This window comes from Pantoea sp. JK (assembly GCF_026130245.1).
Taxonomy (GTDB): domain Bacteria; phylum Pseudomonadota; class Gammaproteobacteria; order Enterobacterales; family Enterobacteriaceae; genus Pantoea; species Pantoea trifolii.
The window spans coordinates 1-41876 of the sequence record NZ_JAINFN010000016.1; the positions used below are offsets into that span (position 1 = coordinate 1).

At 53.4% G+C, this 41876-nt stretch carries 33 protein-coding genes, 2 pseudogenes and 1 riboswitch; of the genes and pseudogenes, 13 read left to right on the forward strand and 22 right to left on the reverse strand.

Going from position 1 to position 41876, the window contains the following annotated elements; all coding sequences use genetic code 11:
- Positions 1-641 precede the first annotated feature (641 nt).
- The gene (locus PanJK_RS23310) at positions 642-1244 is read left to right on the forward strand and encodes a DUF4755 domain-containing protein (protein WP_265303425.1); all 603 of its coding nucleotides are present in this window, start codon (positions 642-644) and stop codon (positions 1242-1244) included.
- Between the two features lie 55 nt (positions 1245-1299).
- On the opposite strand, the gene PanJK_RS23315 is transcribed toward PanJK_RS23310, so the two are convergent.
- Entirely contained in the window at positions 1300-1644 is a 345-nt protein-coding gene (locus tag PanJK_RS23315; RefSeq protein WP_265303426.1) for a hypothetical protein, read from the reverse strand.
- A 566-nt stretch (positions 1645-2210) separates the two neighbouring features.
- Between PanJK_RS23315 and PanJK_RS23320 the strand changes: the two genes are divergently transcribed.
- Positions 2211-2573 (forward strand): hypothetical protein, encoded by a 363-nt coding sequence (locus tag PanJK_RS23320; RefSeq protein WP_265303427.1) that lies wholly within the window; start codon positions 2211-2213, stop codon positions 2571-2573.
- A gap of 171 nt (positions 2574-2744) precedes the next feature.
- Positions 2745-4007 (forward strand): hypothetical protein, encoded by a 1263-nt coding sequence (locus tag PanJK_RS23325; protein WP_265303428.1) that lies wholly within the window; start codon positions 2745-2747, stop codon positions 4005-4007.
- Positions 4008-5185: 1178 nt separating this feature from the next.
- Here the strand turns inward: PanJK_RS23325 and PanJK_RS23330 are convergent.
- From PanJK_RS23330 to PanJK_RS23365, 8 genes and pseudogenes are all read right to left on the reverse strand, one after another.
- Positions 5186-5714: pseudogene (locus PanJK_RS23330) on the reverse strand (O-acetyl-ADP-ribose deacetylase).
- Positions 5715-5754: 40 nt separating this feature from the next.
- Positions 5755-6263 (reverse strand): annotated as a pseudogene (locus PanJK_RS23335) (Hcp family type VI secretion system effector).
- Positions 6244-6435: a hypothetical protein gene (locus PanJK_RS23340; RefSeq protein WP_265303455.1), complete on the reverse strand. Its 192-nt coding sequence runs from the start codon at positions 6433-6435 to the stop codon at positions 6244-6246. The pseudogene PanJK_RS23335 and the gene PanJK_RS23340 overlap by 20 nt, the downstream one beginning before the upstream one ends.
- A gap of 110 nt (positions 6436-6545) precedes the next feature.
- Positions 6546-7025: an Hcp family type VI secretion system effector gene (locus tag PanJK_RS23345; RefSeq protein WP_265303430.1), complete on the reverse strand. Its 480-nt coding sequence runs from the start codon at positions 7023-7025 to the stop codon at positions 6546-6548.
- 469 nt (positions 7026-7494) lie between these two features.
- Positions 7495-8190, reverse strand: coding sequence for a hypothetical protein (locus tag PanJK_RS23350; protein WP_265303431.1), 696 nt, complete (start codon positions 8188-8190; stop codon positions 7495-7497).
- A gap of 277 nt (positions 8191-8467) precedes the next feature.
- A complete protein-coding gene (locus PanJK_RS23355; protein WP_265303432.1) occupies positions 8468-9235 on the reverse strand; it encodes a 3-oxoacyl-ACP reductase in 768 nt (255 codons plus the stop codon).
- Positions 9236-9334: 99 nt separating this feature from the next.
- Positions 9335-10783: an acyl-CoA reductase gene (locus tag PanJK_RS23360; protein WP_265303433.1), complete on the reverse strand. Its 1449-nt coding sequence runs from the start codon at positions 10781-10783 to the stop codon at positions 9335-9337.
- Positions 10780-11862, reverse strand: a complete 1083-nt coding sequence (locus PanJK_RS23365; protein WP_265303434.1) for a long-chain fatty acid--CoA ligase — start codon at positions 11860-11862, stop codon at positions 10780-10782. The genes PanJK_RS23360 and PanJK_RS23365 overlap by 4 nt, the downstream gene beginning before the upstream one ends.
- A 99-nt stretch (positions 11863-11961) precedes the next feature.
- A riboswitch (TPP riboswitch) is annotated at positions 11962-12089 on the reverse strand.
- A gap of 112 nt (positions 12090-12201) precedes the next feature.
- On the opposite strand from PanJK_RS23365, the gene PanJK_RS23370 reads away from it, so the two are divergent.
- Positions 12202-12468: a DksA/TraR family C4-type zinc finger protein gene (locus tag PanJK_RS23370; RefSeq protein WP_265303435.1), complete on the forward strand. Its 267-nt coding sequence runs from the start codon at positions 12202-12204 to the stop codon at positions 12466-12468.
- Between the two features lie 195 nt (positions 12469-12663).
- Here the strand turns inward: PanJK_RS23370 and ddpX are convergent, their stop codons facing one another.
- Genes ddpX through PanJK_RS23410 form a run of 8 tightly spaced genes read right to left on the reverse strand, consistent with a single transcriptional unit; the run spans position 12664 to position 21903 of the window.
- Entirely contained in the window at positions 12664-13224 is a 561-nt protein-coding gene (gene ddpX / locus PanJK_RS23375) for a D-alanyl-D-alanine dipeptidase (RefSeq protein WP_265303436.1), read from the reverse strand.
- Positions 13225-13239: 15 nt separating this feature from the next.
- The gene (locus PanJK_RS23380; protein ID WP_265303437.1) at positions 13240-14352 is read right to left on the reverse strand and encodes a M24 family metallopeptidase; all 1113 of its coding nucleotides are present in this window, start codon (positions 14350-14352) and stop codon (positions 13240-13242) included.
- Positions 14352-15578 (reverse strand): M20 family metallopeptidase, encoded by a 1227-nt coding sequence (locus tag PanJK_RS23385; RefSeq protein ID WP_265303438.1) that lies wholly within the window; start codon positions 15576-15578, stop codon positions 14352-14354. Before PanJK_RS23385 ends, PanJK_RS23380 begins: the two co-directional genes overlap by 1 nt.
- Positions 15579-15588: 10 nt before the next feature.
- Positions 15589-17226: a dipeptide ABC transporter ATP-binding protein gene (locus PanJK_RS23390; protein WP_265303440.1), complete on the reverse strand. Its 1638-nt coding sequence runs from the start codon at positions 17224-17226 to the stop codon at positions 15589-15591.
- A complete protein-coding gene (locus PanJK_RS23395) occupies positions 17226-18053 on the reverse strand; it encodes an ABC transporter permease (RefSeq protein ID WP_008110632.1) in 828 nt (275 codons plus the stop codon). Before PanJK_RS23395 ends, PanJK_RS23390 begins: the two co-directional genes overlap by 1 nt.
- Positions 18046-18993 carry an ABC transporter permease gene (locus tag PanJK_RS23400; protein ID WP_007885920.1) on the reverse strand — a complete coding sequence of 316 codons (948 nt, stop codon included), beginning with the start codon at positions 18991-18993 and terminating at the stop codon, positions 18046-18048. The genes PanJK_RS23395 and PanJK_RS23400 overlap by 8 nt, the downstream gene beginning before the upstream one ends.
- 9 nt (positions 18994-19002) lie before the next feature.
- The gene (locus tag PanJK_RS23405; protein WP_265303441.1) at positions 19003-20601 is read right to left on the reverse strand and encodes an ABC transporter substrate-binding protein; all 1599 of its coding nucleotides are present in this window, start codon (positions 20599-20601) and stop codon (positions 19003-19005) included.
- Between the two features lie 21 nt (positions 20602-20622).
- A complete protein-coding gene (locus tag PanJK_RS23410) occupies positions 20623-21903 on the reverse strand; it encodes a M20 family metallopeptidase (RefSeq protein WP_265303442.1) in 1281 nt (426 codons plus the stop codon).
- Positions 21904-21982: 79 nt separating this feature from the next.
- Between PanJK_RS23410 and PanJK_RS23415 the strand changes: the two genes are divergently transcribed.
- The 3 genes from PanJK_RS23415 (at position 21983) to PanJK_RS23425 (ending at position 23374) form a co-directional block, all read left to right on the forward strand.
- The gene (locus PanJK_RS23415; protein WP_265303443.1) at positions 21983-22753 is read left to right on the forward strand and encodes a GntR family transcriptional regulator; all 771 of its coding nucleotides are present in this window, start codon (positions 21983-21985) and stop codon (positions 22751-22753) included.
- A gap of 129 nt (positions 22754-22882) precedes the next feature.
- Entirely contained in the window at positions 22883-23116 is a 234-nt protein-coding gene (locus PanJK_RS23420; RefSeq protein WP_155727019.1) for a YgdI/YgdR family lipoprotein, read from the forward strand.
- Between the two features lie 27 nt (positions 23117-23143).
- Entirely contained in the window at positions 23144-23374 is a 231-nt protein-coding gene (locus tag PanJK_RS23425; RefSeq protein ID WP_179452518.1) for a YgdI/YgdR family lipoprotein, read from the forward strand.
- Positions 23375-23449: 75 nt separating this feature from the next.
- On the opposite strand, the gene PanJK_RS23430 is transcribed toward PanJK_RS23425, so the two are convergent.
- The 4 genes from PanJK_RS23430 to PanJK_RS23445 all read right to left on the reverse strand — a co-directional run bounded on the left by PanJK_RS23430 (position 23450) and on the right by PanJK_RS23445 (position 27974).
- On the reverse strand, positions 23450-24298 hold the full coding sequence (locus tag PanJK_RS23430) for a sugar phosphate isomerase/epimerase family protein (protein ID WP_265303444.1): 849 nt from the start codon (positions 24296-24298) through the stop codon (positions 23450-23452).
- A 45-nt stretch (positions 24299-24343) separates the two neighbouring features.
- Entirely contained in the window at positions 24344-25342 is a 999-nt protein-coding gene (locus tag PanJK_RS23435; RefSeq protein ID WP_265303445.1) for a 4-hydroxythreonine-4-phosphate dehydrogenase PdxA, read from the reverse strand.
- A gap of 10 nt (positions 25343-25352) precedes the next feature.
- Positions 25353-26648, reverse strand: coding sequence for an MFS transporter (locus tag PanJK_RS23440; RefSeq protein ID WP_265303446.1), 1296 nt, complete (start codon positions 26646-26648; stop codon positions 25353-25355).
- A 540-nt stretch (positions 26649-27188) separates the two neighbouring features.
- A complete protein-coding gene (locus PanJK_RS23445) occupies positions 27189-27974 on the reverse strand; it encodes a MipA/OmpV family protein (protein WP_265303447.1) in 786 nt (261 codons plus the stop codon).
- 124 nt (positions 27975-28098) lie between these two features.
- Between PanJK_RS23445 and PanJK_RS23450 the strand changes: the two genes are divergently transcribed.
- The 4 genes from PanJK_RS23450 (at position 28099) to PanJK_RS23465 (ending at position 34271) form a co-directional block, all read left to right on the forward strand.
- On the forward strand, positions 28099-28794 hold the full coding sequence (locus PanJK_RS23450; protein WP_265303448.1) for a response regulator transcription factor: 696 nt from the start codon (positions 28099-28101) through the stop codon (positions 28792-28794).
- Positions 28791-29984 (forward strand): sensor histidine kinase, encoded by a 1194-nt coding sequence (locus PanJK_RS23455; protein WP_265303449.1) that lies wholly within the window; start codon positions 28791-28793, stop codon positions 29982-29984. The genes PanJK_RS23450 and PanJK_RS23455 overlap by 4 nt, the downstream gene beginning before the upstream one ends.
- Before the next feature lie 79 nt (positions 29985-30063).
- Entirely contained in the window at positions 30064-31209 is a 1146-nt protein-coding gene (locus tag PanJK_RS23460) for an efflux RND transporter periplasmic adaptor subunit (RefSeq protein ID WP_265303450.1), read from the forward strand.
- The gene (locus PanJK_RS23465; RefSeq protein WP_265303451.1) at positions 31206-34271 is read left to right on the forward strand and encodes an efflux RND transporter permease subunit; all 3066 of its coding nucleotides are present in this window, start codon (positions 31206-31208) and stop codon (positions 34269-34271) included. Before PanJK_RS23460 ends, PanJK_RS23465 begins: the two co-directional genes overlap by 4 nt.
- A 36-nt stretch (positions 34272-34307) precedes the next feature.
- Here PanJK_RS23465 and PanJK_RS23470 read toward each other — a convergent pair whose 3' ends face one another.
- Positions 34308-37007: a cation-transporting P-type ATPase gene (locus PanJK_RS23470; protein WP_265303452.1), complete on the reverse strand. Its 2700-nt coding sequence runs from the start codon at positions 37005-37007 to the stop codon at positions 34308-34310.
- A 507-nt stretch (positions 37008-37514) separates the two neighbouring features.
- Between PanJK_RS23470 and PanJK_RS23475 the strand changes: the two genes are divergently transcribed.
- On the forward strand, positions 37515-38603 hold the full coding sequence (locus PanJK_RS23475; RefSeq protein ID WP_265303453.1) for an efflux RND transporter periplasmic adaptor subunit: 1089 nt from the start codon (positions 37515-37517) through the stop codon (positions 38601-38603).
- Positions 38603-41647: an efflux RND transporter permease subunit gene (locus PanJK_RS23480; RefSeq protein ID WP_265303454.1), complete on the forward strand. Its 3045-nt coding sequence runs from the start codon at positions 38603-38605 to the stop codon at positions 41645-41647. Before PanJK_RS23475 ends, PanJK_RS23480 begins: the two co-directional genes overlap by 1 nt.
- Positions 41648-41876 lie beyond the last annotated feature (229 nt).

The following is a 41876-nucleotide window of genomic DNA, read 5'->3' on the forward strand; positions in this document are numbered from 1 at the left end:
CCCGCTCGGTGATCTGGCGGACTGCTTCTTCTTTAAACTCAGGGGTAAATCGTGGTGTGCCCATAGACTCCTCCTATGCTCAAAATATAGGGCAGATTTGTCTATGGGCTCGGGGTCACTCCATAAATGACTCTGAGGTGTCTGTTATATCCGTGGCGATTCAGAACTACGTACACTCACATCAGTAGTGATGTAACGAAGTGAATGCCAGATCATCAGCTGCTGTAGCCCTAGTGTATCAACTCAGGCAGCTATTCAATTCATACCGCGCTTTAAATTAAACTAGTAGTGACATAGTAACCGCGTCTTCGACATACACGTAATTGAACTGAGCAATGACTGGTATTAAGTCAAATTACATGTTGTAACCGGCATATACTCAGAGAATGATACCAATGATAAGAAAAATTACTGAATTTCCACTGTTCAAAACTAACTTTTTCATGATAGCTTTGGGCTAAAGGGACACAGATCTAGTTACTTATGTCGCTTCCCTCCTTTAGATCATAAGTTTCACCTGAAACTATATGCGTTTAGTTGCAAGATTTTGGCTGTTGGTTTACTCATTTGATTACAAGGAAATTAAAATGAAAATTATAAATATATGAGTTTTATCTATTAATCAGATGAGTGAGATTTTTATGTCAAAAGTAGCATTAGCCAGTTCCGCAAAGAAAAAAGCGTATGTTCAGATTGTACTGGCCGCACTGGTAGCTTATTTTCCATTCTGGTTAGGCTGGCGAGATACTGGGAGCATTTTGTTTTTCCTTATCCCAGCATTACTCCTTGCCTACATGTCGTTTACGAATTATCGCTATATCGCGGTGTATAATTCATATGAGAGCTATTTCAATGAACGTGGAGATGGTGTTTTCCATCACTATCTCAATAACGGTACGTACATTTGGGAGATGTACATTAATACCAATAATGAGACGGTTCGTTTGCAATCAAATGGAAAGAGACAAACTTTCAGATTTGATGAGATTAAAGGCGCAGAGTATTTTGTAAACTCCTATAGTGGAAGTGCAGGTTTAACACCCGATATTGAAGGGCCGAAATCATTTCGTGAGACAGGCTTCTTTGTGACCACTAAGGACCTGAAAGACCCAGAATGGCACATCCGCTTGATCGCAGAGAATATGAAAGTGAACATGAAAAGTTCTGCATTCTATACAGATATTAAGCGGCAGTGTGATTCATGGATTAATGTTTATGAACAGGTTGTATTTAAAAACCTCTGAATAAACTAGCAACTTGAAGAAAGCCGCCATTACGGCGGCTTTTTAAAAAAATGTATTACTGAACTACCCGCCAGCCTGAATCGCCTTCAATAAATGTCAGTTCACCAGTTGTTTGACGCTTGCCAACGAAGGGGGCAGTCACCTCCATTTCAACCTTACATTTATAAGAGCCATCACTTTGAGCGTCCTGACATGCTAGTTTTTTTATGTTATTAACCTTCATTAGCATATTGTCCGTTAAAGCCTTCCCGCCAATTGATTTCGCCTGTTGGTTAGACTGATCGACGTTCTGCTGAATAGCAGACTGAATGTCACTTTCAGAGGGTTCGCTTTTACATCCGGCCAGCACTGTTGCGCAGCCGATAACCAAAACTGCACCCCAAATTTTATTGTAATCCATGCCAATATCCTTATATCAAATGAAATCCCACGATAGTTATTACCACCGGGGAACGATGAAACTACCAGCACAAATGCTGCCTAAGTCTGTTTAGATCTTCAAGACACATTTACCTGCCTACCTATCATACTTCTTTTTCTTGAGATTAAAATGCTGAGTCATATGATGAGACATCAGGTCTGCTGCGGATTTTGATAGCTTAGTTTTGTTCATAACGGAATCTATTGTCATAATACAAATTATCGGGCTCACCCACTACATTAACGTTAGACTTCTAACTAAAATGAAGATAGGTAAGTAATACAAGGTTCCTGTGGAGATCTACCCTACCCGACCATACTAATGAGTTTACTATCTATAAAGTCAGGTGTATTTTGATACCGTTGGTGCCGGAAATGGGGATTCTGGAACAAGCTCTACATGGACGAGAATGCCTTAACTGCTCGATTGTGATGCTGCTTATAGTTTTGATATATGACCACTATCTCTGTCTTCTGGCTAAATCATAATTTATTTTTAAACCTGAGTTAATATTCAGGATTAAATAATCTCAAAATGGAATTAATATGAAACCAAGACTCATCGCTGCATTATTACTCGCTTCAGCTACCCTAACAGGATGTTCTGCTCTGGATTACAAGTCAGGTACTTCAGTTAGTAATGCGCAACTTGCTGCTTTTAAGCCCGGAAACACAACCCAAGATGATGTTGTTAAAGCTATTGGTAATCCTCCTAAGAAGGATGAAGTCAACGGCAAAGAAATCTGGTCTTACCCATATACAAAAATTGCGGCGATTCCGTTTATGCCAAACGCCAGTGAAACCACAGTATTTGAATGGTCGAAGAAAGGTAAGCTCCTGAACGCTTACAAGAGTGGCGGTACCGCAGGCGGCTCCGATAACCCTCTTCTCAGCGCTGCCGGTCAGTAATACGGTTTAAGGTGCCACCAGACGGGGCGCCTTTCCGTTCTTTAATTCTTATTTTTTTAGCTAATCAAATTCGCCGAATTGGTACTGGATGATGTTCCGTATCGGGTCTAATATCCACCTTCCAAATAATATAAAACTGATATCTGTATTTTCAAATCAAAGGAGATGAAAATGAATAAATCTATACTTGTTATTGCCGTAGGGATGTGCCTTGCAGGTTGTGACAAAAAAGTAGAGGAAAAGCCTGTAAGCGAATTGACGCACGAAGAGCAGGTTGGTTTGTGCAGCAATCCGGCAGTCGTGAAGACGATAACTGATGGTTTTAAAGCAGAAACCGTAAAAAACCTGGATGCAAGCCCTATAAACTATTACCCACTCATAAATGCAAAGCAGGATGAACCTGAGTATAAATATAAAGATTCACCCTTCCTTTATACATCAAAATTTTTTGAAGACGGATTTGGCACAACTGAGCGATTAAAAGTAGATAAAATAACAGTTACAGGCACGCGCTCAGACAGTATAAATTGTGAGGCAACAGTAACTTTAGATAGTGACAGCCTTTACAAAAGAAATATCTCAGGCCCGATGTCATATCAGCTTGTTAAGCAGGGAGATAAATACACCCCTAAAGTTCCTGAATTTGGTATTGTTAACCTCAGATTTTCGATGAGTGATGAACCTACAAATGAGCAAACTGCATGGCGAAATGGATTTTTTGAGAATCTTTCCGCAATTGATAACAAAACAAAATCCATACCGAATGACAGTTTCATTCCCGTATCTCAGGACGACTTATACTATATATATTTTTCACAGGCACCGCGTGAATTCTCAGATGATGAGCTTATGAGCTTCTTCTCAGGAAAGTGGAACAGTACAACAGATTCTTTTGCAAAAGAAGATTTAAAAAAGTATGAGCTGCCAGTAATCAAGGCAAAGATTGCTAAATATAAAGACATCCACAACATCGTGTTTTATGCATCCAGTAATTATGGTTACAACAACAATCCGGACATCCCAGATTTTAAGACAGCTTCAGATGAGAAGGTATTTAACCTCAATGATGGCGCACTAACTCTTCTGGCTGGCGAAAGTTATAACTTCGACATCAAGGGGTATAAATATTCCGGGATTGGTTGTGGCATGGTTAGTGGGCGAAGCTACAGTAATAGAGGAATAACTGTTAGCATCCCGCGTCGTCTTAATGCATGCAATATAGTCATACCTGACGATAAAGCCAGAGATATATCTTCAGCTCTCTCGTCCATTCACTCCAAGCAAAAAAATGTAGAATACTTCGACAAATATTACCTTCACATTGATAAGGTAGATGGAGATTCAAACATAATTTCAACTGCGCTGGTTCGTGAAGAACTGAAGATTTATGATCCAGAGAATCATCAGGTGATAATCGAAACTACTATTAAATAGAGGTAACCACCTCAGAGATATAAGCTACATAAAGTAATTAGCGAAAACATGAATTGACTTAAGTTTGCATTAAGCTTAAGTCAATCACCTCAGAATTATAATATTTTAAAAATCTTAATAGTTTATCAGTTTTTTTTTGCCGGTTCGTTATAAGTAGCTTTTAAGGACGGCATTTGCAACTTAGGCTGCATGTTATTGATGGTCACCAGCAGTCAAGAATCAATTACTGCCATGAGCGCACCATAACAATCAATTTTGAATGGACTTATTGTCCAGATATCGCTTTGACAGAGAATCAAACGATGAACATAAGAGACGAAGAGTTGCCAAGCCGCTCAGGCTAAATGCAATATGTTTACCGTTTGTGTCGCTGAACTCAACCCAGCCGCCTATTCTGAACGTATTAACTTCATATAATTGTATTTTTATGAACTGGGAGGGGCTAGCACTCACCTACTGAACGGGGCTTAGTACTAACCTTAACCTTATATAATTAACATTATATATCACCACCCCAACCCAGCGCTTTACTGCTCACTCAAATCATCAAGGTAGATACTAACTTCATATAATGGGCTTTTTATAAAGCTAGCAGAAATACACTCTCAACTTTAGTTATAATTTAATTAAGCCCCTAGCCTTATAATCATGTGAGTTTAGAGCTTTATCACTATTGTATTAGATTATTGTCTTTCGTTAAAACTTGAAAAAAATAAGCGAGGGAAGATAGGGAGTATACAAAAAACACTTACTTATTTAATGAAATATCTTTAGACTAGGTATTCGGTATAACACCAATCAGACTTAATTGAAATCTTTTTTATTAGGTAGGAAACATCAGGATTATTTCCGGTCATAGCCGCATCAACTTTGATAGCGCCTGGAGATTCATGAAGCGGCGATGGAGAAAAAGGCATCGCTTAATTTCCATTTTTGATGATAGAAAATGATGTCAGCGACTATTAACTGTTCCTTTTATTCCGTAAGTAGGGTGCCGCTAAAAAATCCATCAACATTATCTACCTAACCGAAAATATCATTTTTTTTGTGCTGATGTTATTGCCCAAGTTAATGAATATTTTAACTTATGATTAGCCATTCCATTTTACCGTTACGGCTCTTGCCTTGGACATCCTTCAAAATCGCCACCTTAAGCCGACTTTTTCGAGCGAAATTACTCATAACTTTATTGGCCCAAGCATTTTTGAATACAAGTCGTAATTTTCCTCATCAAAGCAAACCAAATTTACTTGCTCTATGCTGGGGTTGTCACGCAAACACTGATTAATCATACCTAATGCGATTTCAGCCGCCAACGCTTTAGGAAATCTGTATATGCCCGTACTGATGTTAGGAAACGAGACGGTTTGGATGCCGTATTCCTCTATCAGTTTAAAACAGCTCAGATAGGCATTTTTCAATAGCGTTTCTTCATCATGTTCCCCGTCTTGCCAGTGTGGACCAACGGTGTGAATGACGTATTTTGCTGGCAAATCACCCGCCGTGGTGATCACTGCATCTCCGACTTTGCAGCCACCTTGTCGATTTCTGATTTTCTGACACTCAGCCAAAATCGCTGGCCCACCCGCACGATGGATGGCGCCATCAACTCCGCCCCCCGCCCAGCAAGGATGTGTTGGCGGCGTTAACAATGGCATCAGCTGGAATTTTGATTATATCTTCTTTGAGCAAGGCGATTTTGTTCATGTTACTTCTAATCCTCAGTTTCAGCAGTCTTAGCCAGAAGTTAAGTAATCATCCTCTCATTCCATCCGTCCTTAAACACAATATTGCCGTCCACGTATTTCCAAGTGATCTTTTCATATTGGAGCTCAATATTTTCCAGATCCGTGCTGGTCTGGCCGTTTGGCAACAGGGCCGGAGAGATACTGGATAATTTGACGTTTTCCAGGAGAATATTAAAATACTCAACTTTAATACCTGCTTCGTTAATTCAGTACATCTTAATGGTCGCTGATTTAAGCGTTCTGGCCTGCCACCGTGCACGAAGCAGCGTTAGTGTTGTGCGGTCAAATTCATTCTGAATTGTGATTGGGTATCCACCCGCGTTCCCGTCAATCTGCCCGTGTGCTGATCTATCGGAATAGGAATGTTGTGCATCACCGTGTTCAGTTCAATCGAACCGAGGCGCGTAGGCATCGTACAGAAACCCACAATCGGCGGGCCGCTTTCATCTTCCAACCATAAATGCGCTGGAACAGATACATTTAATTCTTTAAAGTTTTCGAAATTTATAAACAACAAAAATATACACACACAGGTAAACGAACCCCACGCTCAGCATGCCGCTGTCAGGTAAACGGTAAAATTGCAACATGCCATACAGCACAGTAACAATAACCGGCACGTAAATACGCAGCAGCATTTTTGATTGTGACCTCAGCCACTGCCTTAAGAAACGTTTCATGCCCTTACCATCAGTTTAGCGAGCACCTGAGCAAGTTTATACTCTGAAATCCATGAATTATTAAGCGAACTTACTGACTTAATTGGAAGCTTCATCAATAACGCCAAAAGCTAAGCAATCATCCTCTCATTCCATCCATCCTTAAACATAATATTTCCGTCCACGTATTTCCATGCAATCGTTTCATATCGTGGCTCAATATTTTCCAGATGCGTGCTGGTCTGGCCGTTTGGCAACAGGGCTGGAGAGATGCTGGATATTTTGACGTTTTCCAAAAGAATATTGAAATACTCAATCTCAATGCCTGCTTCGTTAATTCGGTACATCTTGATGGTCGCTGATTTCAGCGTACGGGCCTGGCACAATGCACGAAACAGTACCGGTGTTGTTCTATCAAACTCTTTTTGAATGGATATGGGGGAATGAATCCTCGTGGCTGTAAGCCTTCCCGTGTGCTGATCTACCGGGATTGTGATGTTATGCATCACCGTGTTCAGTTCAATCGAACCGAGGCGGGTCGGCATCATGCACGAACCTACAATTGGTGAACCACTTTCATCTTCTAACCAGAGATGTGCTGGAGTTGACATATTAAATCCTTTAAATTTAACGAAATTTATAAACAGAGATTATTAGCGTGAGAAGATATACAAGGCCCACGCTCATCATTCTACTCTCGGGATAGAGATAAACTTTAAGCACACCAAACACGAGAGCACATAAAACCGGCACATAGATGCATAACAACAATTTTAATTGTTCTACCAACCATCGCTTCAAATATGCCCTCATATTTCACTCCAACCTACTCGTATACAAGCCTGAAGAGCATTATTTTTCACCACGCTAAGCATGCTCTATTTTACTCTTAGACTTAACGACATTTGTAGATAACAAATGATAGAGAGCACAAATAAAATATCCCTACACCTAACATACTGCTATCTGGAAAAAAGTAGATTTGTAGCAGCGCAAAAATTATCGTTGATACTATCGGCACGTAAGTGCAGATCAGAAATTTCGATTCTGATATTAACCATTGCTTTAAAAATTTCTTCATCACTTCCCCACTAACTTCATCAATACTTCAGCGACTTCGTAATCCGAAAGCCATTGATTTCTTAGCGCACCAGCCCGCATGAATGAAGGTTCAATAAGGAAATACATCATTTCGAGTTCTCGCATATACAATGCGTGATAAAAAGGAGGATGCATTATTTGCAAGCGCTTTGCGCTGTCTGCTGCGTTTTGAACTATGGCATAAATTCCCAATAATGACGCTGCCGCGCCAACTGCAGTACCAACATTACGCCCAACAGGAAGCGTTATATTCATCCCCAGAACGACAGCCATAGTCGCACCAGCACCAAATGCGCGAGTAGTCAGTGTGCTGGCTGCGATGTGAATGTTGGCTCGCATCAGATGCATTTTAATTACTTCAAGCTGCCTGTATGATCTGTGCTCAAGCTGATAGTCAATGTAAGTTTTCACCAGCGAATAAATAATATCTCTATCTTTGATTAACCGTATGACCGCTTTTCTGAAACGATTATCTTCCAGCACCTGATTTTTACAGACGTCTATGTATTCATCAGTAAAGCACGATGCATAAAATGAAAGCCGGGTCGCCCCTTTATTGATCTTACTGACTTGTTCGGAAACTGCATCAATAACGCCTGAAACGGCGTTATCGAGCTTTTCTGCCAGAATCCTTTGCGCCTGAAGCTGCTTTATGACCGCATCACTGTGGTACATATATATCCCTATAGTTAATTCCGTTAACCATGAAAACTATAGGGTAATGATATAACTCCGTGAAGCTAAATTTTAACCAGATGTGATCCTTATTCATAAAATAATGATGTGTAAATCCGCATTTAAATGTGTGTTTTATTCGTTTCACTAAAGAAAACACTGAGATGTGTTGGTGTTTGAAATATCTATCATTTAATACGTAATTGCGTACAGATATATGTCATTCGTCTTGAGCTTATTAATGCGAAACGGTCGCCATTAATGGCGACCCTACGGGTTAATTCATTACTAATCCGCCATCAACGTATAACGTTTGTCCGGTGACAAACTCGCTCCAGTCGGACGCCAGAAACAGCACCGGGCCGGTGACATCTTCCGGGCGCGCGATGCGGCGCAGCGGGGTTTGCGCAGTGAGGAAATCGCGCACCTCTTCGCGCGTTGCCTGGCTGGCATCGGTGGGATACACCAGACCGGGCGCGACGCAGTTAACACGAATCCCCAGCGGGCCAAGCTCCGTCGCCAGCGTGCGGCTAAAGCCGGTCAGCGCCGCTTTCGCGGTGATGTAATCGTGATACGGCACCGAAGGACGCGCTACCAAATCGCTGGTCAGATTGACGATACTGCCGCGCACGCGCGCACGCATTAAAGGCAGCGCCGCCTGGCAGACGTTATACGCGGCTTTCACCGCGCCATCGAACTGCGACTGATAGCCCGACCATGGCGTTTCCCAAAAGCGTGAACGATTTTCGGTGTCGAAAACGTATGGTGCGAAAGCATTGTTGATCACCGCATCGAGGCGGCCGGTGGCGTTGACGATCTGCTCCATCATCGCGTTGACCTGCTGCACACAGGTGACATCTGCGGCAATCGCCAATGCGTCGCCGCCTAATGCGCGGCACTCTGCAACTACGCCCGCTGCAGTAGCTTCATTGCGCAAATAGTTCACCACCACGAATGCGCCTTCAGCGGCGAAGGCTTTAGCGATTGCCGCACCAATGCCGCGACTTGCACCGGTTACCAGAACGGTTTGGTTGGAGAATTTCATTGTTAATCCTTTGGATTAAGGTACGTTTCAACCAGGTGCGCATTAATGCGCACCCTACAAAACCGGTGCGTCGTAGGGTCGCCATTCATGGCGACCGCGTCAGTCCGCATAAGGCGCAAACCCTTCTGCCGCCGCTTCTGCGCCCTGCTCGATCTCCGTGATGGTCACCAGATCGAGCAAACTAAAACGCCCGTCGTGATGCCAGCCCGCTTCCGGCGAGGTCATGTTGCCGAACGCGGCGATGCGGGTAACACCCACTTGCCCAAGAAGAGCGGAGATGCGGAACAACTCATTCGGCGCGGCCGCCACGCCTGCGGTTTGCAGAAAATGCCGCTGCTGCGCCACCAAATCGACCACTTCCTCCAGCGCATCCACGGACACCACTTTCAAGGTGCGGCCAAGTGCAGCAGGCGATAAAGGCTCTGCATGATCAACACTCACCACCGCCCAACTGTCTGCCGCCTCGCCGTAAAGCGTACGATCGCCACCCAGCGCCCGGATCTCCTCGCCATTACGCCACGCGGCAATGCTGTTCATCTCATCATTAGCCAGCGGACGGCGCGGATGTTTATGCGCCAGCGCAGCGAGTTCATGGACGATATAGCTGGCGAACTCATCCGGCGACACCTTGCCGCCGCGCTCGACAAATAGCATTTGTGGCGAGTAGCAACCGGCCTGGTCGTAACGCATCACGTCATAGGCCACACGGCGCGCCAGCTCCGCGCCCTGCCGAGTATTTAACGCCGAACGCGCCACCATTCCGAAACTGATTTTGTGTCCGTGCGGCAGAAAGCGCGTGGTAACCGGCAAACGTTGTTGGATCGCCGCCAGCGTTGGGTTGCTGCCATAAGCCACCAGTGTATCGGGCTGGCGCAGCCAGGTTGGCTCGGTTTGCGCATCGCCGCCTTTCCACCACACCACCGCGATGCACTCGCCGAGTTTTGGATCAATTTCCGCCAGCAACTGCGTGAACCAGCTTGCCATCAGCGGCTCATTGCCCGGCAGTTTGCCGATGGTGCCCGCCTTGACCAGCAGGCCGCAAATCAAACTCCACAGCGGCAAACCCGGCACGTTGCCCGCCCAGATATGCATCAACAATTGCGGGCCAAACGCGCGTGCAAAGCCGCCTTTGGGGCGTGGCTGGAAATCGTCGAGCATCTGCGGATCGGTGAAATCCTCCGCCAGAAAGCGCTTCAGCTGCGGCTGACGAAAGGTTTTCAGGTAGCCGGTGAGGCCAAGCCGCACCATTTCGGCATCGTAACCGGTGACGATGGGCAGCAGCTTTTCGGCTTTGATACGCATTGGATGATGGCGATCGAGCAGTCGCGCCACCGCTTCATCAATGATGGCGATGATCTGCGCAACGCTCAGCTGGTGGAGATAAGCGCGGGCGTTGGTGCGGATGCGCGCTGCGAGCGCCTTTATCTGCGCGTCATCAAGTTGCGGAACGCTAACCTCGAGGCTTGCGCCACGATGATTGAAACTCAGCGTATGCCACTGCACTTCGTCGGCGGAAAGGCCCGGCAGATGTCCGGCAACTTCCTTCACAACTGTGCCTGCGCGCTGGCGAGAAACGCTGCCATGGTCAGCGAACAGCCTTTGGCATCAGCGCCGGTCGCGCGTCCCAGCAGATGGAATCCGCCGGGCACCATCACGCCCGCATCTTCGGTTAACAAGGCGGAAACCGAGTTGAAATGTGCCAGATCGTGATGCACCAGCACGCCAATCTCGCCGTCCGGCACATCATCACCGGTAAGCGGATTGACCACGCGTGTGCGGATCCAGTGTGGCCCGGATTTTACCGGCGGGCAGCGTTCATTGCCCGCATCGTAAAACTGCGTGCTGATTTCCGTCATACCGTACATGTTGATGCAGTGTGAGCGCGGGATGCCGAAGGCGTGAGAGAGCGAAGCGTAGAAATCCTCTGCGCCAATCTCGCGTGACTGGCCTTTGAAACCGCCGGTATCGAGAATGCGACTGCCAGCAGGCAGCGCGAAGCCGCGTTGCTGGCGCTGCATTTCATCCAGCAGAGGCACGAAGCTGTAGCTGGCACCCAGCAGCGCATAAGGTTCGCCGCTGGCTTCGGCCTGTTCCAGCGCACTGAACAGGCGATCGATATCGAGGCCATGCTCGCCCACCATTCCTTCGCTGTCTGGCGTGCCGCACTCCTGCATCGCCAAATCGAGATAGGTCGCCAGCGAGGAGTTCGGCATCGCCACGGTATCCGGGAATAAAATGCCCATGCGCATGCGTTCACTGCCCGCCATAAAGCGACGGCGGAAGTTGAGCAGCATCGATTTCTTCCACACGTCCAGCGTCGGATGGTAGCTGCGCCCTCTTACCGCGCCGGTGGTGCCGCTGGTCATGAAGATTTCGGCAATTTGGTCAGTGGGACGGCAGCTGAGCGTCAGATCTTTAAAGGCATTAATCGGGATAGCAGGAATGTTGCGCCAGTTTTTCACCGTCAGCGGCGTGCGTCCGCGCTGGATGGCGAAGCGGCGATAAGGTGGGTTGTGTTCGAATTGATAAGCGAAGATTTCGAGGGCCAGCTGGTTGAAATCGTCGTCTGAGGACTCTTCGCGCTGCAGGAATGTCAGCAAAGCCTGGATGATGTGTGTTTCGTTCATGTGTCGCCACCTTTGCGATTGCGCAGAGACTCTCAGGCAACGCCTGAAGAGCGCGAACTGTCCGCTACAAAGCACAAAGAGGGAATCAGGGCGCAATATCGCCCTGCGGTTCCGCATCCCTACGCCGGTATTAGCCGGATCAGGTTCGGAGGGTCACTACGTTGCCAGCGCATACACGCCAGCCGGTAGAATCTCAGCCCCTTAACAGAGCACCCCTTGGAACAAGCCGCAGTCTAGGATGGCGCGCGATGATGTGTCAACCTTGTTAAATTCTGGCCTGTCCGGCATTCATTACGCCATGTCTTATACTTTGGGCATCAGTATTTGTGGAGGTGAAGTATGGCTGGCGGTTGGTCAGAAGACGGTGCAGTGCACAAACAAATTGATGCCACGGTTGATGACGCGGTGGCCCGCGCACGCGAGAATCTCGGCCACGGTGAAAGCGCCGAGTTTTGCGACGAGTGCGGCGCACCGATCCCGGAAGCGCGTCGCGCGGCATTAGCTGGCGTGCGTTACTGCGTAAATTGCCAGAACAAGATCGATAAAAAACAGGCGGCGACCAGCGGTTATAACCGCCGCGGAAGCAAGGATAGTCAGTTGCGGTAGTTTTTATTGATGATGCAGTAACACCACCAAAAACGCGCCAATCCTTTGTAGGGTCGCCATTTATGGTGACCGAAATTCGCATATATGTCTGGTTATGCTTGAATCGGTCGCCATGAATGGCGACCCTACGTTGCTTTGGCGTTATTACAGCTGAATATTAATCAGGGTTTTGTACCATCGGCCAAATGAAATAATTTAACGCGCAAAGCAGCCAAATCGCTCATCAAGTAACGGATAATTTTTCGCGTCAGGAAGTTCGAAGTGCCACCATTCCGTTGGCATGGCGACAAAGCCGCCGCCAAACATAATCGCGTTCAGCAGCAGGCGATTACGTTGCGCTTCGGCGGGGACATTCGGATGATACGGATGTGATTCTGCTTCCATCGCATCAAAGGCGGTGCCCATATCCAGCGGCTGGCCTTGTGCATCAAGTAACGTCAGGTCAATTGCGACGCCGCGACTGTGATTCGAACCCTGCGCGGGCGGCACCACATAATCTTTATCTGGACAGGCATCCCACAAGTGCCACTGCGCTTGCTGCGGCCGATAGGCATCGAGTACCAACAAACTGAATCCCGCCAGCCGGGCGATCTCAATGCTTTTTGCCAGTGCGTTGGCGGCGGCCGGATGCAGCAGCGCTTTGGCCTCCTGGTAAATGGCATAGCCCGCGATGTTATCCGCCGTGGCATATTTCAGATCGAAACGTAAAGCGGGAAAGGTTACGGCTAAATCAATCAGTTCAACGTCCTGCGTCATAATACATCCTGCTCATTACTGGTCCGGCAATGATAATAACTGACGCGGTAAATTTGTCAGCCGCTCTGCACCAGCGGGCGTAACGCGCACCGTTTCGCTGAACGCCAAACCTTGCGCGGAAATATACATGTGGAACACCATATTCTCTTCCAGCAGCCACTGCGCGTTAGGGTAGAAACTGCAGGAAAAATCACTGGGTCGTGGCGTGCGTGTATAAAGCCCCAGCGCATAACCGGTGATATTGGGATAATCCGCGCGCAATCCTCTACTCAAAACCGCATCGCGCACGATGGCATCCACGTCGTGCGCCGTCATGCCCGGTTTCATGGCGGTAAATTGCTGATCCTGAATCGCGATCAGCTGTGCTGCCACTTCGGCACGCTGCGCCGAAATCTCCCCGACGATATAAGGCCGCATCAGGCGCGCGCTGTAATGTTTCACTTTTGGTATCAGCTCGACATGCAGCACATCGCCTTTTTCCAGCCGCTGCTCGTGGCCACTAGCATGCAGAAAACCATTATCACCGCTGGCGATCACTATCGGTCCGGTTTCGCCGGTATCCGCGCCAAGCTGTAAAAACTCTCCGGCGGCCAGCGCGGCGACATCGCGCACGCGCCAGCCGCCCTCCACTTCCGCGCCAATCGCCATCATTGTGGCATCGGCAATGGCAGCAGCCTGACGCAACGCGGCGATTTCCGCCGGGAATTTGACGCTACGCAGCCGGTCGCTCAAGCCGGTTAAATCATGCCACGTCACGTCTGGTAGATAGCGCGAAAGCTGCTGCCAGCTGTGTACCGTCATGCCGTAAGAGTAAAAGTCCGCGCCGATGCGCGCCTGTTGATATCCGCGACGGATTAGGCTTTGCGCCACCGTGTGCCAGGCATCCTGATCATCGCGATAGCTTTCCACGTCCAGCGTCGGCGATTGCGTGCGGCATGGCGCCTCATCCAGTTGGCGCAGCACCATCCAGGGTTCGCCGTTGAGCGGCACCAGACAGGCGCGATACAAGGTTTCGGAGACGGTAAAGCCGGTGAGCCACGCCAGCAGCTCACCGTGATCCACCAGCATGATATCGACCGTGTTCTGCTGCATGGCGGCGCGCAGACGCATCAGCGCTTCGGCGTGCATTACGCGGCCTCAACCGGCTGGCAAATCTCCAGAATGGCCAGCAAATAGATGCGCACCATATCGAGGAATTCACTGATTTCAACCCGTTCATCCGGCATGGTGTTGTATTTGCCGCCCGGCCCACAGACGATCCCTTCCATGCCCGCATGCTGATAGAGATGCGCCGCGTCAGTGCCAAAGAATGCCGGAGGCGTGATCACGCCGGTCGGCTGCTCGGTTCCGCGCACGGTTTTCCAGCCGCGATTCACCGCTTTAACGATGGCCGATTCCGGTGACACTTCGAACGGCAACATGGTCGGTTTATCGCGGATGCCATCATCGTAAAGTTCAGCTTTCAGGCCCGGATAACGCTGGCACAAGGTATTCAGCAATGCCTGCAGATCGGCGAGCACACCTTCCACGGTTTGCCCCGGCGCGAAGCGTGCCGAGCCTTTTAAGCGCACAAAGTCAGCCACCTGCGGCGGTCGCCACTCTTCCAGATCGCGGCCCAACGCGCCATGCACGGTACCGATATGTCCACGGTTAATCTTCAAATGCTCAGCAGTTTTCGCACCGCTAAAGGTCATAACGTTAATCTGCGGAATCAGTTCGACGGCGGCGCTGATCGCATCCACCGCTTCTTCACGCTTGGACAAATGACGCGTATCGCCGGTGAGCTCAATGGTAAACATCAGCGAACCGGCGTGCATAGTTAGCGCTTGCAGGTCGGTGGGTTCGGCGTTGATGAAGTAGTCGGCGCGCACACCTTGCTCAATCGCCGCCAGCGTGCCAATGCCGCCCTGCAACTCGCCCACCACGTAGGTCAGAATCACATCGCCTTTCAGCTTCACACCGGCATCAATCAGGGTTTTCAAGGCGCAAAAGTAGGCGGCATCACCCGCTTTCATGTTCGACACGCCGATACCGTAGATGAACTGCTCGTCAATTTTTCCTTCCCAGGGATCGACGGTCCAGCCCTCGGTGACCGGATTGGTATCCAGATGTCCGTTAAACAGCAGGCTTTTGCCGCCGCCGCTGCCTGCTAGTCGTCCAATTGCGTTCAGTCGATCGCTAGGCACGTTTTGCAGTTCGGTTTCCAGGCCCAGCTGCGCCATCTGCGCGGCCATGTATTTCGCCAGTTCACGCTCACCATCGGTGGCGCTGTAGCTTTTGTGCTGCACCATTTTTGCCAGGAAAGAGAGGCAAAAGTCGCGATCGATATGATGAATTAACTGTTCAGGATTCATGTTTTTCTCGTCATGCAACGGACTTGGATAAGTCGGGAATATGCACCGCATCAAGCAGTGCACGGGTATAAGGATGCTGCGCCAGTGCCGTCATGTTGTCGCCGGGCAGCACTTCCACCACGTCACCGCGATACATCACCGCCACGCGATGGGCGATCTGGCGAATCAGGTTGAGATCGTGGGTAATAAACAGATACGCGGTGCCGTAGCGGCGACGCAGTTCCAACAGCAGCTCGATGATGGTGGCCTGCACCGAGACGTCGAGCGCGGCAGTGATCTCGTCACAAATCACCAAATCCGGCGGATTAGCGAAGGCGCGGGCGATGGCGACGCGCTGCTTTTGGCCGCCCGACAGCGCATGCGGATAACGCTGCGCAAACTCCGGCGGCAAACGCACTTCCTGCAGCAAACGCGCCACCGCCTGCGCTTCGGTTTCGCCCGGCGATAAACCGTACAAGCGCAGCGGTCGCGCAATGATTTCGCCGATGGTCATACGCGGGTTCAGCGAAGCATCGGGATGCTGGAAAATCATCTGCACGCGTCTGCGATACTCTTTGTCCATCTGCGCGCGGCCATGCAGCGTGTAGCCACAAAAATCGAGCTCGCCGCTGAACGGCACCAGTCCAGTGATAGCTTTACCCAGCGAGGATTTACCGGAACCCGATTCGCCGACCACGCCGAGAATTTCTCCCTGATGCACAGTGAGCGAAACCGCATTGGCGGCGCGCGTGGTGTTGGCTTCACGCTTCAGCAGGCGATCGAGAAGACCGTGTTTGCCGTAATCGATAGTCAGCTGCTTCAGACCGAGTAACGGTTGATTGCCCGGCGCGTCCTGCACCAGCCGGTGTTGCGGATTAGGCACCGCCTCAATCAGCTTGCGCGTGTAGGCATTTTGCGGCGCGTTAAACAGGCTATGCGTGTCGGCCTGTTCGACTATGCGCCCTTGTTCCAGCACACAGACGCGATTGGCGACTTTGGCGACTAACGCCAGATCGTGCGAGATATACAACGACGCGACGCCGGTCTCTTCGCGCAACCGCTCGTAGAGATCGAGGATTTGCGCCGAGCTGATTACATCCAGCGCGGTGGTTGGCTCATCAAAAATCATGCAGTCCGGCTGGCAGGCAAACGCGGTGGCGATCAGGATGCGCTGCTTCTCGCCCCCCGAAACCTGATGCGGATAGCGGCGCATCATGCGCACCGGATTTTTGAGTTCAACGTCGTGCAGCAGCGATTCGCCCAGCTCCTGCGCTTCACGCGCGGACAAACCGCGATGGCGACGTAGCACTTCGGTGACCTGCTCACCTAAGGTCAGCGTGGGATTGAGCGAGGCGCTGGGATCCTGAAAAATCATGCCCAGTTTGGCTCCGCGCAGCGCCGTCAGTTTGGCCGCTGGCAAGGTCAGCAGGCTGTCGCCGCTCAGGCGGATATCGCCTTGCAGCTCACGCGCATTGCCCGCCAGCCAGCGCATAATCGCCCAGCCGAGCGTGGTTTTGCCGGAACCCGATTCGCCCACCAGCCCCAGCACTTCGCCGGGCATCACCTGCAAGTTGATATCACGCAGTACCGGCAAAGCATGTCCTTTGGCTAACGCGTAATCGAGGCTGTAATTTTCCACCGACAGCACCGGTGCAAGCTTGTCACTCATCAGTGGCTCCTTGGGTTGAGCACATCACGCAGCCCGTCACCCAGTAAATTAAAACCAATGGCGACCAGCGCGATGGCGAGGCCCGGAATCATCATCATCCACGGCGCATTGAAGAAGTAAGCGCGCGCTTCTGAGACCATCAATCCCCACTCCGGCTCTGGCGGCTGTGCGCCTAAACCCAGGAAACTCAGGGTGGCAAACAGCATGATGGCGAAGGCAACGCGAATGGTGGCTTCAACGATGATCGGCGCCAGAATATTCGGCAGCATTTCGCGCAGGATGATGTAGTGCCCGGCTTCGCCGCGCGCGATGGCAGCGTTGATGTAATCCTGCTGACGGGCGGCCAATGCCACGCTGCGCGAGATGCGCACCATGCCCGGCACAAAGGCGATAGTGATCGCCAGCACCGCGTTCATGCTGCTCTGCCCGAGCGTGCTAACAATCAGCAACGCAAACAGCAGGCTGGGAATCGCCATCACCGCATCCATGGTGCGCATCATGAACTCATCAAATTTGCCGCCCAGATAGGCGCTGGCAGTGCCGAGCACCGAACCGATCACCATCGCCAGCGCGGTAGCCAGCAGCGACAGTAAAATGGTTGAGCGCGCGCCCACCATCACGCGGCTGAAAATGTCGCGGCCCATCTGATCGGTACCAAACCAGTGTTCCGCACTGGGCGGCTTATAGCGCGTCAGGATGGAAATTGATTCAGGATCAAAAGGCGCAACGTGCGCACCGCCCACCACCATCAGCAGCGCCAGCAAAATGATCAGCACGCCAGCGGCGCCCTGCGGTGAACGCAGCAAACGTTTCAAAATATCAGGCATAGGAGATCCGCTTATCGAGAGTGACGTAGGCCAAATCAGCCAGGAAGTTCACCACTGAATAGGTCGCGGCGAGGATCATCACGCCAGCCTGAATGGTGGGCAGATCGCGCGCCTGCACGGCGACAATCAGTTCGCGGCCAATGCCGGGAATGGCGAAGATCTCCTCCACCACCACAATGCCGCCCAGCAGATAACCAACATCCAGCGCCACAATGGTGATGGTCGGCAACAAGCCGTTTCGCAGCGCATGTCGCCAGAGAATGCGACGACGCGATAAACCTTTCAGCCACGCGGCGCGGATGTAATCGGTATGCAGCACATCGACCATTTCTGAGCGCACCATGCGCGAGACGTGCGCCACCAGAATCAGCGCCACGGTGACCGACGGCAGAATCAGGTGCTGAATGCCGCTGACGAAGTTCTCACTGAGCGGCACATAGCCGGTGGCGGGCAAAATCTGCCAGACATCGGCAAACAGCAGCAAGACCAGCGTGGCGGTGACGAATTCCGGGAACGAGATGCCGATATAGGAGATAACGCTCACCAGCACATCGGCGGTTTTGCCGCGACGCACCGCCGCCCAGATACCGAGGGGAATGGCGATAATCAGCATCAGAATTAAGGCGCACACCGCCAATAGCAGCGAACGCGATAACGCCGTTAGCAGTGTCGGTGCCACTTCGAGGCCATTGCGCATTGATACGCCAAAGTTGCCTTGCAGTGCCTGCGTCAGCCAATGCCAGTATTGCAACCACGCTGGGGCATCCAGCCCCAGACGTTCACGCACCGCCGCCAATGCTTCCGGCGTGGCGTTTTGTCCCAGCAAGGTGACAGCCGCATCGGCCGGTAACAGTTGAGTGATGCCAAAGACCAGCAGCGACACCACTAACAAGGTGTAAACCATCAGCAGAAGGCGTTTGAGCAGATAACTTGCTGTCACGTTCGCTCCTTACACTGCGCGCTTCGGCGCTTTGTCGGTCAACCAGATATGGTCAAGACGGAACACCGCACCACGCGGATGCAGGTGATATCCGCCGACATAATCGCGGCTGGCAGCAAGCAGATCGAAGAAGGTTGGGATCACCGACGGCACTTCGTCATGCATCAGTTGCTGCGCTTTGCCATACAGCGTGGCGCGCTGGGCTTCATCGCGGGTTTCACGCGCTGCACCGACCGCTTTATCAAACTCCGCGTTGTTCCAGCGCGTTTCATTCCAGGATGCGGTTGAGGTGTAGAGCAGAGAAAACACTGCGTCTGGCGTCGGCTGCATGTTGTAGAAGCCGACGTAGAAATTGCCTTTCTTCCACACCTGATCGAGATAGGTGCTGTGCGCCATGGTCTGCACGTTGATGCGGAAACCGCCCTGTTTCGCCATCTCGCGCAGCGCGATGCCTAGCTGGGTGCGGGTGGCCGGTTTGTCGGAGGCGATAAGCGTTAAATCCAGACCGTTGGGATAACCGGCATCCGCCAGCAGCGCCTTGGCTTTGCTGTAATCCACCGCTTTTTTCGCCAGGTTGGCGAAGAATGGATACGCGCCGTTGATCGGCGTGTCATTGCCCGGTGAACCCAGGCCATCCGCCACGAAATCCACTGACGCCTGACGATCAACACACAGCGCCAGCGCCTGACGCACTCGCACATCGTTGAAAGGTTTTTGATCGCAGCCCATGTTCACATTAAGGAACTGGCCGGAGGCCACGCGCAGCGGCAGCACACCGGAAGATTTGGACAGGCGCGCGAACTCGCTCGACTGCGCGCTCAGCATCAAATCGGTGTCACCGGCGATCAGCGCAGAACTTTCCGCGATGCCATCGGGATAAACCACCACTTCCACGCCATCCAGATAAGGACGCGCCGGATCGTAGTAATGCGGATTGCGCTTCACCACAATTTTGCGTTCTGGATCATAGGACACCAGTTGGAAAGGCCCGGCGCCGAACGAGGCTTTACTCAACTTGTCAAACTGGCCTTGCGCGATGCTGGCCGGGATAATTTTTGCGTCCGGATAAGCCAGCATCACCGGCAAATCGGCGTAAGGCGCATCGGTTTCAATCAATACCGTATCGGTGTCTGGCGTGCTGACGGCTTTAATCGGCCCAATGTTATGCAGCGCCGGTGAGGCATTTTTTGGATCGAGCAGCGCCTGCAGGCTGGCGACCACATCCGCTGAGGTTAACGCGGAACCGTCGCTGAACTTCAGGTTCGGGCGCAGGGTAAATGTCCACTGCTTGAGATCGGCGCTGGCCTGCCAGGATTGCGCCAAATCGGCTTCGGCTTTCATCTCCTGCGTCAGACGCGTTAAGCCGCTGTACAGCAGTTCCGCCACCAGATATTCCGGGTTGACGCGAACCTGATGCGGATTGAGCACGCTGACGGCCTGGTCAACGCTGATGCGCAGCACGCCGCCTTTACGCGCGGTGCCGCCCGGCGTAGCGCTCATCACCTGCGCGGCATGGGCCGAGAACGACCAGGGCAGCATCGCTGCGCCCGTCAGAGCGGTAGAACTGGCGATAAACTGTCTGCGGTTTAACCCTTTCATTGCGCACATCTTCTCTTCCTCGTTAAATAGTTAATTACCCTGGGTTGGCTGAAAATCATCGGCGAGATACGCCAGAATGGACTGCGAAAGTGCGATCAAATCTGCCAGCGTGGTGTACTCATCGGCGGCATGAATGCGATTGTCGGGACGGGCGAGGCCGCCGAGTAAAATCTCCTGAATCCCGGCTTGCTGGACCCAGCCCATATCAGAACTGGTGGACGATCCCCAGGGTTTGAACTCGCTGGGTTGGAAACCAAATCCTTGACTCAGCGCCGCCTGCCAGCGCGGCCAATGCGGGCCGTCAGGATTTGCGACCGGCGCCAGATGACCAATCATTTGCAGCGTGACGTCGAGTGCGCGGCTATCGCGCATCGCGTTTTCCACGCAGTGCGTCAGCTCTTGCCACACCGCGTCAAAGCGCTCCTCCGGCGCGTAACGGCGATTAATCAGCAGCTCAAAACGTTCCGGGATGGTCGAGCCTTTGCTGCCGCCCTGTGCGGCAGCCAGCGTTAACAGTGACGTCAGCGGTTTGCCCTGATAATGCGGCGGAGAAGGCATCGCCGAGGTGCGTTGTTCCACCTCGAGCTTCAGCTGGTAAAGCGCGTTCATCAGCGGCAGCGCCGCTTCGATAGCATTGATGCCGTTAACCGGATCGCCAGAGTGCGCCGAACGTCCGGTGATAATTACCTTAAGATCGATGCTGCCAAAGCAGCCGGCCCAGATGCGCGGCACCGCACCACCGTTGAAGCTGAGCAAGTGACCGGAGAAAAGCTGTTGTTCCGCCAGGTAACGGATACCGGGATACAAGCCGCCCTCTTCATCGCTACACAGTAAAAACACCGGGTTAAATCGCAGCGGAATCGCCGCCGCCTGCGCCGCGCGTACCGCCGCCATCGCCGCAACAATGGTGCCTTTCATGTCTGCCGCGCCGCGCCCAAACAGCTTGCCTTCCGCTGCAGTCAGCGTCAGCGCCGGAAAACGCCAGCCATCACCGGCGGGCACGGTATCGGTATGGAAATAGAGATTGCAGTTTTCAGCCGCACCGGCATCAAGGGATGCCAGCAGATTGACGCGTTCACCGTACGCGCTGCCGTCCGGTGCCTGCCACAAATGTTCCGGCACCGAGACGCGCGCAAAGCTAAAATCCAGCGGCTGCAACAGATGCGTCACCACGTCAGCAAAAGCGCCATAACCGTTGCCCGGCGGGAAGCAGGTATTGACCTCAAGCATCTGTTTGAGGTCATCGGTCATTTGCGCGCCGTCATTAGCAATCATCGCTAATGCACTGTTAAAGCGTGAATTTTTCATCATAGGATTATCGTCTGTTGTATTTCTATATAGTTTATAGATAATGCAATTCAACCACGGCGGTCAATCGGTAATCGGAAACATGCAAAAAAACTATGACGCGAACGATGCTCAACCTTTCGCCAGGCTCAGCGAAGGTGAAGGTGCGCCGCTGTATGAAGTAGTCAAGCGCCATATCAGCGAATCGATCCTGCAAGGCGAACTGCCCGCAGGCACGATTTTGCCGAGTGAAAATAGCCTGGCGGCGAAGTTTGGTGTGTCGGTTGGCACGGTGCGAAAAGCGCTGGCGGCGCTGACCACGGAAGGCATGCTGATGCGCCGTCGTAAAACCGGCACCGTGGTGACCGGCTGGGCGCCGCTGCACAACCTCAGCCATTTTTTCCAGTATTTCCGGCTGCACGATAAAACCGGCGGATTGCTGCAATCCGATACCCGTTTACTCGATTATCAGCTCAGTCATGCCAGCGCCGACGAGGCGGAGAAACTGCAAATTGCTCAGGGTGATAAGGTGATCCGCCTGAAGCGTGTGCGTCGTGTGAAGGGAATTGCCGCAATGCATGAAACGCTGGTGTTGCCGTCGGCGCGGTTGGTCGATTTTCCTCCCGCCGATCAGTTGCCGCCGCTGCTCTATCGCTATCTGTTTGAACGCTACGATTTGCGCGTCGCTGCGGTGCGCGAGCAAATCACCGCCACGCTGGCGAATGAAGAGGATGCCGCACTGCTGGAGCTGAGTTTGCCGCACGCCGTGATGGTGATTGATGAAGTGTCGTTTGATCAGAGCGCCCTTCCGGTGATTCTGGCGCACCACCGTTTTAGCACCGAAAACTTTATGTACGTGAATGAGATTCGCTGATCGCGCGGCATGAACCGCCGTTTGAGTCAGGTTAAACAGCGCAGATGCGCCGGGTTTCTGGAAGTTTCGGGAAAATGTTCTACGCTTTGAAGGTAGTTAAACGTATTCCACTGAAAGGAACTCATCATGATGAATAAAACAGTACTGGCAACGGCATTTCTTGGCACTTTTATGGCAATGACATTAACCGCTTGCTCTTCTAATCAGGCGATTAAAACCACCGACGGACGCACTATCGTGACGTCGGGTAAGCCGCAAATCGACAGCGACACAGGCCTTGTTTCTTACAAGGATGCGCAAAGCGGTAAAACTGAGCAGATCAATCGCGACAAGATTACCAACATGAGCGAACTGGATAATTAATATCCTTTAACTAGCCTGGAGAGACTAATGAAAAAATCAATTTTGCTTTCTGTTACTGCGCTTATTGCCCTGTCTGCTCTGACCGGCTGTACACGGACCTCGTACGCCATCCACACCAATGATGGACGTACCATCGTGACCGATGGCAAACCACAGGATGCCGAAACCGGCCTGCTGGGTTATGTCGATGCCAATGGTGTTAAGCAGCAAATCAATAAAAGTGACGTGAAAGAGATCTCTGAAGTTCCTAAGAAATAACTTTTCTGCCTGAAGCCGCCCGCTATAGTGGATTTTCGCCATAGCGGGCGTTTGTAATGACCTGATGCACTTGCTTCAACCGAAGTCGCTCTGCAATCCATCGATATACTTTTTACTCTCCCTAAGCACTTCAACAATTCGTTCCAGTCCCACTGGCGTATCACTGCGTACCGGCGTGCTGTCAGCCAGTCGATGCATACGCAGTGGAATTTCCAGCGTACAAGGAATATCTTGCGCAGCCAGTGACTTGATGAGCGGCTGATAATCTAAGATGCCCTGTCCAATGGGCGGAAAGTGAAACTCTGCGCCCTGTTTATACACATCTTTAATGTGGCAATGACGCATCTGCGGCAACAGTTGCATTATTTGTTGTATCGCATCCGCCTGAGGTCGCAACGACACCATATTGCCGGCATCGCCATTAAACGCTACAGCTGCACTGCCCACCTCTCGCAGCAACTCTTCACCCTCGGCTGCCAGCGCAAACGCATCATAATTATGGTCGCCGCCATTCTCGATCAGTACACAACAACCAGCATGCTCAAGATGCGGCGCGATCTGACGTAAATTACTCACCAGCGCCGCATAATCCTCACGCTTTGCCGTGCAGGCGTTGAGTAGCTTGACGCCTATCGCCTGAGCAAAGCCGATGCGTGTTTGCAGATACGCAACCGCTTCGGGTCGCGCCAGATTAAAGGTGCAACCGAGCGCCAATGTTTTCAACTGATGCTTGTCCAGCAGTGTCCGAATGCGTTGCGCATTGGCCGGGCTAAACAGGCTGTCATCCAGGTCACCGACATAACCTTGGTTATAAGCGACCTCAACGTACTCATAGCCTAACCGGCTAATGATTCCGAAGGCGACATCCATGTCGTGCCCATCGAAAATCGAGGTGTTAACACCGAGTTTAAGCGAATTTGGCATAGCGAAGATTCTCCTGATAATCGGATATCGAACGATAACTGGGAATCAAATCGCGCCGGCTGCCATACGCACCAGCAAGCGGAAAGCGTTCTCAAACGCCGATGGCGTTGCAAGATTTTGCCCATATAAGTTGTATGCGGTGCCGTGATTGGCGGTCGCAATCGGAATCGGCAGCCCGCCCTGTACGGTAATACCGCGTTCGAAGCCAAGCATTTTTAACGCGGTGGCGAACTGATCGTGGTACATCGAAACCACAGCATCCAGATGCTGTGTCTCTACGGCTTTGTAGGTGGTATCGGCTGGATAAGGGCCATAGACATCAATACCTTGATCTTTGGCTTTTGCCATCGCCGGTTTAATGATGGTTTGTTCCTCATCACCAAACAGACCATTCTCACCACCATGTGGATTCAGGGCCTGCACGGCAATTTTCGGCTTAGCGATGCCCGCCTGACGCAGCGTGCGATCCATCAGCGCAATGGTATCGACTACGCCTCCAACGCTGAGGTTCTTCACAATATCGCGGAAGGGAATATGCGAAGTGGCGCGTCCAGCCCAGAGGTCATCCACCACATTCACCTCACAGCAGAAACTATCCCACTTCAGTAGTTCGGCGAACCAGTGCAATTCATCGCGATGCTGCAGCCCTCCCATATGCATCGCTTGCTTATTCAGCGGCGCAAAACAGACGCCTTGCGTAATGCCCTGCTTGGTCAATTCGACCGCACGCGCCAGCGTTTCCAGGATATACACGCCGCTCTGCTCGCTTGCATTGCCATAATCAAAAGGCGTGCGTGAAGACCAGTCATGATTGAGCAGCAACGGTTTACCTGACGTGAACCTGATATTTGCGGTATCAGCGATTTCGTCATAGTCGAAACGCTGACCGGCAATAGTCATGCCTTTTTCCAGCTCCTGGCGGTCGGCAATGATAATCACGTTAGCCAACTCACGTAGCGCCGGCTGCGACAATACTTTGGCCACCAGCTCTGGACCAATACCTGCTGGATCGCCCAGCACCAGTGCAACAGAAGGTTTTTTCATCAGTATTTCCTCAGTGATAAGCATTATTTGCGGGCTGTACTTCACCGCGAGAAGGGGAATCTTCAGACAACGGAATGTCCGGGCGCATAAAGAAGGTAAGCACGATGCCGACCATCAGCAGCACAACCGAGCCATAAAATGGCAAGCTCCAGTTGCCGGTTCTATCAATGATGATGCCAAACAGAATCGGCGAAATGATGCCCGCCACCGCTGAGCCGGCATTAACCAGGCCACTGGCGACGCCAACGAACTTAGGCGTGATCTCCATTGGCACTGCCCAGATAGGCCCAATGGTCAGTTCCAGGCAGAAGAAGGCCAGACCGAGACAGGCGGTAATGACCGTCATGTTGGTGGAGCTGATCACCGGAATAAGCAGCAAACCGGCGCTCAGAAAGCTAAAGATAATGACGTTACGTCGCGCCGCCACTACATTGCCGGTGCGTTTCAGGATTTTGTCACTCACGATGCCGCCGACGGTATTCCCCACCACACCCGAGAGAAATACTGCTGAGGTGAAGAGTGCGGATGATTTCAGGTCCATGCCGCGACCGTTCATAAAGAAAGTCGGAAGCCAGGTGAAGAACAGCCAGCCGGTCCAGCCGTAGCAAAAATAGACGCCCATGGTTGGTCCAATACGCTTGAGCAGCGCTTTCCATGGCGTGGGGGCTTTCACTTTGTCCGTCATGTAGGCGTCAAGTTTTGGCAAAATCTTGCGTTCTTCTTCGCTCATATCGGCAATGTGATGCGGGTTATCGCGGAAGCCTGCAATCCAGAAACCGAGCCATACGGCGGTGATAACGCCCAATGCGATAAATGAGAAGCGCCAGGAGTGCATCAGTACTAACAGCGCCACCAGCGATGGCGTAACAGCATTACCAAAGCGTGAAAATGAGTGGGTGATACCTTGTACAAAGCCACGCTTCTCGCTGGAGAACCAGAATGTCATGGCGCGTGCTTGTGACGGCAATGCCGCCCCTTCGCCTACGCCAAGCAGCATGCGTGACAGGAACAGCGAAGCGAAACCACCCGCGAAACCGGTACAAATGGTCGCGACAACCCAGATGCTGCCGCAGATGATGATAGTCTTGCGTGCGCCGAAGCGGTCAACAAACCAGCCACCGATAATCTGAAACACTAAATAGGTGTACGCGAAGGCCGAAAAAATTAGCCCGAGGTCGGTGTTATTGAGGCCAAGATCCTGCTTAATTAGCCCCGCCGCAGTCGACAGGTTGACGCGATCGACGTACATCAGAAATGACAGGGCGCAGAAAAGCGCCAGTACTTTCGTACTGTATCGTTTTTTCATGGATGAACCTTTTGGGTTTAGGTCAGAGGTTGTAGGCTGCACCTTGCTCAAATGAACGCTTGTTGTTCATTTGTTATATTTTATCGCTTATTTTTCGCCTGCTCATTGTGAGCACCATCACAATAAGCCTGCTAAGTAGTTTTCAGCGTTCAAGGTGTGATCGTCATCTCAGCATTGCCCGCTGACGATGAACATATGCACAATCAACCACTAAGCCATAAACAAAAGCTCATGGGATAAACGTTACGGTCTGTTCCTAATGCGTACATATGCGCAGTGAATGTTGCGTAGTGAAGCTGGTTTATCGGTCGCCATAAATGGCGACCCTACCGTTGTTTGGCGAGGTTTTTGTAGGGTGCGCATTCAGGCGCACCTGGATAAATAGACAAATTAATGTGTCGCTACAGCGCGTGTCGCATTTCGTCTCAACGCTTTTTAAGCGATGTAAATAAGATAGACAGCCAGATGCACCATAGCGCAAACGCTAATAACCATCAGCAATGTCAATACGCCTTTGCCAGGATTCAACGCGTAGAGTCCCTAAAACGTATACGTCACCGCCGCTGTTGCGGTCAGCTGGTTCTGCCTAAACACAAAAGGACTGTCCGCCGCGTGATCGTCCAGCCACGTGTAACCCGCGCTCATTGCGCCGCCCCAGTGCTGCGTAAACTGATGACTCCATGTCAGGTCGGTTTCTACCCCATAAAATCCGGCTGCAGGCGAGTAAATCGTATAGCCACTTTTGTCGCTTTGACGCGCGTTGACGCCGTACCAGGTTTGCATGTAGCGCGCATCTCCAAACAGCGCGGAGGTCTGCAAGGAAAGGTTATCTTCCTGGCTTTGCAGCGGAATCAACGTCAACGAAGTGCGATAATTTACGCCCTGGCTGGCTGTCAGCGGCAGCACGGCTTTCGCTTCAAAAATTAACCACGGCGAGATCGCCCAACCGGCAGCAATTCCGGTGTTGAACGTGGCATTGATTGTGCCCATGCCACGCAGCTTGTCAGAACCATCGCGCCAGTCGGAATCCTTGTCCGCCCTGCCCAGGCCATATCCCAATGTCTGCTCAAGATACAGGCCACTGTCACTTTGCAAATCGTAGCCAACACCCTTTTGCGAATCGATGAAAAATGCGCCCTTTCGGGCCTGCACCATCGGCACCACCTGCCAGCGTTGCTTATCTGCGCCGCTGTATTTCGGTGTGGTTTGCGCGCCCACGCCCATCATCACGCCATCCTGCGCTGCGCTGTCATCGGCGCGCGTGCTGGCACTGAAACTGACCAGTAACAAACAGCCACTGTACAGCGCCTTTTTTCTGGTTATCATCGTGTCACCTCAGTTACCCATCTGTTTTTAGCCCCTTGCCCGGGCGTTACGTCACAGGTCGGAGTATCCCGAAGCAATGTCAATTAAGTGCCAGGGATTTATGAAGAAACTGTCAAGGTGAGCCATGAACAACAGACGAGTATTGGTTATTGAGGATGATGCAGACGCGGCAGACGTGCTGGAAGCCTATCTGCTACGCGAAGGATATGCCGTGGAGATTGCCGGTAATGGGCTTAACGGACTTGAGCGCGTAGAGAAGTGGAAACCCGATCTCATTCTGCTCGACATCATGTTACCCGGCATGAACGGCACCGAGGTGCTGGCTGCCGTGCGACGCCGCGCTGACACGCCAGTGATTATGATTACCGCGATGACGGACACGCCCGACAGAATCGGCGCGCTGCGCTTAGGCGCGGATGACTACGTGGTGAAACCCTATCATCCGGGTGAAGTGGTTGCGCGCGTGCAGGCCGTGCTGCGCCGCAGCCGTGCGGCAGTTGCCGAGGATGAAGTGCTGCGCTGGCAAGCGCTGGAGGTTAATACTGCGGCGATGACCGCCGTTGTCGCGCAGCCAGAGCAGCATCCAACCCGCATTGACCTCACGCCAACCGAATTTTCTCTGCTGGTGACGCTGATGCGAGCGCCAGTGCGCGCGCTTAGCCGTCAATATCTGATCGAAACCTGTATGCCTGAAAGCGAGGCGCTGGAAAGGGTGATCGATACCCACGTCTACAACCTGCGTAAGAAGCTCGAAAACGCCGGGTTGTCAGAGATATTACTCAACGTGCGCGGCGTGGGTTACAGGTTCAGACAGCCATGAAAAAGTCACCTCCTCAAACGCTGTGGCGCTGGATCTGCGTGCGTATTTTGACACTGGCCATCGTCACGGTTATTGCCGTCGCCGGGATTATGTTCCTGCGCTTTGCGCTGCAAAACCTGTGGATCATCCACCATATGCCGCCGGACATGCGCCAGGAATTTCTGACACTGCGCGCGCATCCGCAAACCAATCTGCCGCGCTTCCACGAGATCGTTGATGAACGCTGGGGCGTGCGCTACTCGGATCCTTCGGTCGGTGCCGCTGACTGGTTGATGGTGATCATCCTGATTTTCATCATTACGCCGTTTGTTGCTTTCACCGTTCTGCGCTACGCCCGTCCGCTGGCGTTGCAGTTTAGCCACCTGAAAAAAACCGCTGATCGGGTATCCGAAGGGCAGTTTGGCTCATCCGCCACCATGGTAAAAAGCGCCCCGGCGGAGCTGCTGCACTTCGCTCACGACTTTAATCGCATGAGCCAGCAACTGGCGCTCTACGATCGTGAGCTGCGCGCCTCGCACGTGGCGCTGGCACACGAACTACGCTCGCCGCTGACGGCCGCCATGGGTCGAATGCAAGGTCTGCTGGATGGTGTGTTTCAGCCTGAACCGCAGCAGCTGGAAATGGTCATGAAACAGTTGCGTCATATGAGCCGACTCATTGATGAGCTTCACCTGCTGTCGCTGGCCGACGCCGGGCAACTTAAGCTGGATCTGCATGTGATCAATCCGGGAGAACTGGCACGCGAGCGCGTGGCCTGGGTGCGACCGCAAGCCGAAGCCAGCGGCATGATCATTAGCGTGGTAGCAGACAGCACGCTCACCTGCCGCGCCGATCCCTTCCGGTTGGGTCAGGTTTTTAGCGTGTTGATTGAAAACGCCTTGCGCTATGGCAAACCTGCGGGCCAGTTGCAGATTATCGCCCGGGCGGTACCGGGAGGCTGCAGTATTGAATTCAGGGATGATGGCCCCGGCGTCACACCGGCGTTTCTGCCAGAGATGTTCGAACGCTTCACGCGCGGCGAATCCTCACGCGCGCGACACTCCGGCGGCAGCGGACTTGGCCTGTCGATCGCCCGCGCCATCTGCGTGGCGCACGGCGGCAGGATTAGCGCCAAACTCCCCAAAGAGGGTGGTCTCAGCCTGGCAATTTTTTTGCCTAACGTCAGTACGGAGCCGTTGTCGCGCTCTTGACAGGATCTTGACTCGCCGTACAAAGAATCTCGACAGTAAGCCGTTTTAATGGCGCCAAATCCTTGTACGGAGAGGCGCCATGACAGACTCTTTCACCGGCCTGGTCAAACAGGCCGCCAATCATCTTATCGATGCACAACGCTTAATAGCGTTGCTGCCGTTGTTGCCCTGCATGGTGGTCATCGCCTTATCGCTCACCGCCTGCGGGCCACGCGATCCCTTACCCCCGGCGCCTCCCCGGCCGGTAAAATTCATCATCGTGAAGCCTGCCACGCAAGGGCGGCAGGTGCAGATGACCGGTGATATTCACGCCCATGACGAAACATCGCTGGGTTTCAGGTTGGATGGGCGGATTCTGGCGCGATCTGCCGAAGTGGGCGACCGCGTCAACGCGGGCCAGGTGCTGGCCACGTTAGAAAGCAGCACGACCCAAAACGCGTTACAGAGTGCGATGGCTGACACCGACAGCGCACGGGCAACGGAACGCGTCGCGGCGCTGAATCTGCATCGCATGAAACAGTTGATGCCTTCCGGTGCGATTGCGCGGGCGCAGTTAGACAGCGCGCAATCCGATTGGCAATCCGCCGCTGCGCGTCTGCAGAGCAGCGAAGCCGCACTTAACAACGCGAAAGAAAATCTGCGCTGGACCCAGCTAACGGCCCCTTTTAGCGGCGTGATCACCGCCGTCAGCGCATCCGCCGGACAGGTCGTGAGCGCCGGTCAAACGGTGATGTCGCTGGCAAGCGGTACACAGCGAGATGTGGTGATGGATGTACCTTTCCCGGCGGCATTTTCCTCGCTCCCCGGCGACGCCTTTCATGTATCCCTGCTCGCTTCACCGGCGATTATCGCACAGGCGCATCTGCGCGATATCAGCCCGCAGGCTGATCCACAGACGCGTACCTGGCGGGTTCGATTAACGTTGAACGACCCGCCGCCAGCAATGCTGCTGGGTGCCAGCGTCAGCGTTGCGCTGCCAGAAAGCGATACACGCACCTTCATCCTTCCTGCATCCGTGCTGACTCGCCTGGCGGGCAAGCCGGCGGTGTTTGTGCTGGATGCACAGCGCGGCAAGGTAGCGCGCCGCATAGTGGTGATTTCCCGCTTCACCGCCAGCGAAGTCTATATCGCGAGTGGTCTCACGGCGGGCGAAAGCGTGGTCACGGCCGGCGTGAGCACATTGCGCGATGGCGAAGCGGTTTCGCTGGGAGATGAGCAGCCATGAGTGAACATTCAGCTCGCGCTAAATTCAACCTTTCCGCCTGGGCGCTAACTCATCAACAGCTGATGGCTTTTCTGATGCTGATGATCCTTGGCGCGGGCGTGCTCAGCTATCAGGCGCTGCCGCGTAACGAAGATCCTGCCTTTACTATCAAAACCGCCGTGGTCTCCGCGCAGTGGCCCGGCGCCGATCTCAATGATACGGTGCAACTGCTGACTGAACCGCTGGAGAAGAAGCTGCAGGAAGTGCCGTATCTGGATTACGTGCAGAGCGAAACGCATCCCGGCAAAACCGTTATCTTTGTGAATCTGCGAGATAGCACGCCGCCCGCCAAAGTGCAGGACATCTGGTATCAGGTGCGCAAGACAATGCAGGATGTCAGCAGCACGCTGCCTGCGGGCGTTGCGGGCCCGGCGGTCAATGACGATTTTGATGATACCTTTGGCACGATTTACGGTTTTACCGCTGAAGGATTCAGTGCACGTGAATTGCGCGATCGCGTCGAATCCATTCGCGATCGGCTGATGAGCGTGCCAGACATCGGCAAAATTGCGTTGCTCGGTGTGCAGGAGGAGCAGATTGTTGCCCGCTTTTCTCCGCGCAAACTCGCGGGTATGGGCCTGAACTTGCAGCAGGTCACCGATGCCTTGCAGGCGCAGAATGCCTTATCACCCGCCGGCGTCATTCGCACCGACAGCGATAACATCGCGCTGCGCGTCAGCGGTGCCTTCAACTCGGAACAAAGCCTGCGCGACGTGACGCTGCATCTCAACGATCGTTACATTCCCCTGACCGATATCGTCACGCTGTCGCGTGTGCCTGCCGAACCGCCAACGCCGCTTTATCGCGTCAACGGTAAGCCCGCGATTGGGCTGGCGATCTCCATGGCACCGACCGGCAATATGCTGGATTTTGGTAACGCGTTAACGGCTAAGATGTCGCAAATTGCCCGCCAACTGCCGCACGGCATTGAGGTTACAAAAGTGGCCGATCAGTCGCGGGTGGTCAGCAATGCGGTCAGTGGATTTGTGCGGGTGCTCGGCGAAGCTATCGTTATTGTGCTGGCCGTCTCTTTCGTGTCGCTCGGATTGCGCGCCGGTTTAGTGGTGGCAGCGGCAATTCCATTAGTGCTGGCGATGACGTTTACCGGCATGATGCTGGCGGGCATTGGGCTGCAACGTATTTCCCTTGGCGCGCTGATCATTGCGCTGGGCTTGTTGGTTGATGACGCGATGATCGCGGTGGAAACCATGGTCGCTAGACTTGAAGCCGGTGATTCCCGCTGGCGCGCCGCCACGGTGGCCTTTGAAACTACCGCATTTCCGATGCTCACCGGCACGCTGGTGATGATTGCCGGTTTCATTCCCGTCGGCTTCGCCGCATCCGGCGCGGGAGAATATTGCTACTCGCTGTTTGTCGTGGTGCTGATCTCGCTGCTCAGTTCCTGGGTTGTCGCGGTGCTGTTCTCTCCGTTGACCGGCAGTTGGACCCTGTCATCGAGGCCAGTTAAATCGCACGCTAAACCCGGTTTATTGCTGCGTTTTTATCGCCATCTGATTTCACAGGTCCTGCGCCATCGAAGTTTCACGCTCGGTCTGGCGGGTGCTTCGCTGATGGTCGCCATCTGGGGCATGAGCCATATGCAGGGCGAGTTTTTCCCCGCCTCCGATCGCCCGGAGCTGCTGGTCAGCCTCACGCTGCCCGCGAACGCATCGCAGGCGCGCACGCTAAGTGTGGTGGAACAGCTCGAAGCGAAACTCAGCGGCAACGCGAATATTGACCACTTCTCCTCCTACAGCGGCAGCGGCGCCGTGCGTTTTTATCTGCCGATGGACGTGCTCAACGATGATGAAAACATTGCACAGTTGGTGGTGGTGGCCAAAAATCTGACGGCGAGAGATCGGCTCAAAGCCGAACTCGACCGTCTGCTGGCACGTGAATTCAGCGATGTGGTGACGCGCGTATCGCCGCTGGAACTGGGGCCACCGGTCGGTTGGCCGATACGCTATCGCATCAGCGGGCCGCATTACGATCGGGTAAAACAGTATGCAGAAAAGCTGGCCGGCATCCTCGGGCAATCACGCGCGACGCGCAGTGTAAACATGACGGCGGGCGAGCCGGAACGCGTCATCACTTTTGTGGTGAACCAGACTGCAGCCCGTGCGGCTGGCGTCTCTTCACAGGATATCGCGCAGCTGCTGAACCGCGTGTGGTCCGGTCAAAGCGTGACGACCGTGAGAGATCATAATCGGCTGGTTGATGTAGTGTTGCGCGCCAACGATGCTGACCGGCTGGATTTGAGTAGCCTCGCTGCGCTCAAACTGACCACCGCAGCAGGCACGAAGATCGCCATCGGCCAGGTGGCGACGCTGCAGTGGGGATTGCAGGATCCGGTGATGTGGCGTCGACAGGGTTTTCCCTATGTGGTGGTACAAACGGATGTGGCGGCAGGCATGCAGGCGGAAGCCACATCCGCGCAGCTCAGTACGGCTGTTCAGCAGCTGCGCGCCGGATTAGCGCCGGGTTACACGCTTGATGAAGAGGGCACGGTTGCCGAATCCGATAAAGGTAACGGTTCGGTGTTTGCCGTATTGCCGGTGACGTTGTTTGTCATGCTAATTCTGCTGATGGTGCAGCTGCAACGAATATCGCGCATGTTGCTGGCATTGGCGATGGCGCCCTTTGGGCTTCCCGGCATTGTTTTGGCGATGCTGCCCAGCGGTACGCCGATGGGATTTGTCGCTCTGCTCGGGATGATTGCGTTAGCTGGCATGATCATCCGCAACGCGGTAATCCTGATCATGGAAGCCGATAGCAATCTGCGCGTTGGCATGTCACGCAACGATGCGTTAAGCAAAGCGGCAGAGCATCGTGCCCGCCCGATTATTCTCACCGCCTGCGCCGCGATTTTAGGCATGATTCCCATCTCGCATCAGGTATTTTGGGGGCCGATGGCCTACGCCATCATTGGTGGGTTGCTGGTGGGAACGCTGATGACGCTGACGGTGTTGCCCGCAGCGCTCAGTCTGGTGATGCAGCGTGAATCAGCGTCTTCATCTAAATGACAAAGTGTTGGCTGGCTTTACGCCAGCCAACATGACTTAACGTGCCAGACGCCAGCCGCGTGTCAGGCGCTTCTCTATCTCCACCAGCACAAAGATCCCAACACTCACCGCCAGTGAAATCAGCCAGTATTTAAACGGCAGCGGCGCGGTGCCAAACAGCGTGTTCATCAATGGTACATAGATAATCATCGCCTGCAGCGCGATAAGCACCACGGTGACCAGCCAGATGCCACGATTTTTCAGCAAGCCGGTATCCAGCGAGAATCCGTTACTGTTGCGGCAGTTCAGCATGTAAACCCACTGCGCGGTGACCAGCATCTGCAGCAGCACGGTGCGGATGAACTCCGGCGTATAGCCGCGCGGCTGAAGCCAGGCTTCCAGCACGAAGGCGCTAATCGAAATCAGCAGGCCGACGAAAATCACGCGCCAGATGGCGTAACCATCCATCACCGGACTGCGTGCGTTACGCGGCGGTCGGCGCATGATGTTGCGCTCTGCCGGTTCGAATGCCAGACCAAACGACAGCGTCGCCGAGGTCGCCATGTTCATCCACAGAATCTGCACCGGCGTTAGCGGCAGCAGGTTGCCCATCAGAATCGCAATGATGATCAGCAATCCCTGCGCGAGGTTGGTCGGCATGATAAACAGAATGGTTTTCTTCAGGTTATCGTAGACGCGTCGGCCCTCTTTCACCGCTGCCGCGATGGTGGCGAAGTTGTCATCGGCGAGGATCATATCCGCCGCCTCTTTGGTCACTTCGGTGCCTTTGATGCCCATCGCGATACCGACATTAGCCTGCTTCAGTGCAGGCGCATCATTAACGCCATCACCGGTCATACCGACGATCTCACCGCTGCTCTCCAGCGCTTTCACCAGACGCAGCTTATGCTCGGGGCTGGTACGGGCAAAGATGTCGTACTCACGCGCCGCCACGCCCAACTCGGCATCATCCATGTGCTCCAGCTGATAGCCGGTAATCGCAGAATCGCTGTTACCAATGCCCAGCATCTGGCCAATCGCCATGGCGGTTTCCGGGTGATCGCCGGTAATCATCTTCACGCGAATCCCTGCCTGCTGACAGTCGCGAATCGCGGTGATGGCTTCCGGACGCGGCGGATCCATCATGCAGGCCAGGCCCAGCATCTTCATGCCGTTGCGTAAATCATCGTGATCGATATGATGCTGCGCTTCCGGCAGCCAGCGCCACGCGGCGGCAACGGTGCGCAACCCTTCGCTGGCGTAAGTGGTGATAGCCGCTTCCCAGTAGCCGCGATCAATCACTTCCGCTTCGGTTGCGCCCTGCTGCTGCTGACACAGCGACAGCAACACATCGGGCGCGCCGGTCATCAGCAGGCACGGTTTGCCATCAATCAGGCAGCTCACCGCCATGTATTTGTAGGCAGAATCAAACGGCAGCTTGCTGAGAATCTGCACCTTGTCACTCTGGATCCCCGCCTTGGCGGCCAGCACTTTCAGCGCCCCTTCGGTTGGTCCACCCACAATGCCCCAGTTGCCGTTGGCATCCTGACGCAGCTGACTTTCGTTACAGATATCCACCACCTGCAAGAAGCCCTGCATCAGCGCATCGCTCTGCTGGCCCGCTTCAAGGGCAAATTCGCCTTTGGGTTCGTAACTGTTGCCGCTGATGCGCCACTGGCTGTTTGCCAGCACCACCGCTTTCACCGTCATCTCGTTCATGGTCAGCGTGCCGGTTTTATCCGAGCAGATCACCGTCATGGCACCAAGCGTTTCGACCGTCGGCAGTTTACGAATGATGGCGTGATTTCGCGCCATTGACTGCACGCCGAGCGACAGAATGATCGAGATTATCGCCGGTAAACCTTCCGGCACCGCCGCCACCGCCAGGCTGATCACCGACAGCAGCAACTCCGTCACCGCGATGTCGCGCAGCAGATAACCAAACACGAACAGCGCAATCATCATCAGCATAATGATGGCGAAGATGGCTTTACCGAGCTTGTCGATCTGCACCAGCAGCGGGGTTTTCGCCTCCTCAATCGAGGAGATCATCGCATTGATGTGACCCAGCTCGGTGTCGCCGCCGGTGGCGATCACCACGCCCAGCGCGGTACCTGAACTGACGGTGGTGCCGGAATAGGCCAGATTCAGGCGATCGCCGAGCGCTTTTTCGCCCTCAAGCGCCACGGTATTTTTTGACACCACCGTTGATTCGCCGGTCAGGATTGCCTCTTCGACGCGCAGGTTATGCACCTCGAACAGACGCAAATCCGCCGGGATCTTATCGCCAGGACGCAGCATCACCACATCGCCCACCACCAGATCCTGCGTGGCGACGGTGATCTGCTGGCCGTCGCGCAGCACCATGGCATCGCTCGACATCATGTTCTGGATGCTTTTCAGCGACTTTTCGGCGTTGCTCTCCTGAATGAAGCCGATCATCGCGTTGATCACCGCCACGCCGAGAATCACAAAGGTATCCACCCAGTGGCCCATTACCGCCGTGATCACCGCCGCAGCCAGCAGGATATAGATCAGCACATCTTTGAAATGCGCCAGAAAACGCATCAGCAGTGATTTTTCCGCTTTCTGCGGCAGCACGTTCGGCCCGTTGGCGTCGAGTCGTTGCTGGGCATCGTTGGTGCTCAACCCCGCAGGTGAGCTGTTTATTGCGTTAAATACCGCAGCGTTATCCTGCTGATAATAGGGTCGCGCGGATGCCTCCGGACGTTTTGGCTGAATAGGAATAACAGTCATAATTAACCCCGTGCTAATGAATTGAAAATAAAAAAGCGTGCGAAAATAAGAAAAACATTTTAATTATATTTTCCCGAAGCATACTGACCGTGGTCATGTTTTTACCGATTCAGAAGTGTGATGCTAATAGTGACAGCACTGATTGCGCAGCGTTATTATTTAAACGCAAATAGAAAGAGTGCGTAACGCATATTAATTTTACTTTCATCACGGAATCTATTATTCATAGGGAGAATTATTATGAATAAAATACATAACCTGACAATACCGATGATTATTTCCTTTATTATCATTGCGGTATCCTCAGCTACCGCCATCGGCTTACTCTCTTACCATGTGGTTTCGCGCATGGTGGCATAATTGATTTCGCCATGCACAGCTAAATTAAACCAAGGTTAAACACACAAAATTCATTTCCTCTAATGGCCCTTATTTTGCTGAGGGTCATTATTCCCTCCTTCAGACAATGGCATATTCCCGCCCTTTCTCTCTTATTGAGGCTGGGGCATGAATAATTGGCCAGTGCTGGGCGCACTTCTAATTTGTTTGGTTTTGATCGGTTGTGACAATAAAAGCGGTGATGAAATCAGCGCACCGCGCGTAATTAAAGCGCTAACGCTGACGGAAAATACCACAGAAAAAGTCAGGATATTCCCGGCGCGTATTTCAGCGGGCGACTACACCGAACTGGCCTTTAAGCGTACCGGCCGACTGGCGCAGTTGCAGGTACGTGAAGGCAGCCATGTTAAGGCTGGCGAGGTGATTGGCCGACTGATCGATACCGATGCGCAGCTGCGGGTCAACGATCAGCAGAACAGATTCCTGCTGGCAGATCGCCAGTATCAACGCTTCAGTGCGCTGGCAACGCGCAGTGCGGTTTCGCAGGCGGATATGGATGTGCAAAAGGCGAATCGCGACTCCGCTGCAGTGGCGCTCAACATCGCCAAAGAGGAGCTGGGTTATCACACCTTGCGCGCCCCCTTTGACGGCATCATCACCAGCGTGGCATCGCAAAATCATCAGGTGGTCGCCGCTGGACAAGCGGTGGCGGTGATCAGCCGCAACGATGTGCTGGATGTGATTTTCAGCGTGCCGGAAAACCTGTTCACCAGCCTCGACGTGCAGAACGTAAGTTATCAGCCAGAGATCAGCCTGAATGCGCTGCCGGGCCGGACGTTTCGCGCAGCATATAAAGAGCATCGCGCAGAAGCTGATGCCGCCACGCTAACCTGGCAAGTGGTGCTGACCATGCCGCGCCCGACGGATTTACCGCAGGTCAGCGGCTTGAGTGGTACGGTGAAAGTGCAAATGCATAATCTGCCCACTTCCGATGGCACGCCACTGCTGCGCGTGCCCGCCAACGCGGTGTTTAACCCGGATCGCAGCCTGCCGAATCAGCCTTACGTGTGGCTGGTGAGCGGTGAAGGCGATGTGCTTAACGTTCAGCAGCAGCCAGTTGTAGTAGGAAAACTCAATGCGCAGGGCATCGAAATTCTCTCCGGCTTGAAAGTGGGCGATCGCATTGTGGTCGCGGGCGTCAGCGATCTGCGTGATGGTCAGGCGGTGCGCCTGTGGACACGCGAGCGAGGTCTGTGATGCGCCTGCTGGAACCGTTTCTCAAACACCCGATTCGCAGCTGGCTGGTGATCCTGCTGCTCGGCGTGGGCGGCATTTTTGCGCTGCTCAATATTGGCCGACTGGAAGATCCGCTTTTCACCATCAAATCGGCGGTGATCGTGACGAACTATCCCGGCGCATCGGCGCAGCAGGTGGAAGAGGAAGTCACGCTGCCGCTGGAGAACGCCTTGCAGCGTTTGCCATCGCTCGACAACGTCAGTTCGATCTCCAGCAACGGCTTGTCGCAGATCACCGTTACGATTCACAGCCACTATCGCGCCGATGACTTGCCTCAGGTGTGGGATGAACTGCGTCGCCGCGTTGACGATGCCACACGCCAGTTTCCGCCCGGCGTCAGCGCACCGCTGGTGAATGACGACTTCGGCGATGTGTACGGTTACTTCTTTACCCTATCGGGCGAGCACTTCACCAATAGCGAGCTGCGTACCTACGCCGATCAGCTGCGGCGTGAACTGAATCTGGTGCCCGGCGTGGCGAAAGTGGCGATTGCCGGTATCGAGCAGGAGCAGGTGAATATCACGCTCTCCAGTCAGAAGATGGCGGCACTGGGTGTGACGCCGCAGCGCGTGGCCGCGTTGCTCAATAGCGTTAATGCCGTTTCCGATGCGGGCCAGATTCGCCTCGGTAATGAAGCCATCCGTTTCCATCCCACCGGCGAATTTCAGTCGCTGGACGAAATCGGCGCGCTACCCATCTCTGCGCCCGGCAGCAGCCAGCAAGTGTTGCTGCGCGATATCGCCACGCTCAGCTATGGCGTGACCGACCAGCCGGGCAATCTCTATCACGCGAACGGCAACGCCGCGCTGGCGATGGGCGTTTCCTTTGCGCCTGGCGTCAACGTCATCGACGTCGGCGAGGCGTTAAGCGCCAAAATTCAGCAGCATCAGCAGGCCAAACCGCTCGGCATGGATCTAAACGTGTTTTATAACCAGGCGCAGGAAGTGAAACAGTCGGTGGATGGCTTCATCAATAACTTCCTGATGGCGCTGGCGATTGTGGTGGGCACGCTGCTGCTGTTTATGGGCGTACGCAGCGGCATGGTGATCGCCGCCTCCCTGGCGCTCAATGTGCTGGGCACGCTGCTGATCATGTATCTGTTTAAGCTTGAGCTGCAGCGCGTGTCGCTGGGTGCGCTGATTATCTCCCTCAGCATGCTGGTGGATAACGCCATCGTGGTGGTGGAAGGCATTAAAGTCGATCGTCAGCGCGGTAAGCCGCTGCAACAGGCGATGATGCAGATGGTAAAACGCAGCGCGCTGCCGCTGCTCGGCGCTACGGTGATCGCCATCATTGCCTTCGCACCGATTGGGTTATCGCAGGATTCCACCGGCGAATACTGTCAATCGCTGTTCCAGGTGCTGCTGATTTCTCTGTTGCTCAGCTGGATCACCGCGCTGACGCTGACGCCGGTATTCGTGCAGTGGATGGATGGTCGTCAGGAGATCAGCAAGGACACCACGCAGCCGTATCAGGGCGTACTGTTCCGCCTGTATCGCCGTGTGCTCACCACGCTGATGCGCTTCCGCATTACCACGTTGGTGCTGATGGTCGCGTGTCTGGCCGCCTCGATCTATGGCTTCGGTTACGTGAAGCAGAACTTCTTCCCTGCCTCCAATACGCCGATTTTCTTTACCGATCTGTGGCTGCCGTATGGCACCGATATCCATTACACCGCGCAAACCGCGCGCGAAATTGAAGGCTGGATCAACCAGCAGCCAGGCGTCACCAGCACCGTGACCACCATCGGTCAGGGCGCAATGCGGTTTACGCTGACCTACGATGCGACACGTCAGTATAGTAATTACGGACAGATTATGGTGCGCGTGCAGGACGCGAAGCAGCTGGAAACGCTGGCGCAGCAGACCGAGCAGCACATCCGCGATCATTTCCCTCACGTAACGGAGCGCATCAAACGCATCAATTTCGGCAGTGCCAGCGACAGCGCGATTGCGTTACGCGTCACCGGCCCCGATCCCATTATGCTGCGGCAGATTGCCAGCCAGATAGACGACATTTTCCTCGCCGAAGGCAGCGCATTTCCGCCGCGTAATGACTGGCAGGCGCGCAGTAAAGTGATCCGTCCGCAGTATTCGCCGCTGCGCGGTCAGGAGCTGGGCGTGGACAAGCGCGATATCGACCGGGCGCTGCGTATCAACTTCAGTGGCGATAGCGTTGGCTTACTGCGCGAAGGCTCACGCATGATGCCGATCATGCTGCAAACCTCAGAACATGAGCGGCAGAATATCGATCATCTTGGCAATATTCAGGTATGGAGTCAGGCGCAGCAGCGCTATGTGCCGCTGGCCAATCTGGTGAGTGATTTCCAGCTGGAATGGGAAGACCCGCTGATTATGCGTCGCGACCGCATGCGCGTCTTGACGGTGCAAACCGATCCCGATCCCGCCAGCGGCCGCACCGCCGCAGAGATTGTGGCGCGCGTGCAGCCGGCCATCGATCAGTTGAGCTTGCCCGCTGGCTATCATCTGGAATGGGGCGGCGAGCTGGAGAGTTCCCGTGATGCCCAAAGCGGCCTGCTCGGATCGCTGCCGTTAGGTTTCCTCGCGATGTTTGTGATTACCGTGCTGATGTTTAATTCGCTGCGTGATGCGCTGGCGATCTGGATTACCGTGCCGCTGGCGTTGATTGGCGTCACCTGCGGCTTCCTGCTCACCGGCATTCCTTTTGGTTTTATGGCGTTGATCGGTTTGCTGAGTTTGTCGGGCATGTTGATTCGTAACGGCATCGTGCTGGTTGAGGAGACGCGCCAGCTGGCGCGGCATCAGCCGTTGCAGCAAGCGATTCTCGATGCCGCAACCTCGCGTCTGCGCCCGATTCTGCTCACCGCCTTCACCACCGTGCTCGGCCTGTTACCGCTGCTGCGCGATGTGTTTTTCCAGAGCATGGCGGTAGTGATCATTTTCGGTCTGGGGTTCGCTACGGTGCTGACGCTGCTGGTGTTGCCGGTGCTGTATCAGAGTTTTTATCCGGATAAGAAGGTTTGATGCTTGGGGTTGAGGTCGCCATAAATGGCGTAATGCCGATCAGTTAAGCCCGAAATGATCGGTTGAACGATCCTCCAGTTCTGCAAAAATCCGTAATCTCACAGGAATTACGGATTTTTTTATGTTACTCAGTCAGGCTCTCGATGCCGTTCTTAACTTTACGCCCAAAGAGTTCTCCGCGCTCTCCGATCTGCTCTCGCCTGAACTCATCGACGAATGCCTGGCTGAT

Excerpts from the sequence above, each read along its gene's own strand:
- PanJK_RS23310 (WP_265303425.1), top strand. The coding sequence starts at position 642 with ATGTCAAAAGTAGCATTAGCCAGTTCCGCAAAGAAAAAAGCGTATGTT.
- PanJK_RS23315 (WP_265303426.1), bottom strand. The coding sequence starts at position 1,644 with ATGGATTACAATAAAATTTGGGGTGCAGTTTTGGTTATCGGCTGCGCA.
- PanJK_RS23320 (WP_265303427.1), top strand. The coding sequence starts at position 2,211 with ATGAAACCAAGACTCATCGCTGCATTATTACTCGCTTCAGCTACCCTA.
- PanJK_RS23325 (WP_265303428.1), top strand. The coding sequence starts at position 2,745 with ATGAATAAATCTATACTTGTTATTGCCGTAGGGATGTGCCTTGCAGGT.
- PanJK_RS23340 (WP_265303455.1), bottom strand. The coding sequence starts at position 6,435 with ATGAAACGTTTCTTAAGGCAGTGGCTGAGGTCACAATCAAAAATGCTG.
- PanJK_RS23345 (WP_265303430.1), bottom strand. The coding sequence starts at position 7,025 with ATGTCAACTCCAGCACATCTCTGGTTAGAAGATGAAAGTGGTTCACCA.
- PanJK_RS23350 (WP_265303431.1), bottom strand. The coding sequence starts at position 8,190 with ATGTACCACAGTGATGCGGTCATAAAGCAGCTTCAGGCGCAAAGGATT.
- PanJK_RS23355 (WP_265303432.1), bottom strand. The coding sequence starts at position 9,235 with ATGAAATTCTCCAACCAAACCGTTCTGGTAACCGGTGCAAGTCGCGGC.
- PanJK_RS23365 (WP_265303434.1), bottom strand. The coding sequence starts at position 11,862 with ATGAACGAAACACACATCATCCAGGCTTTGCTGACATTCCTGCAGCGC.
- PanJK_RS23370 (WP_265303435.1), top strand. The coding sequence starts at position 12,202 with ATGGCTGGCGGTTGGTCAGAAGACGGTGCAGTGCACAAACAAATTGAT.
- ddpX (WP_265303436.1), bottom strand. The coding sequence starts at position 13,224 with ATGACGCAGGACGTTGAACTGATTGATTTAGCCGTAACCTTTCCCGCT.
- PanJK_RS23380 (WP_265303437.1), bottom strand. The coding sequence starts at position 14,352 with ATGCACGCCGAAGCGCTGATGCGTCTGCGCGCCGCCATGCAGCAGAAC.
- PanJK_RS23385 (WP_265303438.1), bottom strand. The coding sequence starts at position 15,578 with ATGAATCCTGAACAGTTAATTCATCATATCGATCGCGACTTTTGCCTC.
- PanJK_RS23390 (WP_265303440.1), bottom strand. The coding sequence starts at position 17,226 with ATGAGTGACAAGCTTGCACCGGTGCTGTCGGTGGAAAATTACAGCCTC.
- PanJK_RS23395 (WP_008110632.1), bottom strand. The coding sequence starts at position 18,053 with ATGCCTGATATTTTGAAACGTTTGCTGCGTTCACCGCAGGGCGCCGCT.
- PanJK_RS23405 (WP_265303441.1), bottom strand. The coding sequence starts at position 20,601 with ATGTGCGCAATGAAAGGGTTAAACCGCAGACAGTTTATCGCCAGTTCT.
- PanJK_RS23410 (WP_265303442.1), bottom strand. The coding sequence starts at position 21,903 with ATGATGAAAAATTCACGCTTTAACAGTGCATTAGCGATGATTGCTAAT.
- PanJK_RS23415 (WP_265303443.1), top strand. The coding sequence starts at position 21,983 with ATGCAAAAAAACTATGACGCGAACGATGCTCAACCTTTCGCCAGGCTC.
- PanJK_RS23420 (WP_155727019.1), top strand. The coding sequence starts at position 22,883 with ATGAATAAAACAGTACTGGCAACGGCATTTCTTGGCACTTTTATGGCA.
- PanJK_RS23425 (WP_179452518.1), top strand. The coding sequence starts at position 23,144 with ATGAAAAAATCAATTTTGCTTTCTGTTACTGCGCTTATTGCCCTGTCT.
- PanJK_RS23430 (WP_265303444.1), bottom strand. The coding sequence starts at position 24,298 with ATGCCAAATTCGCTTAAACTCGGTGTTAACACCTCGATTTTCGATGGG.
- PanJK_RS23435 (WP_265303445.1), bottom strand. The coding sequence starts at position 25,342 with ATGAAAAAACCTTCTGTTGCACTGGTGCTGGGCGATCCAGCAGGTATT.
- PanJK_RS23440 (WP_265303446.1), bottom strand. The coding sequence starts at position 26,648 with ATGAAAAAACGATACAGTACGAAAGTACTGGCGCTTTTCTGCGCCCTG.
- PanJK_RS23445 (WP_265303447.1), bottom strand. The coding sequence starts at position 27,974 with ATGATAACCAGAAAAAAGGCGCTGTACAGTGGCTGTTTGTTACTGGTC.
- PanJK_RS23450 (WP_265303448.1), top strand. The coding sequence starts at position 28,099 with ATGAACAACAGACGAGTATTGGTTATTGAGGATGATGCAGACGCGGCA.
- PanJK_RS23455 (WP_265303449.1), top strand. The coding sequence starts at position 28,791 with ATGAAAAAGTCACCTCCTCAAACGCTGTGGCGCTGGATCTGCGTGCGT.
- PanJK_RS23460 (WP_265303450.1), top strand. The coding sequence starts at position 30,064 with ATGACAGACTCTTTCACCGGCCTGGTCAAACAGGCCGCCAATCATCTT.
- PanJK_RS23465 (WP_265303451.1), top strand. The coding sequence starts at position 31,206 with ATGAGTGAACATTCAGCTCGCGCTAAATTCAACCTTTCCGCCTGGGCG.
- PanJK_RS23470 (WP_265303452.1), bottom strand. The coding sequence starts at position 37,007 with ATGACTGTTATTCCTATTCAGCCAAAACGTCCGGAGGCATCCGCGCGA.
- PanJK_RS23475 (WP_265303453.1), top strand. The coding sequence starts at position 37,515 with ATGAATAATTGGCCAGTGCTGGGCGCACTTCTAATTTGTTTGGTTTTG.
- PanJK_RS23480 (WP_265303454.1), top strand. The coding sequence starts at position 38,603 with ATGCGCCTGCTGGAACCGTTTCTCAAACACCCGATTCGCAGCTGGCTG.